Origin of the sequence: Pseudomonas sp. 65/3-MNA-CIBAN-0223 (genome assembly GCF_040310425.1) — a bacterium.
In the GTDB taxonomy this organism is placed as follows: Bacteria; Pseudomonadota; Gammaproteobacteria; order Pseudomonadales; family Pseudomonadaceae; genus Aquipseudomonas; species Aquipseudomonas gregormendelii.
Genome location: NZ_JBEOPV010000013.1, coordinates 111,866 through 168,356 on the forward strand (window position 1 = coordinate 111,866; position 56,491 = coordinate 168,356).

Below are 56,491 nucleotides of genomic sequence, written 5' to 3' on the forward strand. Positions count from 1 at the left end.
GGGCGGGTTTAGAAGGCCGTTACGCCGCCGTCCACTGCCAAGGAGTGCCCGGTGGTGAAAGCGGCGCCATCGCTGCACAGGTACAACACCGCACTGGCGATCTCCTCCACTTTGCCGATGCGACCGACCGGGTGCATCGCGTTGGCGAACTCGCCCTTCTTCGGATCCGCCTCATAAGCTCGGCGGAACATGTCGGTGTCGATCACCGCAGGGCACACGGCATTGACCCGGATTTTCTTTTTCGCATACTCGATCGCAGCTGACTTGGTCAGGCCGATCACTGCGTGCTTGGACGCCGCATAGATGCTCATCTTCGGCGCAGCGCCCAGGCCCGCCACCGAAGCCGTGTTGACGATGGCGCCACCGCCCTGGGCCAGCAGCAGAGGCAGCTGATACTTCATGCACAGCCATACGCCTTTGACGTTGACCCCCATGATGGCGTCGAACTCGTCAAGCGTGCCGTCCGCCAGCTTGCCCTTCTCGATTTCAATGCCGGCGTTGTTGAAGGCATAGTCCAGGCGCCCGTAGGCATTCACCACCTCGTCCATCAGGTGTTTCACTTCGCTTTCCTGAGTGACGTCGCAGCGCACGAAGGTCGCTTCGCCGCCCAGTGTACGAATCAGCGCCACGGTACCTTCGCCGCTTGCCGTGTCCAGGTCGGCGACCACCACTTTCAAGCCTTCAGCGGCGAATGCCTGGGCAGTCGCGCGGCCGATACCATTACCGGCGCCCGTCACTACCGCTACCTGACCAGAAAACGTCATGCTCATTGTCATGTCCTCGAAGAAAGCCGGGAAAGTGCGTGCACCCAGTCTAGACACAGGTGCCTGCAGCACGTCAGCACTATCAAGAGGCCGGTTGGCTGCTCATGAGTAGCAGTGATGAAACTGCCTGGGGGACTATCACTGCTCTGGATCGAACTGCATTCGCCGTATCAGCGAGACTTGCGGCCTGGGTCATGAAGGGCTATCAACAAGGCTTCATCCCTCTTGAGCGCCTGTCATGACTACCCAGACCAATCGCCAGTTCCTGCTCGCCAAACGTCCGGTGGGCCCGGCGACCCGCGAAACCTTCACCTATCAGGAAGTACCGGTTGGTGAACCGGGCGCAGGACAGATCCTGGTCAAAACCGAATACCTGTCCCTGGACCCTGCCATGCGTGGCTGGATGAACGAGGGCAAGTCCTACATTCCTCCAGTCGGTATCGGCGAAGTCATGCGTGCATTGGGCGTGGGCAAAGTCGTTGCGTCGAACAATCCCGGTTTTGCCGTCGGCGACTACGTCAACGGTGCCCTCGGCGTGCAGGATTATTTCCTCGGCGAGCCAAGGGGTTTTTATAAGGTCGATCCGAAACTGGCCCCGCTGCCACGCTACTTGTCAGCGCTGGGCATGACGGGCATGACCGCTTACTTCGCCTTGCTCGACGTCGGCGCGCCAAAAGAAGGCGACACCGTGGTGCTGTCGGGCGCCGCAGGCGCTGTGGGCAGCATTGCCGGGCAGATCGCCAAGCTCAAGGGGTGTCGTGTGATCGGCATCGCAGGTGGCGCGGACAAGTGCAAGTTCCTGATCGAGGAACTGGGTTTCGACGGCGCTATCGACTACAAGAACGAAGATGTGCACGCCGGCCTGAAGCGTGAATGCCCCAAAGGGGTCGACGTCTATTTCGATAATGTCGGCGGCGATATTCTCGATGCAGTGCTGAGCCGCTTGGCGATGAAAGCGCGAGTGGTTATCTGCGGCGCCATTAGCCAGTACAACAACAAGGAGGCAGTCAAGGGACCCGCCAATTACCTGTCGCTATTGGTCAACCGCGCTCGCATGGAAGGCTTTGTGGTGATGGACCACGCGGCGCAGTTCGCCGCCGCCGGGCAGGAAATGGCGGGCTGGATGGCCAAGGGACAACTCAAGAGCAAGGAAGATATCGTCGAAGGGCTGGAAACGTTCCCGGAGACGCTGATGAAGTTGTTCAGCGGGGAGAACTTTGGCAAGTTGGTGCTGAAGGTGTAACGCCGTCACTGACTGAATCAAAACCCTGTGGGAGCGGGCTTGCCCGCGATGAGGGCGTGTCCGTCGACATCAATGTTGACTGGCACACCGCTATCGCGGGCAAGCCCGCTCCCACAGGTTTAGAGCCGGTTAGGCGAGTTCGGCGACTACGGCGGCCAACGCCTTGGCTGGATCAGCCGCCTGGCTGATCGGACGGCCGATCACCAGGTAATCCGAACCGGCATCCAGCGCCTGCCGCGGGGTCAGGATGCGGCGTTGATCATCCTGGGCGCTGCCGGCCGGACGAATACCTGGCGTCACCAGTTGCAACGACGGGTGAGCCGATTTCAGGGCCTGGGCTTCCAGCGCCGAGCACACCAGGCCATCCATTCCGGCTTTTTGCGCCAATGCAGCCAGGCGCAGTACCTGTTCCTGCGGTTCGATGTCCAGGCCGATACCTGCCAAATCCTCGCGCTCCATGCTGGTCAGCACGGTCACGCCGATCAACAGCGGCTTTGGCCCCGTGCGCTGGTCGAGCACTTCGCGACACGCAGCCATCATGCGCAGGCCACCGGAGCAGTGCACGTTGACCATCCACACGCCCATTTCCGCAGCGGCTTTCACCGCCATCGCGGTGGTGTTGGGGATGTCATGGAACTTGAGGTCGAGGAATACTTCGAAACCCTTGTCGCGCAGGGTGCCGACAATTTCCGACGCACAGCTGGTGAACAGCTCCTTGCCCACTTTGACCCGGCAGAGAGTCGGGTCCAGTTGATCGGCCAGCTTCAGTGCGGCGTCACGGGTGGGGAAATCCAGGGCGACGATGATAGGAGTCTGGCAGACGGACATGGGCGGGCTCTCAGGCAGGACGAAATCGGCGCGCATTGTAGCGGAACCAGCGGCGCTGCGGGACCCGATGATCGGTAAATCGTCCCGACAGCTCAGGCAATACCAGTTTTTTCCCTCAGCGCCGCTCTTCTATGCGGGCGTGACTCTTGCTCCAGTCAGTCAACAAGCTATAGGCCACGGCCAGCAACGTGGGGCCGATGAACAAGCCAATGAAGCCGAATGCGATCAGGCCGCCAAATACCCCCAGCAACACAATCACCAGCGGCAGGTTGCCGCCGCGGCTGATCAGGTAGGGTTTGAGCACGTTGTCGACGCCGCTGATGATGAATGTGCCCCAGATCCCCAGGAACACCGCCATCCCGTAGTCACCTTTCCACGCCAGCCACGCCGTCGCCGGAATCCACACCAGTGGCGGGCCCATGGGAATCAGGCTGAGCAGGAAGGTCACGATACCGAGCACCAGGGCCCCGGGAACGCCGGCAATCAGGAACCCGACCAACGCCAGCAACGCCTGCGCCGCTGCCGTGCCGATCACTCCGTTGACCACCCGCTGTACCGTACCGGCCACCAGCTCGATGTAATAGCCGGCGCGATCGCCGATCAATCGTTCGAGCAAGCCATGGACGAAGGCCGCCAGGCGCGGTCCGTCGCGATAGAAAAAGAACACGAAGACGATGCTCAAGGTCAGTTCCAGGATACCGCCGCCGATCTGCGCACTGCGGGCCAGCAGCCAGTTGCCGACCTGCCCCAGGTACGGCTTGACCGCCAGCATCATCGCTGCGCCCTGCTGGTCGATGCTGTCCCAGATCCCCACCAGCCGCTCGCCAATCAGCGGAATCGAACCGAGCCAGGTCGGGGCCTCGGGCAGGCCGTCGACCTGCACGTCCTTGATGAAAGCGGTGGCATCGCGCACGTGATCGGCCAGGTTGAAACCCAGCCATACCAGGGGTACAGCCACCAGCAACATCCAGCCCAGGGTCAGCACGGCGGCGGCCAGGGATTCGCGACCGTTGAGCCAGCGAGTCAGCAGTCGCATCAATGGCCAACTGGCAAATGCCAGCACCGCCCCCCAGAACAACGCCGACCAGAACGGCGCCATCACCCATAAGCTCGCGCCAAACAGCACCAGGAGCAGGATCTGCACCAACAGCCGATCATTGTTGATCATGTAGGTCTCGTCAGTCAGGAAAGAGTCGGCGAGCGCGCATCCGGCGCTCGCCTGATGAAGCTTATCGCAATAGTTCGATGTGCAGGCCAGAGCCTTCGTTGCTGCCGGTTTCCATCCTTGCCGCGCGCACGCCCTGCTTTACCAGCGCCTGACGCCAGGCTTCGGCGTTCGGCCCGGAGACACTCACGCGCAGGCCGGTATCCAGGTTCAAGCCACGCGACAGCAAGCGCAACCAGGTCTCGTCGGGCGCGCCGGACAACTTCGCAAAGTCGAGTTCGCCCGTACTTTTAAGCTGTCGCAGCAAAGTGGCGGAGGTCGGCAGCAATTCGCCCAGTGGCGCGGCGGCGTCAAACTGCTCGGCATGCAGATACGCTTTACGATTGCCCCTGGTGATGCTGTAGAGCGCTACCAGGGTATTGTCCTGGGGCGCAGCCAGACGCAACAGCAGATAGGCCTGTTGATCATCGGCCCCGTACAGTTTTGCGTTGCCAAACACCTCATTGGCCCACAGGCTGCTCTCCCCGCAGTCACGCGCCTGGCACCAGAACAACAACTCGGCGCCCTGCTTCTGCAAGGCCTCACGGGCCGCGGTAAAAGCGTCAGTGGAAGAGTGTTCCGGGGGCAGTTCGTAGGTGACGGAAGTGGTCTGCCCACGCGCCGTGACCTGTCCGTCAAAGCGCAACTGCCCGCTGATCTTGCGGATCGACCCCAGCGGATAGATCCGTTCCATTTCCACAGCGGGGCGATAGTCGACGATCTGCGCATCGGCCATCCGCGGCAGCATCGGCAGGTCCTGGCTACCGGGCAAGTCGGCAGCAAACGACTGGGCACTGAAACAGCACAGCGCGAAAAAACTGAGTGAGCGCATGGAAAGACTCATCGGATCGGCATGCCCTGGGCACGCGGGACGACCTGTTGGTCATTCGGGGTCGCTGCGGTGTAGAGATCTTTCATGGTTGTCTCCCATTTCAAGCCGCCCAGCCTCGACAGTTGCCAGGCGCAAGTCAAGGAACGGTGAAGAACCGATTGAAACAGTCTGCGACAAGATCCGCGCCAGCCTCATCATTCAGGTGCAAATGATGGCCACCTGGCAGTTGTTCCCGGCTGAAGGGTAGACGCTCCAGCAACGCCTCGTGTCTGGCGAGCATGCCATCGGCGGCGACCACCAGTTTGGCTCGGCAACTGACCCGCTGCACAAAGGTCATCGCCTGTTCCGTGGTCAGGCGCAGGGGCGAAGGCAGCGTCAGGCGGTTGTCGGTGCGCCAGGTATAACCGCCCGGCACCGGCATCAGCCCGCGCTGAGCCAGCAACTCGGCGGCTTCGCGACTTACCGCTACCAGGCCTTTCATCCGCGCTTCGATGGCCCGGTCGAGCGTGGCATACACCGGCTTGCGCTTCTCCCGCAGGTCCAGTTGCGCCTGCAAGGCCATGCCCATCCGCTGCGCGGCATTTTCCGCATCGTCCGTAGGAGGAATGATGCCGTCGATCAGCGCCAGGTGCGTGACGCGCTCCGGCAGTGAACCGGCGATGATCAATGAAGCAATCGCCCCCATCGAATGGCCCAGCAGCGCAAAGCGTTGCAAACCCAGTTGCTCGGCCACTTGCAGTACATCGTGGGCATAGTCCCACATCGCGTAGCCGGCACCGGCAGGCCGGTGTCCGGAATGACCGTGCCCGGCCATGTCCAGGGCAATGATACGCAGGCCATGGAGCCTGGGCGCCAGCCGGGCAAAGCTGTTGGCGTTGTCCAGCCAGCCGTGCAAGGCGATCACGGGCAGCCCGTCCTCAGGCCCGAACAAGTGTGCCGCCAATTCGATGTGCGGCAGGTTCAGGCGAATTTCTTCAACGGCATGGCTCATGCGCAATCCTGCTTGGGACGAGCTTGCCAGCGGCTGAACAGGTTCTTCAGCAGCGTGGCGGTATCCTGGGGGCGCTCGAGTGGAAACATGTGGCCGCCGGGCATGGTCAGGGACTCACCCAGCGGCATGCGTCCCACGGCACTGGCGTGATGGCGCATGACCACCCGGCTCTTGTGCCCGCGAACCACCGCCAGCGGCACTTTCAACTGCCGCGCCCGGCCAGGACTGGTATGGGGCACGCCCCGATAGATACTGATTTCCGTGGCAGGATCGAAGCGCAATCGCAAGGTGTCGCCAACCTGATGCAATCCGTGAAGCAGGTAGGCATCCAGGCACTCCGGATCAAAGCTGCGAAACAGGCTTTTGCCAGCAAAATAGCGGCGGGCGCTGTCCATGTCGCGGAATTCTTCGCGCCGGCCCAGGGTGCGGCCGGCCGGCGTCAGGCGATCGATGAAGCCAAAGCGCTTGGCGGCGCGAATCACCCATTGATCGGCACGAGTCAATACCGGCGAATCGAGCATCACCACCCCGCGGTAGAGCTCCGGGCAGCGCAACGCGGCATGCAGGTGCAGCAAGCCGCCGAAGGAATGGCCGACGCCCCACACCGGCTCCGGTTGCTGTTGCAGGTGATGGATCAGCTCATCCACGAGGTTGTACCAATTGTCGTCCGCCGGAAAGCGCGGATCGTGGGCGTGCTGTTCCAGATGCGTGACCTGAAACTCAGGTGCCAGCGCCGCAAACAATTTGCCATAGGTTCCGGAGGGGAAACCGTTGGCGTGTGCGAAGAATATCTGTTGCGGCATACCGGCAAATCCATCAGCGAGAACATGGGGTGATTGTCCGTAAGACGGTGGGTTACGGCAATGACCATAACGGTCAGGAATGGTGGTAGGAGATATCGCAGAGATCAAAAGATCGTCCGAAGGCTCGGGCCGCGTTCGGACGATCTTTTGACTTTAAAACCTTAGCGCGCCGGAGGATTCTCGCCCAGCGGCACCACAGCCATGGTCAGGCGCGACACGCAACTGGCCTTGCCCTCGTCACTGGTCAGGCGGATATCCCAGACGTGGGTGGTACGGCCGATGTGAATCGCCCTGGCCACTGCCGTCACCCGGCCACTGCGCAGGCCACGCAGGTGGTTGGCATTGATCTCCAGGCCAACGCAGTAGAACTTGCTGGCGTCGATGCACAGGTAACTGGCCATCGACCCCACGGACTCGGCCAGCACCACCGAGGCGCCGCCATGCAGCAGGCCATAGGGCTGGTGAGTGCGATGGTCGATGACCATGCTCGCGGTCAGGGACTCGTCGTCGAACGCCTCGAAGCGAATATCCAGCACCTCGCCAATGGTGTTTTTCTGGATAGCGTTCAACTGCTCAATGTTCGGGGTGGTGCGCCACAGGCTCATCGCTGACATCCTTTGTTGGTTTTGTTCGTCAATCAATCCTGCCACAGCACGGTATCGTTGCGCTCGCTCCATTCCTCGAACCGGCCACCGTAAGCCGCTTCGATCACATTGCGCTTGATCTTCAGGGTCGGCGTGAGGAACCCGTTCTCCACCGCCCAGCTGTCCCTGACCACCACCAGGCGGCGCAAGCGTTCATGTTTATCCAGGGCGCCATTGACCTCCTCCAGGAGTTTTTCCAGGCTCGCATGCAGGCCCGCGCGACCAGTGCCCCCAGCGTCCTGCTGGCCGACGGCGGACAGCACGCACAAGCCCAGCGGCGCGCTCAAGCCATCGCCCACCACGCACACCTGCTCGATGCGCGAGTGCACCGCCAGGCGATTTTCGATGGGCGCCGGGGCCACGTATTTGCCTTTGCTGGTCTTGAAGATTTCCTTCAGGCGTCCGGTCAGGCGCAGGTTGCCCTCGGCGTCTTCCTCACCTTTGTCCCCGGTACGCAGAAAGCCGTCGGCGGTGAGGGTGTCGGCGGTTTTCTCCGGTTCCTTGAAGTAACCGAGCATGGTCGCGCCGCTGCGTACCAGTACTTCTCCGGAGGGTTCGATACGTACCTCGACATCGGGGCAGGGTTTGCCGATCCAGCCGGGTTTCTGCTGGCCGGGCAGGCAGATATGCGAGTAACCACAGCTTTCGGTCATGCCGTAGACCTCCAGCACATCCAGCCCAAGCTTGCGGTACCACGGCAGCAACGTCTGCGGCACCGGAGCTGCGCCGGATAACGCGACACGCAACGCATCCAGGCCAAGCCCGGCGAGCACTCTGTGCCCCACGCGTTTGCCAATGATTGGCAAACCAAGCAGGAAATCCAGGCGCTTTGCCGGGATCTTGCTGTAGACGCCCATCTGGAATTTGGTCCAGATCCTGGGCACCCCAAACATGGCCGTGGGCCGGGCGCGTTGCAGGTCGGTCAGGAAGGTGTCCAGGCTCTCGGCAAAGAACACCGTTTGCCCGGTGTAGATCGACGCCAGTTCGACGAACATCCGCTCGGCCACGTGACACAGCGGCAGGTAGGACAGCAAGCGGTCAGACTCGTTGAGGCCGAACAACTGCGTGCCCCGGCTCGTGGCGAAACCCAGATTGGCGAAGCTGTGCATCACGCCTTTGGGCATGCCGGTGGTGCCGGAGGTGTAGATGATGGTCGCCAGTTCGTCTGCGGCAGGTTTGGGATCGTCCTGTATGGGAGAACTGGCCTGCAGGTCGGCCCAGCTGAAATTGAAAGTACCCGCAGGGTGCAGTGGCAGGCTGATGGTCGGCAGATGGGCGGCAACGCCCCGGGACATGCCTGGCCAGTCGTCGAGCTTGCCAATGAACGCCAGCGCCGCTTCGGAATGCTCGAGCACCTGGCTCACCGATTCGGCAGTCAGATTGGGGTAGAGCGGAACAGACACATGGCCGGCCATCCAGATCGCCAGGTCGGCAATGATCCAGTGCGCACAGTTTTTCGAGATCAGGGCGATGTGGCTGCCTTGGGGCAATTCCCGAGCTCGCAGCCAGTGGGCAGCGCAGCGTGCCTGATGGCCGACGTCGGCCCAGGTCAGCGTTTCAACCCGTCCGCCGCCCGTGGGTTGCACCAGATAGCGCTGGCGGGGATGGCGGGCTTCACGCTCGTAGAAGACATCCAGAGGCAATCGAAAAGCGCCAGACATGCGACTCGCTCCTTTTATTGGTCTGGAGCAAGCGTAGTCAACCAAGCGATTGCTTGGTTGGTTATTTTATTGCTGTATGAACGAGGCTTGCCCGCGATGGGGTCGCCTCGGTGGCCAGTTGTGCGTCAGTGCATTCATCGCGGGCAAGCCTTGCTCCCACGGCGATCGCTACAGAATCAAGGATGCTTGATACTGTTGAGCTTCATCGCCCCCGCGAGCGGTAAATCGCCCTCCAGCTCAGCCAGTCCGGCCGTAGACACTCGCTCCGGATCCTGCACATGACCATGCTGCAGATACCCGAGCAGATTGCCCACCAGCGGGTTATGACTCACCAGCAGCGCATAATCGACAGATACCAGCTGCTCCGCCACGGCTTGTGGGCGGGAATCGGGAGTGAGCCAATCGACCGTGCGAATATCCGGCTTGAAACCCAGGGCTTCACGCACCAGTTCTGCCGTCTGCTGCGCACGCTTGAAAGGACTGGCGTAGATCGCCGTCAACGGCTCGCTGATTAACAAAGCAGCGCTGCGCAACACTTCGGCGCGGCCACTCGCCGTCAATTCCCGCTCGGAATCAGGACGTGTGCCGTGCGGCTCAGCCTCGCCATGGCGCAATACCCACAGTTTCATAGTTTCGGTTCCTCATCTCGGGCCGGATGCGGGGCTGGCGGCACTGCGTGCGGCGCTTCACCCTCAGGTGCGCGCGGCGTCGGCCAGTCGGCGAAAGGCCAGGGCTTCTGGTCACTGTGGAAGCTGCCGAAACGACCGATCTGCGCCAGGAACTGGCTCAGGCTATCGCCGAAGTTCATCAGGCTGGCGCTCGGGGCACCGTAGATCAAACGATAGATCAACTGAACCAGCACCACTGCGCCAAGGATGAATTGCGCGACTTGCCAGACCAGCACGTAAACGATCATCCACAGCACGCGTAGCAGAATGGACTCGTACTTGGCTTCTTCTTTTGGTTCGTTCATTTCTCGCTCCCTGATTCAATAGATTGGACGTGCGCAGATAAATTCAGTTGAAACCACTGGTAGAAATGAAGTCGACGTCGGTTTTCGGTTCGCCGCGCATCAACAGCCCGATCACCTGCTCAAGCGTGCGCCCTTCAAACAATATCGCGTGCAGTCCGGCGACCAGCGGCATATATACGCCCACTTCCTGAGACTTGACCTTGAGCACCTTGAGCGTGTTAACGCCTTCGGCGACCTCGCCCAGGCGCGTCACCGCGTCTTCCAGGCTCAAGCCCTGGCCAAGGGCAAAACCCACCTGGTAATTTCGGCTTTTGGGCGATGAACAGGTAACAATCAAGTCGCCAACCCCGGCCAACCCCAGGAACGTCATCGGGTTGGCACCCTGGTTCACTGCAAAGCGGGTCATTTCCGCCAGTGCCCGGGTGATGAGCATGCTCTTGGTGTTTTCACCCATGCCCAGCGCGACCGCCATGCCAGCGATGATCGCGTAGACGTTTTTCAACGCCCCGCCCAATTCCACGCCGTAGCGGTCGGCACTGGCATAAACGCGGAACGTGCGGCCATGCAACGCCGCCTGCACGCGCTGGCACAGCTCTTCGTCTTCACTGGCCACCACTGTGGCGGTCAGCGCATGCTCGGCAATCTCCCGGGCGAGGTTCGGCCCGGAGATCACGCCAATGCGGGCCTGCGGGGCGATTTCCTCAAGGATCTGGCTCATCAACTTGAAGGTGTGGGCTTCGATGCCTTTGGTCAGGCTCACCAGCAACTTGCCGCTCAAACGTTCGGCATGCGGCATTAGCACCGCGCGCAACGCGCTGGAGGGCAGCGCGACGAAACACAGGTCGCAGGCGTCCAGCGTGGCCTGCAGGTCGGTGACCGGCTCCACTGCTGGCAAAATCTTGATGCCCTTGAGGTAACGCGGGTTCTCACGATTGACCCGGATGGCCTCGGCCTGCTCCGGATCTCGCATCCACTGTCGGACCTGATGCCCGTTTTCAGCCAGGAGATTGGCCACGGCGGTACCAAAACTTCCGCCTCCCAGGACCGCGATTGGGCGCTGTTCAGTCATATGCAATCCGTTAATCCATACCAATGGCGATGCCGGCATTATACGGAGCGTCCCGGTCGCGGCCAGCCCTCACGTCAATTAGCCTCGCGAACCGGGACACGCGCAACAAATCCTGGGAAATACCGGCATCCTCCATGGAAAAGTCGACCGGCTCGGTTAACATGCGCGCCCATTCACCACGATCAGGGATGTGTTGTGTCATTTGGTTCCACGTCATCGCGCTCGCCGCTGGTTCTGGCGCTGGTTTTCAGCTCGCCATTGCTGGCAGACGACCTGTTCCTCGACGGCGAACCCTTGCCGCAAGTCCTGACGGCGACTCGGCTGAAGCAGTCGCCGGCGGCGGTACCGGGCAGCATGACGGTGATCGACAGCCAACTGATCACGGCCAGCGGCGCCCGGGACATCGGCGAACTGCTGCGCCTGGTGCCGGGGATGATGGTCGGCAACATCAGCGGCAACCAGGCAGCGGTGAATTATCACGGCACCAGCGCCAGCGAAGCACGGCGCATGCAGGTGCTGATCGATGGTCGCTCGGTTTATCGAGCCGGCTTGTCCACAGTGGACTGGAGCGATATTCCGGTGCCCATGGACGACATCGAGCGCATCGAGGTATTCCGCGGTCCGAACACCGTCAGCTACGGCGCAAATGCCTTGATGGCGGTGGTCAATATCATTACCCGCCGCCCCGCCGACAGCCATGGCTCCCGGATGAAAATTATCCGCGGTCAGCGTGACATCAATGATTACTACGCCAGCCAGGGCTTGGGCTGGGATTCCGGCGATCTGCGCCTGTCGCTGTCCGACCTGCAAGACGACGGCTTTGACTCTGACCGCAACGGCGCCGACTACCGCGACAGCCGTCGCCTCAACCGCATCAACCTCGCCGTGAGCCAGACACTCGATGAACGACAGAGCATTGACTGGCAGCTCAACGCCAAGGACGGCAGCAACCAACGGCCGTACACCTACAGGCCGGTGTTCTCGGGGATTACTGACGCTGGGAACAATTCCGACGTAGTTGCCAAGACCTACGCAGGCTCACTGCGCTGGAACCTCGACGTCGATCCCGATCACAGCCTTTATATCCAGGGCACCGCCCAGCACTGGGACCGCCAGCAGACATGGCGTGCCTGCGATGCCGAAGTGTCATTCAGCCCGGAACTGACCCGGCTGTGGCAGCTCAACCCCAACTACACCGAAGCGCTGGCGCGCAATATTGCACGCTTCACCACCACCGGTGCGCCGCCGGGCCCGGCTGCGGAACGGGAGCTGGGCAATCAGGTGCTGGGGCAATGGAACAACGGCGCCCGCCAGACCCTGTGCGGCGATATCGACCAGAGTACCCGGGAATCACGCTTCGACCTGGAATTGCAGGACACCCTGAGCCTGTCCGACGGCCTGCGCCTGGTCAGCGGCCTGAACTATCGTTACGACCGGGCAGATTCCGAAACCTACTTCAATGGCACCCTGAATGACACTACCTGGCGCGCGTTCGGCCAACTGGAGTGGCGCGCCACCGAGCACTGGTTGCTGCAGGGCGGCGCCATGTTCGAAGACACCCGGTTGATCGGCAGCTCCCTGACCCCGCGACTGGCCGTCAACTACCTGATCAACCCGCGCCACGGCCTGCGGGCCGTGTACTCCGAAGCGATCCGTTCGCCGGACATGTTCGAGAACAACGTCGACTGGAGCTACCGGGTAACCAACCTGCGCCCCAGCGCATACGGACAATCCAGTGCGCGCTATTTCGTCAGGACCCGAGGCCCCGGTGACCTCGAGCAGGAACACATGCGCTCCCGGGAGCTCGGCTACAACGGCTACTTCATCGAGCTGGGGCTGGCGCTGGACGTAAAAGTGTTCCACGACGAAATCAGCGGGATGATCAGCGAACCTTTGCGCAACAATCAGTACATTGCCAGTAACGCCAACCAGGCCCGCTTTACCGGGGCCGAAACGCAAATGGACTGGAGCATCAACCGCACCGACCGCCTGCGCCTGACCTATGCCTACGTCGATGCTCACGCGAGCAATCCGGAAGATGAACTGCAGACCGCGCGCAACAGTGGCTCGGCCGGCTGGCTGAGAGACTGGGGGCACGGCTGGAACAGCGCCCTGTTCTACTACGGCGACGATGCGCTGAACGGCTACCGCTTCGAACGGGTCGACACACGTATTGCCAAGCGCATTCAGCTGGGTAAAGCCAGCCTGGAACTGGCCGGCGTGCTGCAGCAGCGCCTGGACCATCAACCCACCACCTTTATCGACAACCAGTACGACCAGCACCAGGTGATGTACTTCAGCGCGCAGCTGGAGTTTTAGAATGCCAGGTCGTTTGTCAGGGAAGACGCCGACCATTGGCCGCCTGTTGGCCGGTTTGTGCCTGGCCATTGGCGGCCTGCTGAACCTGCTGACGGCAAATGCCGCCGACATTCTGCTCACCGGCGCCGACGACAGTCCCGGCATGCGCTCCTTCGCCGCGGCACTGAGCGAGCGGCGGCCGGGCGACCGGGTCCGTTTTGAAGCACTGGCCAATCTGCCTGCGCCGGGAAAACTGCCACGCGACACCCGACTGATACTGCTCGACCCGCCAAGTCTCGACTGGCGCCTGCAGGATGCCCAAGGCCCGCCAACACTGGTGTTGCGCATCAGTCGTCTGCAGGCACGACAGCGCCTGGGCTCCGCCCTCCCCCAGCACCTGAGCCTGCTGTGGAGCGATCCGCCACTTGAACGCCAATTGCGCCTGATCCGCATTCTGTTGCCCCAGGCAAAACGGATCGGCGTGCTCTACGACCAGCACAGTGAGTTCCTGATCAAGGAACTGCGCCAGGCTGCGGCCCCCCTGCGCATGGAGATCGTCGCCGAGCACTGGGACGACATCAACGACAGCCGCCCCCTGCAAAGCCTGTTGAAAAACAGCGACGTGTTGCTGGGCCTCGACGATCCGGACCTGTACAACCCCAAGACCGTCAAAAACCTGCTGCTTAGCAGCTATTCACGGCAAATGGCGCTGGTCGGCCCCAACGCCGCCTTCGTCAAGGCGGGCAGCCTCGCCAGCACCTAAAGCGACCAGAACGACTGGCTGGCCGTGCTCGACCGGTTGCTCGACCGCTCGCCAGCCACCTGGCCACGCACGCACTATCCCGATCGGTTCAAAGTCCTGAGCAACCCGCAGGTTGCTCGTTCATTAGGTATTGAACAGATCAATGAAGCATCTGTCGCAACACAGTTGGCCGAAGGAGTAAGCCGCCCGTGACCTTCCATCGTCGTTGGGACATCAACACCCGCACGCAACTGATCAGCCTCGGCCCTGCCCTGTTGCTGACGCTGCTGTTGATCAGCTTTTTTACCTTCGTGCGCATCCAGGACTTGCGCCAGGAGCTCAATCACACCGGTCAGCTGATTGCCAACCAACTGGCGCCCGCCGCTGAGTATGGCGTCATTTCCGGTAACAACGAGGTGCTCGAAGGCCTGCTCAAGGCCACCCTGGCCACGCCCAATGTGCGTTTCCTTGAAGTCCAGGACAGCGCCAACCGCATCCTGGTGTATGTCGAGCAACCTTCCGAAACCCATAACCGTTCACAGCAGGTCGAAGTGTTCCAGGCCCCCGTGCGCCTGCAACGGATCGCGCTCAACAACGATTTCTTCCAGAACAGCCGAGTTGCCAGCATCGCCCCCACCGAGGACTACCTTGGGCGGGTAATCGTCGGCCTGTCGAACGACGCATTCAATCAGCGCCAGCAGGAAATCCTGCTCAAGGCCGCGATCCTGGCATTGTTTGCGCTACTGTTTACGTTCCTGATCGCCAGGCGCCTGGCGGGCAGCCTGTCGCAACCGATTCGCGACATCGGCAACGCGGTCAAGGCCATCCAGGAAGGTGACTACAAGACGCCCCTGCCGATTGTCGATGATACCGAGCTGGGCGCACTGTCCCAGCACATCAACAACCTCGCCAGCGGCCTCGAACAAGCCAGCCGCGAACAGCACCAGGCGATGGAGCAGCTGATCCAGACACGCGAAGAAGCGGAGAAGGCCAACAACGCCAAATCCGACTTCCTGGCGATGATGAGCCACGAACTGCGCACCCCGATGAATGGCGTGCTGGGCATGCTGCAGTTGCTCGAAACCACCGAGATGACCGACGAACAGGTCGAGTATGCAGCACTTGCTTCGGAGTCCACCGAACACCTGCTCAAGGTGATCAACGACATCCTCGACTTTTCGCGAATCGAGCGTTCCGCGCTGGAGCTTGAGCACATCCCGTTCAACCTTGCGGACCTGATCAGCAGTTGCGCCCAGACGTTCCAGCACAGCGCGGCGCAGCGTGGGCTGGAGTTGGCGCTGCTGATCCCCGAAGACATGAGGCCGCTGCAGGTTCAAGGCGACCCGACGCGCATCCGGCAGATTCTGGTGAACCTGGTCGGCAATGCGCTGAAATTTACCGAGCACGGTCGCGTCAGCATCGAAGCGCAATGGCAATCGCTCGATCATGAGCTGTTGTGGTTGACCTGCACCGTGCGCGACAGCGGCATCGGTATTTCGGCCGAAAGCCTGGAGTTGATGTTCAACGCATTCCAGCAGGCCGACAGCTCCATTTCCCGGCGCTACGGCGGCACCGGGCTGGGCCTGCCGATTGCCCGTACCCTGGCCGAACGCATGGGCGGCACCTTGCGCGCCAGGAGCGAAGAAGGCCTGGGCTCGGTGTTCACCCTGGAAATTCCCCTGGCGCTGTACAAGCAGAAGCTGCCTGTCATCACGCAGCGCCTGCCGGCGGACCTGGGGGGTGGCATGGGACGCAACGTGCTGCTGGTGGAGGACAATCCGGTCAACCAGACCGTCATCGAAGCAATGTTGCGCAGTCTGGGCTTTACTGTCAGCGTCGCCGTTGATGGTGCACAGGCGGTACGCAGCGCCGAAAGCCTGATGTTCGAGGCCATCCTGATGGACTGCCGCCTGCCGGTCATGGACGGCTACGAGGCCACCCGGGAAATCCGCAAACTGCCCGGCTGCGACAACGTGCCGATCATCGCCCTGACCGCCAACGCCCTGCAGGGCGATCGCGAAGCGTGTTTAACGGCGGGAATGAACGATTACCTGGCCAAGCCCTTCAAACGCAATGACCTACAGCAAATTCTGCAACGTTGGGTGCAGTAGTACAGGCCTTTTGACCATCTGCGACTGGCGTGAAAGGCGAAAGTGCGGCAGTCTTAGGCACCCGAACAGGCCCGAAAAGGGGCTTGAAAAATAATTTCAGTGCACAAGTGTACTTTCATGTCCTTGGTGCTGTGACTTTCACCACAACGCAATAGTCTATGAGTAGGCTGCTGACTCGAGGCATTAAACGCTTCGATCGGCCGGGAAGATTCGCCCCACCTGCCGCATCGGATTATTGAGGAGCTCGCATGACCAAACAAAACGCCTTTACTCGGGAAGACCTGCTGCGCTGCAGTCGCGGTGAGCTGTTCGGCCCAGGTAACGCGCAACTGCCCGCCCCCAACATGCTGATGGTTGATCGAATCACCCACATCAGCGAAGAGGGTGGCAAGTACGGCAAAGGTGAATTGGTCGCCGAGCTGGATATCACTCCGGACCTGTGGTTCTTCGCCTGTCACTTCGAAGGTGATCCGGTGATGCCAGGCTGCCTGGGCCTCGACGCCATGTGGCAACTGGTCGGCTTCTTCCTTGGCTGGCAAGGCCTGCCAGGTCGCGGTCGCGCACTGGGTTCGGGCGAAGTGAAGTTCTTTGGTCAGGTCCTGCCGACCGCGAAGAAAGTTACGTATAACATTCAGATCAAGCGTGTGCTCAAAGGCAAGCTGAACCTGGCCATCGCCGATGGTTCGGTCAGCGTCGACGGCCGCGAGATCTACACCGCCGAAGGCCTTCGGGTCGGCGTATTTACATCCACTGACAACTTCTAAGGGTTATCCGCATGCGCCGCGTCGTTATCACTGGTCTGGGCATCGTTTCGTGCCTGGGCAATGACAAAGAGACCGTCTCCGCTAACCTGCGTGCAAGTCGCCCGGGCATCCGGTTCAACCCGGAATATGCCGAAATGGGTCTGCGTAGCCAGGTTTCCGGCTCCATTGACCTTCCTCTCGAAGAACTGATCGATCGCAAGATCTATCGCTTCGTTGGCCACGCGGCGGCTTACGCCTACCTGGCCATGAAAGACGCCATCGCCGACTCCGGTCTGACCGATGAGCAGGTCTCAAACCCGCGTACCGGCCTGATCGCCGGTTCCGGTGGCGCCTCCACGCTGAACCAGATGGAAGCGCTGGACATTCTGCGCGAGAAAGGCGTGAAGCGCGTCGGCCCGTACCGTGTCACGCGGACCATGAGCAGCACCGTTTCCGCTTGCCTGGCCACCCCGTTCAAGATCAAGGGCCTGAACTACTCCATCGCTTCTGCCTGTGCTACCAGTGCTCATTGCATCGGTACCGCCATGGAACAGATCCAGATGGGCAAGCAGGACATCGTGTTCGCCGGCGGCGGTGAAGAGGAGCACTGGAGCCAGTCGTTCCTGTTCGACGCCATGGGCGCACTGTCCAGCCAGTACAACGAAACCCCGGAAAAAGCTTCCCGTGCCTACGACGCCAAGCGTGACGGTTTTGTCATTGCCGGCGGTGGCGGCATGGTCGTGGTCGAAGAGCTCGAGCACGCCCTGGCGCGCGGCGCGAAGATCTACGCGGAAATCGTCGGCTACGGCGCGACCTCCGACGGCTACGACATGGTCGCTCCGAGCGGCGAAGGCGCCATCCGCTGCATGCAGATGGCCATGTCCACCGTTGACGCCCCGATCGACTACCTGAACACCCACGGCACGTCGACTCCAGTCGGCGACGTCATGGAGATGAAAGGTGTACGTGAAGTGTTCGGCGACAAGGCCCCGGCCATCAGCTCCACCAAGAGCCTGTCGGGTCACTCCCTGGGCGCCGCCGGCGTTCACGAAGCGATCTACTGCATGCTGATGATGGAAGGTAACTTCATGGCGGGCTCGGCCAACATCGACGAACTGGACCCGGAAGTGGCAGACATGCCGATCCTGACCAAGACTCGCGAAGACGCCACCATCAATACCGTGATGAGCAACAGCTTCGGTTTCGGTGGCACCAATGCCACCCTGGTACTGAAGCGCTGGTCGGGCAAGTAATACGCCCTGCCGCTGCGCTACACAAAAAACGCCCCGACTGGTTCGGGGCGTTTTTTTTGGTTTGGGCGCCGCCATTTCCTGCAGGCGCTGGCGAAACCTGCGATCTTCTGATGTGAAAAATCAGGATCAAAAGATCGCAGGCTTCGCCAGCTCCTACGGGCTATCGTGGGTCAAAACCCTCTTTGAACATGAAGCTTTTGTCATGAAACCAAACGCCCTGCGACCGAATGTCGCGGATTTAAAGGGCTGCAGGGCTTTCTCGATTTTAATGAAAAACTGTTACCCAAATGGTCTGTTTACTTAGCCTGCTATCAAAACTTATAACAGAGACCTGCACATGCCTTGGTGCAGGTAACTGAAATTGGAGCAAGCAGATGACTGTGAAAGTAACTGAACGCGACGATTCACACATGTCCCATGAAGGTGTAGCCGCCGGCATCCGGATCTGGGATGTGCATCAGCAAGACCTGCTGGTCGGCATGTTCCACTCAGAGACCGACGCGCACAACTACAAAGCCGAACTGGAAACACTGGAGCAGCAACGCGAACTTCGTTCCGCCTAGGCGCTGCGCCTGAGTCACTACAGCATTGAAAACGACAAACCCCGCCATGAGCGGGGTTTGTCGTCGTTGGGCGCTCTAACGGCTTACCACATCAAGTCGTCAGGGATCTGATAGGCCGCGTATGGATCGTCTTCGGCAGCGACTTCTTCGGTCTGCACATTCATGTAGACGATACGTTGCGGATCCCGCTCCTGGATCTTCAGGGCTGCCTCACGCGGTATGACTTCATAGCCGCCGCCGTGGTGCACGATCGCCAGCGAACCGCTGCTGAGCTTGTTGCGCATCAGCGTATTGACGCAGATCCGCTTGACCTTCTTGTCGTCGACGAAGTTGTAGTAGTCCTCGGTCGTCAACTTCGGCAGGCGCGAGGCTTCGATCAGTTGCTTGACCTGTGCGGCACGGGCCTTGGCCTCTACTTTCTCTTGCTGCTGACGATTGAGCTCCTGGTCACGCTTGACCTTTTCGGCCTGCGCCTCCTGGGCCAGGCGCTGCTGGGTATCATCCTGCTCGGCCTGACCTTTATGGACCAGACGCTGCTGCTTCTGCTTTTCTTTGCCGACCTGTTTGGCCTGCTTCTGGTTGACCAGCCCTGCTTTGAGCAACTGGTCGCGAAGGGAAATGCTCATGGTGCTTAGTACTCACTTAGGCAACTGCTCAACCGCAGTTGGGCATATTCTTTTCCTGGCGTTTGGCTTCGCCCCACAAGGCGTCCAACTCTTCGAGGGTGCAATCTTCCATGGGACGGTGGGTGTCGCGCAATGCCTGTTCGATGAATCGGAAGCGTCGTTCGAATTTGCCGTTGGCGCCGCGCAGTGCGGTTTCCGGATCGACCTTGAGGTGGCGCGCCAGATTAACCACGGAAAACAGCAGGTCGCCAACCTCATCGGCCACCGCCGCAGGGTCGTTATCGGCCATGGCCTGGAGCACTTCATCGAGTTCTTCACGAACCTTGTCCAATACCGGCAAGGCGTCCGGCCAGTCGAAACCGACCTGCGCTGCGCGCTTCTGCAATTTTGCCGAACGGGACAGTGCGGGCAACGCGGCAGGCACGTCATCGAGCAGTGACAGCTGCTGGGGCGTCGTGCACTGCTCGGCGCGCTCTTGGGCCTTGATCTCTTCCCAGCGCTGCTTGACCTGTTCCTCGCTCAAGCGCGGAACATCCAGCGGCGCGTACAGATCGCCAGTAGGGAACACGTGGGGATGACGGCGAATCAGCTTGCGGGTGATGCTATCGATGACGCCGGCGAATTCGAAGCGCCCTTCTTCCCGCGCCAGCTGGCTGTAGTAAACCACCTGGAACAGCAAATCCCCCAGTTCACCCTGCAAGTGATCGAAATCCCCCCGCTCAATGGCGTCGGCCACTTCGTAGGCTTCTTCGAGGGTGTGCGGGACGATGCTGGCGTAGGTTTGCTTGATGTCCCAAGGGCAACCGAACTGCGGGTCGCGCAGGCGGTTCATCAGGTGCAGCAGATCTTCAAGTGAATACATCAATCAATCTCTATCCGCTCTTTGTAGGAGCGAGCTTGCTCGCGATGAACCTGAGAGCGACGTGTTCATCCAGACAGCACGCGTTATCGTTGACGTCCATCGCGAGCAAGCTCGCTCCTACAGTAAAGAGTCAAGCCCCCAACTTAGGGGGTACGGTTACGCCGGGTTTCGATGATGTTCGGCAACTGGGAAATCCGCCCCAGCAACCGACCCAATGCATCCAGCCCCGGAATCTCGATGGTCAGGGACATCAGTGCGGTGTTGTCCTCTTTGTTCGAGCGGGTATTGACCGCCAGCACGTTGATCCGCTCGTTCAGCAACACCTGGGACACGTCACGCAGCAGACCGGAACGGTCGTAGGCGCGGATGATAATGTCCACCGGATAGGTGAGCACCGGCACCGGGCCCCAGCTGACCTGGATGATGCGCTCCGGCTCGCGCCCGCCCAGTTGCAGCACCGAGGCACAGTCCTGACGGTGAATGCTCACGCCACGCCCCTGAGTGATGTAACCGACGATGGCATCCCCCGGCAACGGCTGGCAGCAACCGGCCATTTGCGTCATCAGGTTGCCGACGCCCTGGATCTGGATGTCGCCGCGCTTGCCCGGTTTGTAGCCGGTGGCTTTGCGCGGGATCAGTTCCAGCTGCTCGTTGCCGCGTTCCGGCTCGACCAGTTGCTGCGCCAGGTTCACCAGTTGCGCCAGGCGCAAATCGCCGGCACCCAGGGCAGCGTACATGTCCTCGGCGGTTTTCATGTTGGCCTTGTCGGCCAGCTTGTCAAAATCCACCGCTGGCAGACCGAGGCGATTGAGTTCGCGTTCGAGCAGGGTTTTACCGGCCGCGACGTTCTGGTCGCGCGCCTGCAATTTGAACCAGTGAACGATTTTCGCCCGCGCCCGCGAAGTGGTCACGTAACCCAGGTTCGGGTTCAGCCAGTCGCGGCTCGGCGTGCCGTGCTTGCTGGTAATGATCTCGACCTGTTCGCCGGTCTGCAGGCTGTAGTTGAGCGGTACGATGCGCCCGTTGATCTTCGCGCCACGGCAGTTGTGGCCGATTTCGGTGTGCACGCGGTAGGCGAAGTCCAGCGGCGTCGCGCCTTTGGGCAAGTCGATGGCGTGACCGTCCGGGGTGAAGATGTAGACCCGGTCCGGCTCGATGTCGACCCGCAGTTGCTCGGCCAGACCACCGATATCGCCTAGCTCCTCATGCCACTCGAGCACCTGACGCAGCCAGGAGATTTTCTCTTCGTAGTGATTGGAACCGGACTTGACGTCGGTGCCCTTGTACTTCCAGTGCGCACACACGCCCAGCTCGGCTTCTTCGTGCATGGCGTGGGTGCGGATCTGCACTTCCAGCACCTTGCCCTCGGGGCCGATCACCGCCGTGTGCAGCGAGCGGTAGCCGTTCTCTTTCGGGTTGGCGATGTAGTCGTCGAATTCTTTCGGGATGTGCCGCCACAGGGTGTGGACGATGCCCAGCGCGGTGTAGCAATCGCGCATTTCCGGCACCAGCACTCGAACCGCGCGCACGTCGTAGATCTGGCTGAACTCCAGGCCTTTGCGCTGCATCTTGCGCCAGATCGAATAGATGTGTTTGGCCCGGCCACTGATGTCGGCATCGACACCGGTTGCCTGCAGCTCGACCTTCAGCTGGTTCATCACGTCGGCGATGAACCGCTCGCGATCCAGCCGGCGCTCGTGCAGCAACTTGGCAATCTGCTTGTACTGATCCGGCTCCAGGTAACGGAAGGACAGGTCCTCCAGCTCCCACTTGATATGGCCGATGCCCAGGCGGTGAGCCAGCGGCGCGTAGATGTCGAACACCTCGCGGGCCACCCGGTTGCGTTTCTCGTCGTCAGCGGTTTTCACCGCGCGGATCGCGCAGGTGCGTTCGGCCAGCTTGATCAGTGCCACACGGACGTCGTCGACCATCGCCACCAGCATCTTGCGCAGGTTTTCCACCTGGCCCTGGGTACCCAGCACCAGGGATTGCCGGGGGCTCAGGCTGGCGCTGATCGCCGCCATGCGCAGCACACCGTCGATGAGTTTGGCGACGACCGGCCCAAACCGCTGGCTGACTGCCGGCAGCTCGATCTGGCCTTCGCGCACGCCACGGTACAGCACCGCAGCCACCAACGAGTCCTGATCAAGCTTGAGGTCGGCGAGAATTTCGGCGATTTCAAGCCCGGTGCGAAAACTCGAAGTGCCTTCGGACCACAGGTTCTTCGCCGCATTGGCCTGTTGCTCGGACGCGCGGGCGAACTCGCACGCTTGCTTCAAGGCTTCGCGATCCAGTGCCAGATCGACACTGACCGCATGATCGAGCCAAGCCTCGAGATTGATACTGCCGTCGGTGTTGATCGGCTGGTGTGCTCTCACCTGTACCATCTTGCTTACCTTCCCTACGACGCAGATTCAATGCGTCAAATCGCTGACCTTTATTGCCGGGTACGCTCGTGGGGCTAATTCGAGCGCTGTACGGGCGGGTCAGTCGGACCAGACGAGCCGTCCTGGCTCGCTTCAAATAACGCCATGGCCTCGACATGTGCCGTCTGAGGAAACATATCGAGAATCCCGGCACGTTTTAACCGGTAGCCCTGCTTGATCAATTCGACCGTGTCACGCGCCAGCGTTGCCGGGTTGCACGACACATATACCAGGCGCTCGGCGCCCAGCGCCTTGAGCTTGCGCACAACCTCATAGGCACCGTCACGCGGTGGGTCCAAGAGTACCGCACAAAAGCCTTCGACTGCCCACTCGGCATCAGTCAAAGGCTGGGATAAATCGGCCTGAAAAAAATGAGTGTTATGCAGATTGTTGCAAGCTGCGTTGGCGGCTGCACGCTCGACCATGGTCTGCACACCCTCCACCGCCACCACTTCGCGCACCACCTTGGCCAATGGCAGGGCAAAGTTGCCCAGGCCACAGAACAGGTCAAGTATCCGCTCATCCGGCTGCGGCTTCAGCCAATCCAGTGCTTGGGCGACCATGGCCTCGTTGACGCCGGCATTGACCTGAACGAAGTCGCCGGGTCGGTAGGCCAGTTCCAGATCCCAGCGCTCCAGGCGATAGCCCAGGGACTGATCGGCATTCACCGGTTGCGGCTCGCCTTCACCCTGCAGCCACAGTTGCGCGCCATGGAAAGCGCAGAACTCCTTGAGAATGGTCAGGTCCGCCTCGGACAACGGCGCCATGTGCCGCAGCAGCACCGCCAGCGAGGAGCCACTGAACAGTTCAACATGCCCCAGCGCCTGAGGTTTGCTCAAGCGCCGCAACATTTCCGGCAATCGCGTCATGATCGGCTGCAAGGGCTGTACCAGCACCGGACATTCGCTGATTGCAACGATGTCCTGACTGCCAGCAGCACGGAAACCGACTTCGAGTTTCCTGGCTTTCATGTCCCAACGCACCGCCACTCGGGCGCGACGCCGGTAACCGAATTCCGGACCGCTCAACGGCGCTGCCCACTCCTGAGGTTCGACACCGGCGACCTTGGATAATTGCTCGGCCAGCATGCGTTGTTTCAGTGCAAGCTGTTCGTCATGGGGCAGGTGCTGCACGCTGCAGCCACCACAGCGACCGAAGTGTGGGCAAGGTGCAGGGCGGCGCAGCTCACTGGCCTGGAACACCCGCTCGGTACGCGCCTCCACCACCTTGCCGTGAGTACCGAGCACTCGCGCTTCAACTTCTTCACCCGCCAAGGCCCCCAGGACAAACCAGGTGCGACCTTCAAAAAATGCGATCCCGCGGCCGTCATTGGCCAGGCGCTCGATCGTCAGACGCTGCTTCTTGCCAGTCGGGATCTGGGGTGCCTTGCTGCCGCCTGTCGGCTGGAAGCGCAGGCCTCTCTCGTGCTTGGCCATCAGTTGGCCGCGTCGAAAATGCCGGTCGACAGGTAACGGTCGCCACGGTCGCAGATGATCGCAACGATCACCGCGTTTTCAACTTCTTTGGACAGGCGCAGCATCGCTGCCACCGCACCGCCCGAGGACACGCCGCAGAAAATACCTTCTTCACGAGCCAGGCGACGGGTCACGTCCTCGGCTTCGGCTTGCGCCATGTCGACGATGCGGTCCACGCGATCAGCCTGGTAGATTTTTGGCAGGTATTCCTGCGGCCAGCGGCGGATACCTGGGATGGCCGAGCCTTCCATCGGTTGCAGGCCGACGATCTGCACGCTGTCGCTCTGCTCTTTGAGATAGCGCGAAACGCCCATGATGGTGCCGGTGGTGCCCATGGAGCTGACGAAATGGGTAATGGTGCCTTGGGTCTGGCGCCAGATTTCCGGACCGGTCGTGGTGTAGTGCGCTTCAGGATTGTCGCCGTTGGCGAACTGGTCCAGCACTTTGCCCCGACCTTCGGCTTCCATGCGCTGGGCCAGGTCACGTGCGCCTTCCATGCCTTCTTCCTGGGTTACCAGAATAAGTTCGGCACCGTAGGCGGTCATGGCGGCCTTGCGTTCGGCACTGGAGTTGTCCGGCATGATCAGGATCATCTGGTAACCCTTGATCGCGGCCGCCATCGCCAGCGCGATCCCGGTATTACCCGAAGTTGCCTCGATCAGCGTGTCGCCAGGCTGAATCTGCCCGCGCAATTCTGCACGGGTGATCATCGACAGCGCAGGACGGTCCTTGACCGAACCCGCCGGGTTGTTCCCTTCCAGCTTGAGCAGAAGAGTATTGCTGGTGGCGCCAGGCAGGCGCTGCAAACGAACCAGCGGGGTGTTGCCGACGCAATCGGCGATGGTTGGGTACTGCAATGTCATGGCGTATTCGCAATCCAGACTGCGGGGGCGCCCATCATACCGGCAAACCCGCAAAGGCCATATCACGCAAAGTGCAGTGCTTATGGCTTGTGGGAATAAGCAGCTAATTCAACATCCTGACGACTGCGTCGTGTTCAAGACGTAAAACTCATGCAGCTTGGCTTGCAACAACTGTTTGTCGGGTAGCTGGACCTGGTACTCCGCGATCAGCGCCGGAGAGAGGCTTCGATTAAGCGCGTACTCAACTACTTCGTCATCCTTGCAGGCACAAAGCAAGACACCTATCGCAGGGTTCTCGTGGGATTTACGCTCATGGCGATCCAGTGCCTCCAGATAAAAGTCCAGCTTACCGAGATATTCCGGCTCGAAACGACCGACTTTGAGCTCGATCGCCACAAGACAGTTGAGGCTGCGGTGGAAAAACAACAGATCAAGCGAGAAATCTCTCCCGCCGACTTGGAGCGGATACTCAGAGCCGACGAAGCAGAAATCGCGGCCGAGTTCGATCAGGAATTCCTTAAGGCGCGCCAGTAGCCCGTGATGCAAATCGGTCTCGGCATGGGCGCCCGACAGGCCGAGAAACTCAACCATGTATGCGTCACGGAAGATTTCCAACGCTGAGGGATGAGTTTTTCTCAGCGCGGCCGACACCTTCGCCGGCTCAGTGATGCTTCGTTCAAACAAGGCAGCTTTGAACTGTCGCTCCAGCTCACGCTTCGACCATTTTTCCTGGACGGTCATCCGCAGGTAAAATTCGCGTTCTTCCGGATGTTTGCTCTGACTCAGGATGACAATGTTGTGGGTCCAGGGTAATTGTCTCACCAGCGGTGAGACAATTACGTCATCGCGATATGTCTCATAGAACTGGCGCATGCGGAACAGATTTGGCCGGGTAAATCCACGCAATCCAGGCTGTGTCCAAGCCAAATGCTCGGCCAACTGGCTGATCACCGCATCGCCCCATTCAGCTTGCTCCTGCTTTCGACTGATATACGCATATACGCACCGACCTGCCAATACAACTCGATCAGACAGGTGTTCACCGCTCGCATCGACTGTTGTCGAGCAGAATTAATCAGCTCCAACACTTCATCGAAACGGTCTTCGGAGGCGTTGCCGGGGACGGTACTTTCATTCATACCAGGCTCCATGGGGACAGTTATAGGCGAGAGCTTAAACCGTCAAGGAAGCTGGAAAATGCCAGCGACATCCTTTGGGAAATATCTTACAAAAAAACAGGAGCATTCCGGCATTCCAGTGGGGCCAGTAACGGCCTCTTAAGAGCAAGTCGAATCTTTGCACCGCCGCTCACACGGCGATTTGCGTCGTTCAGATGACTTGTGACCGACGCGGGTGCACTGTGGGAGTAGCGCAAGGAGCGGGCTCGCCCGCGAAGACGGCTGCGCTGACAGCGCCTTCATCCGCCACCAGTCGCATATTCAGCCGCAAACCAGTCCCGGTATTCTGCGCCCAGATACTTCCGCCCTGGCGCTGCACGGCATTGCGCGCGATGCTCAGGCCCAGGCCGAATCCGCCGTTGCCCGGGCGCGAACCGTCGAGCCGGGTGAAGGGTGAGAAGATTCGCTCAAGATCGGTTTCAGCCACGCCGCCGCCCTGATCCTCCAGCCACAGGTGCCAGAAGTTGCCGTCGCGCCGGCCTCCCAGGGTCACCACTGCTCCTTGGGGCGAATGGCGGATGGCGTTGCGCAGGATATTTTCCACCGCCTGGGCCAGGGTGTTGAGGTTGCCACGCACCCAACAGGAGGCATCCACGGTGCACACCAATTGCCCGCTCGACCAGCAACTCTCGTAGCAGGCATTTTCCGTGAGCATCTCCCACAGTGCCTGAATCTGGATCGCTTCATCGGGCAACGGCGCGCGCTCTGTGTCGAGCCACGCCAGCTGCAGGGTGTCCTCGACCAGCCGCTGCATGCCATCGACTTCCCGACCGATACGCTCGCGCAGTTGCGCCAGGTCCTGCTCGCTGTCGCTGGCCACCCGCAGGCGGCTCAGGGGCGTACGCAATTCGTGGGACAGATCGCGCAGCAGTTGCTGCTGCAGGGCCACTGTGCCCTGCAACCGCTCGGACATGTGATCGAAGGCGCGGCCCAGCTCTCCCAATTCATCCTGTCGATCAGTGGTGCGGCTCGACAGGCGCACGCCCAACTGGTCGGCACGCCAGGCATTGGCCTGTTCACGCAGGTTGTTCAGCGGTACCACCAGCAGGCGATACAGCCCGACGCACAGCAGCAAAGTGAACAGCCCGGGAATCACGCCATTGGTGATGACCCGCCAAAACAGCCGATACTGGCCAGGTACAAAACGTTGCGGCAACTCGATCACCAGGCTGCCCGCGGACGAGTCGCCAGGAAAGGGTACTCGCAGCCACGGCAGGCCTTTCTTGTGGATGGGCCAGTCGAGGCCGCGCAGAAAGGTCAGGTGCTGGATCTCTTTGTCCGTCAGCTCCTGGCTGCTTAACGACTGCAGATCCCCACTGATGACGCCGACCCACCCCGCTTCACGCTGGCGCATGCCCTGCAACCAGCTATCGACGCCGGTCTGCTGGCCCTGCTCCCAGGCGCGCTCGGCCTCGGCGGCGTAGCGCGTCAAGGTGCCCCGGGCTTCATCAGAGAGAAACTGATTGCGCTGTTCCATGTAGCGGCCCCAGGACCAGCTCAGCCAGATCATCAGCAAGCAGAACGCCACCAGCAAAAACGCCAGTTTCCAGAATAGCGAATGCCGCCCCGGCAGGTCAGACCACTTCATCAGCAGCACTCAAGACATAGCCTTTGCCCCAGACCGTGCGAACTTCGCGTTCCAAATAGTCGATGGCCTTGAGTTTGCGGCGAATCTGGCTGATGTGCATATCCAGGCTGCGATCGTGGGCGGCATAGCCGCGCTGCAGGACTTGCTGATAAAGGAAGGCCTTGCTCAATACTTCATCGCCGTTGCGGTTCAAGGTTTCCAGCAGGCGGTACTCGCTGCGAGTCAGGCCTGCGGCCCGATCCCGATAGACGACGTCAAAGCAGCCGTCGTCGAACCGCAGGCAGTCGGCCGCAGGCGCAGGGGCGACCGGCGCCGGTCGACGGTCCAGCGCCACCCGCCGCAATATCGCTTCGATACGCACCCGCAACTCCGCCATGCTGAACGGTTTGGGCAGGTAATCATCAGCCCCCAGCCGAAAGCCACTGATGCGATCGGCTTCCGCCCCGAGCGCCGACATCAGTAGCACCGGAGTCGAATGGCTCTCGCGCAACTGCGTCAGCGCCTTGAGCCCGTCCAGGCCTGGCAGCAGAATATCCATCAGCACTACGTCGAAGCGTTGCTCACGCGCCAGGTCCAGCCCCTCCTGGCCGTTTTGGCACCAGGTCACCTGGAAGCCGCTGCGCTCAAGATGCTCGTGCACATAGGCACCGAGAACGAGGTCGTCTTCGATGGAAAGTATGCGCGGATGATCGCTAGAGATGGGAGTCATGAGTATCTGCAAATAATTCTCAGTTGACAGATTATTCAAGATTGCCTCGCCAGGGGCAACACAAGCTTCGCCCCGGACCTCAATAGGCTAAGTGGGCCGACGAATGACCGGCACAATTTTTACGGGGATCGGCCGCGAGCAAATCGCTACACTGCGCAGGTGGCGCGTACCGGACGTAAGCGCAGGTCATTAAATCGCTGGATGCAGGAGAGATGCGTGCTCAAGAAACTGGGAATAAAAGGCCGTGTATTGCTGCTGACGCTGTTGCCGACCAGCCTGATGGCACTGGTTCTGGGCGGCTACTTCATCTGGATGCAGCAGTCCGACCTGCAAACCCAGCTGATGCAGCGCGGCGAAATGATCGCCGAGCAACTGGCGCCACTGGTCGCCCCCGCCATGGGTCACCACAACAACGAGCTGCTCGAACGCATCGCCACCCAGTCGCTGGAGCAGCAGGACGTGCGCGCGGTCACCTTCCTCGCCGCCGACCGCACGCCGCTGGCTCACGCCGGCCCGACCATGCTCAATCAGGCCCCCCTGGGCGACGGCTCGCAACTGCTGCGCCGCAGCGGCAATGACGCGACGCGCTACCTGCTGCCGGTCTTCGGCAAGCACCGCAACCTGGCCGGCGACCTGATCCCCGACGAGGCTAATCGCCTGCTCGGCTGGGTTGAACTCGAACTGTCCCACAATGGCATGCTGCTGCGTGGTTATCGCAGCCTGTTTGCCAGCCTGCTGCTGATTGTCGCGGGCCTGGGCGGTGCGGCGCTGCTGGCCTTGCGCATGGGCCGTACCATCAACCGCCCGATCGGCCAGATCAAGCAGGCCGTGGCGCAACTCAAGGACGGCCACCTGGAGACCCGCCTGCCACCCCTCGGCAGTCAGGAGCTGGACGAACTGGCGGCGGGCATCAACCGTATGGCCGGGACCCTGCAAAACGCCCAGGAAGAACTCCAGCACAGCGTCGACCAGGCCACCGAAGACGTGCGCCAGAACCTGGAAACCATCGAAATCCAGAACATCGAGCTGGACCTGGCGCGCAAGGAAGCCCTGGAAGCGAGCCGGATCAAGTCCGAGTTCCTGGCCAACATGAGCCATGAAATCCGCACCCCGCTCAACGGCATCCTGGGTTTCACGCACTTGCTGCAAAAAAGCGAATTGACCCCGCGGCAACTCGACTACCTGGGCACCATCGAAAAGTCCGCCGACAGTCTGCTGGGCATCATCAACGAGATTCTCGACTTCTCCAAGATCGAAGCCGGCAAGCTGGTGCTCGACCATATTCCGTTCAACCTGCGCGACCTGTTGCAGGACACCCTGACCATCCTCGCCCCCGCCGCCCACGCCAAACAGCTGGAGCTGGTCAGCCTGGTTTATCGCGACACGCCGTTGTCGCTGGTAGGCGATCCGCTGCGACTCAAGCAGATCCTCACCAACCTGGTGAGCAATGCAATCAAGTTCACCCGCGAAGGCACCATCGTCGCCCGTGCCATGCTCGAAGATGAGCATGAAGACAGCGTGCAACTGCGCATCAGTATTCAGGACACCGGCATCGGCCTGTCGAGCCAGGACGTACGCGCCTTGTTCCAGGCCTTCAGCCAGGCCGACAACTCACTGTCGCGGCAACCCGGCGGCACCGGCCTGGGCCTGGTGATCTCCAAGCGCCTGATCGAGCAGATGGGCGGCGAGATCGGCGTCGACAGCACCCCGGGCGAAGGCTCGGAATTCTGGATCAGCCTGAGCCTGCCCAAGACCCGCGACGACGCCGAGGACCTGCCCGGCCCGCCGCTGCTGGGGCGCCGCGTTGCGGTGCTGGAGAACCATGAGCTGGCGCGCCAGGCCCTGCAGCACCAACTGGAAGACTGCGGTCTTGCGGTGACGCCTTTCAACACGCTGGAAAGCCTGGCCAATGGCGTGACCGGTGTGCACCAGACCGAGCAGGCGATCGACCTCGCTGTGCTGGGCATTACCAGCAAAGACATGCCACCCGAACGCCTCAACCAGCACATCTGGGACCTCGAACACCTGGGCTGCAAAGTGCTGGTGCTGTGCCCGACCACCGAACAGACGCTGTTCCACCTGTCCGTGCCCAACCCCCACAGTCAGCTCCAGGCCAAACCGGCCTGCACCCGCAAACTGCGACGGGCGCTGTCCGACCTGGTCAACCCGCGCCACATCCGCAGCGAGCCGGACGAGCCGTTGTCCAGTCGGGCGCCCAAAGTGCTGTGTGTCGACGACAACCCGGCCAACCTGTTGCTGGTGCAAACCCTGCTCGAAGACATGGGCGCCAAGGTGCTGGCGGTGGAAAGTGGCTTTGCTGCAATCAAGGCGGTACAGAGCGAGACCTTCGATTTGGTGCTCATGGATGTGCAAATGCCCGGGATGGATGGGCGCCAGAGCACAGAAGCGATTCGCCAATGGGAGAGTGAGCGCCACTGCACGCCGCTGCCGATCGTCGCGCTGACCGCCCATGCCATGGCCAACGAAAAACGCGCCCTGCTGCAAAGCGGCATGGATGACTACCTGACCAAGCCGATCAGTGAGCGGCAACTGGCGCAGGTGGTGTTGAAGTGGAGTGGCCTGGCCCTGCGCAATCAGGGGCCCGAACGCGCGGGCGATCGACACAGCGGCGCCCCGGAACTGCAGGTGCTCGATCACGAGGAAGGCTTGCGCCTGGCTGCCGGCAAGGCAGACCTGGCGGCGGATATGCTGGCCATGTTGCTCGCGTCCCTGGAAGCCGACCGCGAAGCCATTCGGTTTGCCCGGGACATCGACGACCACAACGCGCTGATCGAGCGGGTCCACCGGCTGCATGGTGCGACCCGCTACTGTGGCGTGCCGCAATTGCGCGCCGCCTGCCAACGCAGCGAAACCCTGCTCAAGCAGCAAGACCCGCGCGCCTACAGTGCCCTCGAGGAGCTCGACCGGGCGATCAATCGCCTGGCGGCACAGGCCCGCATCAACGCCTGACCGAACGCTGATCAACCGGAGGATCCGATGCGCACCCTTTTATTCAGCAGCCAAACCTACGACCGCGACAGTTTTCTTGCCGCCGAGCTCCCCGCCGACCTCGAACTGCAGTTTCAACCCGCGCGCCTGAGCATCGATACAGTGGCCCTGGCTGAAGACCACGAGGTGGTTTGCGCCTTCATCAATGATGACCTCAGCGCGCCCGTGCTCGAACGCCTCGCTGCGGGAGGCACGCGCCTGATCGCGCTGCGCTCGGCCGGCTACAACCACGTCGACCTGGCCGCGGCCAAGCGTCTGGACCTGCCCGTCGTGCGCGTGCCCGCCTACTCGCCGCATGCCGTGGCCGAACACGCGGTAGCGCTGATCCTGGCGCTCAATCGGCGCCTGCACCGCGCCTACAACCGCACCCGCGAAGGGGATTTCAGCCTGCACGGCCTGACCGGCTTCGATCTGGTGGGCAAAACCGTCGGCATTGTCGGCACCGGGCAGATCGGTGCGACTTTGGCGAAAATCATGCACGGGTTTGGCTGCCAGTTGCTGGCGTATGACCCCTACCCCAACCCGCAGGTCGAAGCCCTCGGCGCTCGCTACCTGAGCCTGCCGCAATTGCTCGCCGAGTCGCAGATCATCAGCCTGCACTGCCCGCTCAACGACCAGAGCAAGCACCTGATCAACCGTGAATCACTGGCGCACATGCAACCCGGCGCCATGCTGATCAACACCGGGCGCGGTGGCCTGGTGGATACGCCGGCACTGATTGACGCACTCAAGGATGGGCAACTGGGTTACCTGGGCCTGGATGTCTATGAAGAGGAGGCGCAACTGTTTTTCGAGGACCGCTCCGACCTGCCGTTGCAGGATGACGTGCTGGCGCGGCTGCTGACCTTTCCGAACGTGATCATTACCGCGCACCAGGCCTTCCTGACGCGCGAAGCATTGGGCGCGATTGCCGCCACTACATTGCAGAATATTGCCGCGTGGGCGGCCGGAACCCCGCAAAATCAGGTGGATGCCGGTTGAACCGGATCGAAGGTCGAAGGCCCACACCATGATCAGCGGATGTCCGTGCTAGCATGCCGCGCATATTTGGAGGACCCATGGTCGAACACGATTTCCGCTATACCCTGATGAACCCGCAGCACACCCTCACCGAATGCCGCGCCCTGGTCCCAGGGCGTTATCAGGTCACCGGCAACGGTGGCTCGATTCGCAACAATGACGTGCTGGTCGTGACGCTCAAAGGCAGCAAGGACCTGGCCATGCGCCTGACCGTGGAAACGGTTCGCCACCTGATCAACCCACCCGGGCAATGGGTGGCGGTGGCCAGTGGCCCGGTGTTCGGCGAACTGGCGATCCACACCTGGAAAGTCAACTGCGACAGTTGTGCCAAAGAGCTGAGTTTCGAGTTTGCAGTCGACGCCAAGCTGGGCAACAAGGCTGAAAAGCCAGCTGCCACTGCGCGGATCGCCGAGTTGGGCTGGAGCACTGTCGGTCAGAAGCACCTGTGCCCGAAATGCCAGGAGCCTGCGTGATGAAACGCCTTGCCCTGACCGCATTGGTTGGCGCCAGCCTGCTGGGCTGCGCCGCTCAACCGGTGCAACTGCAACAGAACCGCAGCTACATTCTGGAGTGGATCGGCGAACGTCCTTTGATGGACTACAGCCACCTGACCATCACCCTGGGTGAAGACGGTCGTGCCTATGGCAATGGCGGCTGCAACCACTGGTTCGCGCCCTACACCCTGGAAGGCGACAAGCTGAGCTTCGGCAAGGTCGGCAGCACCCGCAAACTCTGCGCGCCGGCGTTGATGGAGCAGGAGAAACGTTTCCTCCAGGCCCTGGAGCACGTGCAGCGCTGGGATGTGTCACCGATCGACCAGGTGCGCTTCTGGCCGGCTGAAGGCAAGCCGATGCGCTGGTGGCTTGAAGAGGGTTAAATCCTGAAAAGATCGCAGCCTTCGGAGACCGCTGAACACCGTAGGAGCTGCCGAAGGCTGCGATCTATTCCTGAGCCCCCTTAATTCCTGGCCTGCAACGCCTCCAGCTTCGCCAGCAGCCCCGCCGCTGTCTGCTCACCCATCAATTGCTCACGCACCTTGCCCTTGTCGTCGATGATGTAGGTCACCGGCAACGCCTCGCTGCGCGGCACCTCGAACAGCTCTGCAGGATCCTGTGCCAGCACCGTGAAGCCGATGCCCAGCTTCTCACTGGCGCTTTTCAGTTCTTCGCCCTGCACGTTATCGAAGTTGACCCCGAACACGCCGATGTTTTTGTCCTTGAGCTGCTCGGCCAGGGCATTGAGTTCTGGAATCTCGGTGCGGCACGGCCCGCACCACTCGGCCCAGTAGTTGAGCACCAGCCATTGTTTGTCCAGACGCTCGGCAGCCACTTTCCGGCCGTTCTGGTCGACCCCGTAATCGTTGCCACACCCCCCCAGCAATAATGTGCCGATGATCACCAGTGTCGCTGCCAGTCGTCTGTTCATGTCGTGATCCTTGTCAAAAAAAGAATACTGCCGCGACCCATTGCCTCCCGAGGTTCTGGAATACGCGCCGCACAGTTAGAATAGCCGCCACCTTACGCAAGATGCGACCCGCACATGACCGATCTGACGCTTTATCACAACCCGCGCTGCTCGAAATCCCGCGGTGCGCTCGAACTGCTCCAGGCCCGCGGCCTGACACCTGAGGTAGTGCGCTACCTGGAAACGCCGCTGGACGCCGCGCAAATCCAGAGCCTGCTGAAAAAACTCGGCATCGGCGCCCGGCAACTGCTGCGCTCCGGCGAGGACGAATACAAGACCCTCAACCTGGCCGACGCCAGCCTCAGCGAAGCACAATTGATCGCAGCCATCGCCGCGCACCCGAAGCTGATGGAGCGGCCGATTCTTGAGGTAGGCGACAAAGCCGTGATCGGCCGGCCACCGGAGAACGTGCTGGAGTTGCTGCCGTGAGCGCGCCGTACATTCTGGTGCTGTATTACAGCCGCAGTGGCTCGACCAATGAAATGGCCCGGCAGATCGCCCGTGGCGTTGAGCAGTCCGGGATGGAGGCTCGCTTGCGAACGGTCCCGGCGATCTCCACCGAATGCGAGGCCGTATCGCCAGATATTCCGGCAGAAGGTGCGCTGTATGCGAGCCTCGACGACCTGAAAAACTGCGCAGGCCTGGCGCTTGGCAGCCCGACTCGCTTTGGCAACATGGCCGCGCCACTCAAGTATTTTCTCGACGGCACCAGCAACCTGTGGCTGACCGGCGCTTTGGTCGGCAAGCCGGCCGGTGTATTCACTTCCACCGCGAGCCTTCATGGCGGCCAGGAAACCACGCTGCTCTCGATGATGCTGCCGTTGCTGCACCACGGCATGTTGATCACCGGCCTGCCGTACAGCGAATCGGCCCTGCTGGAAACCCGCGGAGGCGGTACGCCCTATGGTGCCAGTCACCACGCCGGGGCAGATGGCAAAAGCGGCCTTAATGAACACGAAGTGGCGCTGTGCCGGGCGTTGGGCCTGCGGCTGGCAAAGACTGCGCAAAAGCTGGGGAACTGACGTGGCGAAAAAGCCGAAGGTATTGCCGTCCATTGAATGGCTCGAACCGCGGGTTCGGGCCATGCGAGTGATCAGCCTGCTGTGCTATCTGGGGCTGGTGGGCTTGCTGTGCGTTTATTACCTGCTGATCGCCGACCTGCATGGCGCGCGACCGTGGGTGATCCTGCTGATCGAGCTGGTGCCGCTGTTGCTGCTGGCACCAGGGATGATCCTGGGCAGCGCCCGCGGGCATTCGTGGATGTGTTTTGTGGTGAACCTGTATTTCATCAAGGGCGCACTGGCGGCCTATGACCCGAACCGGCAATTGTTTGGCCTGTTGGAGATGGGCGCGAGCGTGGCGGTGTTCTGCTCGGCACTGATGTATGTGCGGTGGCGGTTTCAGCTCAATCGCAAGTTGGCGGGTGAAGGTGACATCTCCGTCGCCTGATAGATCGCCTTCGCGGGCAAGCCCGTTCCCACAGGGGATTTGTGCACAACCCCAATCCCCGGCGGGAGCGGGCTTGCTCGCGAAGGGTTCAACTCGCTCTCAATGATTCACGGTATATGCCAGCATCATCGAAATCTGGCTCATCGCCCGCCCGCCACTCTGCTCATGCCACTGGTTGAACACATCCTGCACCAGGGCCAGGTCGCGCTGGCTGGTCGGGACCTTGTCGACGATCTTTTGCGCATTCAACCCCGCCACCACGTCATAGCTCGGCACGAACGTGTCCTTGCCGACCATCCGCAGGAATCGCGGCGCCGACAGCCCCCCCAACTGATGGCCACGCTTTTTCAGGAAGGTCCACAGCCCGACGATATCGGTCACCGGCCAATCGGCAATCATCGCCCCGAAACTGCCCTGCTCGTGGGCGACATCGAGGATGAACTGCGCGTTGCGCGGCACGCTCTTGAGTTTGCCCAAATGCCGGATGATCCGCGCATCCTGCATCAGGCGCTCCAGATGTTCGGCACTCATCAGCACGACTTTTTCCGGGTCGAACCTGAAGAACACTTCCTCGAAGGCCGGCCATTTGGCGTCCACCAGACTGTGCTTGAGCCCGGCGCGGAAAACGCGCAAGGCCATGGTGGACAGGTAACGATCATCACTGATCTTGCGCAACTGCGCAGGTGACTTGGGAACGGGCAGATGGGCTTCCAGTTCAGCTGCCGAACCGAAGCGGTTCAGGCAGTATTCGTGCAGCCACTTGTAATCGCGCATGCCCTCTCCTGAGGATTAAAAAAGTAAAACCGGTGTTTTGATCAGAGGTTGACAACGTTGACGAACCGCGACGCGGCGGCTTCATCGATCTTGAGACTGGTGAAGTCGAACAAGGTGCGATCGGCCAGCTGTGACGGGATCACATTCTGCAAGCTGCGAAAAATGCTCTCGGTGCGTCCCGGGGTCTTGCGCTCCCACTCCAGCAGCATGTCCTTGACCACCTGACGCTGCAGGTTCTCCTGAGAACCACAGAGGTTGCACGGAATGATCGGGAATTGCTTGAAGTCCGAATAAGCCTGGATGTCCTTTTCGTTGCAATACGCCAGCGGGCGAATCACCACGTTGCGGCCATCATCGGCGCGCAATTTTGGCGGCATGGCCTTGAGCGAGCCATTGAAGAACATGTTCAGGAAAAACGTTTCGACAATGTCGTCGCGGTGATGACCGAGGGCCATCTTGGTCGCGCCAATTTCATCGGCAAAGGTGTACAGCGTGCCACGGCGCAAGCGCGAGCACAGCGAGCAAGTGGTCTTGCCTTCCGGGATCAGTTCCTTGACCACCGAATAAGTGTCTTTCTCGACGATGTGATACTCGACGCCCAACGCCTTCAAGTAGGCCGGCAGGACATGCTCGGGGAAACCCGGCTGCTTCTGGTCCATGTTCACGGCGACGATGTCGAACCTGATCGGAGCCACCTTCTGCAAATGCAGCAGCACATCGAGCATGGTGTAACTGTCCTTGCCGCCGGACAGGCACACCATCACCTTATCGCCATCTTCAATCATGTTGAAATCGGCGACAGCTTCACCCGCCTGGCGGCGAAGGCGCTTCTGCAGTTTGTTCTGGTTGACGGTAAGAGTGCCCATGACGCGAAATCCGTGAGGTGTGACGAAAGGCGAGCATTTTACGCAAAAAGCCGATCTCGGCGTAATACCCCGGCCAACACACAAACCCATCGCGATTAAGTCGGGCATTTACAGCGCAATTTGCTCTAAGCCCTATCACCTCTACGGTTAAGTCCTTCCTATACTGCGACATAAGGTCGCATGACTATCCAGACCTATCCCTTACTTGGCCACCTTGGCCCGTAGGCGCTCCACCGGGGGGCGATGGTAAAAACAAGAGGAGTGACTGGCATGATCCATCACGTAGTGGGGCTCTTCACCCACCCTGACCAAGAATGGAAAGAGATCCGTGGCGACCAGGAGGAAAGCATCAGCCACATGTATCTCACACACACCCTGATTCTCGCGGCGATTCCGGCCGTGTCGGCGTTTATTGGCACCACCCAGGTGGGTTGGGTCATCGGCAACCGGGCACCCGTGATGCTGACCCAGGAAAGCGCGCTGTGGATGACCATCATGTCTTACCTGGCGATGCTTGGCGGCGTGGCCGTGATGGGCGCGTTCGTGCACTGGATGGCTCGCACCTATGATGCCAACCCGAGCCTGGCCCGCTGTGTTGCCTTCGCGACCTATACCGCAACGCCGCTGTTCATTGGCGGCCTGGCGGCGCTGTATCCGCACATGTGGCTGGGAATGGTCGTCGGCACCGCAGCCATTTGCTACACCGTGTACCTGTTGTATGTCGGCCTGCCGACCTTCATGAACATTCCATCGGACGAAGGTTTCCTGTTTTCGAGTTCTGTACTGGCCGTAGGGTTGGTGGTGCTCGTGGCCATCATGGCGTTCACGGTGATTGTTTGGGGACTGGGCGTGGGGCCCGTCTATACCAACTGACTTCTTATAAAAAATATCTGCCAATACAGGCCGCCGTAAGGCGGCCTCTTAATGTCCGGGATTTGATCGGCCACGACCATTCGGCGCCCGGACGATTCGCAACCACCCGGGGTTGCGGCATACTCGACGTCTCTGGAGACCCATCAAGCATGCCCGAGCAACTCAATACCCGCGTCGAAGATTGCTACCAACTCGCTGAATCCTTCTTTAAACGTTCATTCAAACGCCCTGTGGTGAGCCTCAAGCTGCGCGGGCAGAAAGCCGGTGTCGCGCATTTGCACGAGAACCTGCTGCGCTTCAACCCGCAGCTGTATCGGGAAAATACCGACGATTTCCTCAAGCAGACCGTGGCTCACGAAGTGGCGCACCTGATTGCCCATCAACTGTTCGGCGACCGCATCCAGCCCCATGGCGAAGAGTGGCAGCTGATCATGCGCGGGGTTTACGAACTGCCGCCCAACCGCTGCCACACCTATGACGTCAAACGACGCAGTGTCACCCGCTATATCTACAAATGCCCGTGCGCCGACAGTGACTTCCCGTTTTCTGCCCAGCGTCACGGCCTGGTGAGGCAGGGCCGCCGGTATCTGTGCCGCCGGTGCCGCAACACCTTGGTGTTCAGTGGGGAGATGCGGGTCGAGTAGTACCTTTTTTTTGCAGTGACAGTGCCGGCCCCATCGCGAGCAAGCTTTGCTTCCACAGGGCAATGGCTAAGTGAAGGCTATCCTGTGGAAGCAAACTTGCTTTCACAGGGCAATGGATGAGTGAAGGCTTTGCCTGTGGGAGCAAAGCTTGCTCGCGATGCCGTGCTCAAGGCCGCTACAGAACCACCTTGGCACGCCGTAAGTCCAGGATCCGCTCGGCGCTGAACCCCAACTCCCGCAACACCTCATCCGTATGTGCCCCCAGCTGCGCACCGATATGTCTGGGCTCCGGCAAGCCTTCAGAGAACTTCAGCGCACAGGCGATCTGCGCCTGGGTCGTGCCATCTCCGCGGGGCACCTGCGTGACCACCTGGCGCGCTTGCAGTTGCGGATGCCGCACCGCCTCACCCAGGCTCAATACCGGCTCGACGCATGCATCGAGCTCGGCAAACAGCGCGCTCAATTCGGCAAAGTCGTGTTTCTCGAATTCAATCCTCAACGCGTCCTTGAGCTTTTTCTGATGCTCCGGTTGTGGTGACAGCGCCAGTTTAGCCATGTCTTCCAGGCCCAACGCCGTACACAACTGCTTCATGAACGCAGGCTCCAGGCTCCCCACCGACAACCAGCGCCCGTCGCGAGACCTGTAGTAATCGTAGAAACTGCCACCATTGAGTACCTGGTTTTCCCGCGCAGGCTCCTCACCACAGGCCAGGAAACCCGCACCAGACATGGCATTCAGGGTGAACGCGCAATCGGTCATGCTGACATCCAGGTATTGCCCCAGCCCCGTCTGCTGGCGCGCAATCACCGCAGCCAGCAGGCCGATCACACCATGCAGCGAGCCTCCCGCGATGTCGGCCACCTGCATGCCCAGTGGCAATGGCCCACTGTCGGCCCGGCCGGTATGGCTGGCCAGCCCCGCCAGCGCCAGGTAATTGATGTCGTGGCCGGCGCGATCCTTGTAGGGGCCGGTCTGTCCGTAACCGGTGATCGATACATAAATCAGCCTGGGGTTGATTGCCTTGAGGGCTTCATAACCCAGGCCCAGGCGCTCCATGACCCCAGGGCGAAACTGCTCGAGCAGGATGTCGTGGTCGTGCAGCAACTGCCTGATGACTTCCAGGGCTTCAGGCTGCTTGAGGTCCAGCGCCAGGCTGCGCTTGTTGCGATTGAGATAAGCATGGCTCGCCGACACACCCTGGTCGTGGGGTGGCAACACCCGGAGCAGGTCCATGCGAGTCGGCGACTCGATGCGCAACACGTGCGCCCCCATGTCCGCCAGCAACAGCGAGGCGAACGGCCCGGGTAACAGCGTCGAAAAATCCAGGATCTTCAGTGAAGCCAGTGGCCCGAACATGAGTAACCTCCAATGCGTTCCCCCAAGCCTAGGCAGACGATGGCATTGCAGCAATTACCGGATGCATCAGTCGCAGTGACCGTTGCGCTCAAATCCCAACCATGAAAAACCCGCCGAAGCGGGTTTTGTCAAAACAGCAGTCTTATTTGACGTTGCTTGGGGTCGGACCTTCGGCTACGCCCAGGTCGTCCTCTTCACGCTCTTCGGCAATACCACGACCGCCGGAAGCCAGTTCGGCTTGCATGACATCGACGTCCAGTTCCTTGACCCACTTGGCCACGACCAGGGTCGCAACGGCGTTGCCCACCAGGTTGGTCAGGGCTCGGGCTTCAGACATGAAGCGGTCGATACCAAGGATCAGCGCCAGGCCGGCAACTGGCAGGTGGCCAACGGCGGACAAGGTCGCGGCCAGCACAATGAAACCGCTCCCGGTCACGCCGGCAGCCCCTTTGGAGGACAGCAGCAACACCACCAGCAGGGTGATCTGGTGAGTGATGTCCATGTGGGTATCGGTTGCCTGGGCAATGAACACCGCAGCCATGGTCAGGTAGATGGCTGTACCGTCGAGGTTGAACGAGTAGCCGGTCGGGATCACCAGACCTACCACGGATTTCTTAGCGCCCAGACGTTCCATCTTGATCAGCATGCGCGGCAGTACCGATTCCGAAGAAGAAGTACCCAGCACGATCAGCAGTTCTTCACGGATGTAGCGAATCACTTTCAGCACGCTGAAGCCGTGGGCGCGGGCGATACCGCCCAATACGATCAGGATGAACAGCAGGCAGGTGATGTAGAAGCAGGCCATCAGTTGACCCAGCTGCACCAGCGAGCCAACGCCGTAGGCACCGATGGTGAATGCCATCGCACCGAAGGCACCGATGGGCGCAAGCTTCATGATCATGTTGATGATGTTGAACATGACATGGGCAAAGCGATCAATGAAGTCCAGCAGCGGCTTGCCGTAGGCACCCAGGCGATGCAGGGCGAAACCGAAGATCACCGAGAACATCAGCACTTGCAGGATGTCGCCGGTGGCGAACGCACCCACGATGGTGGACGGGATCACATTCAGCAGGAAGCCAACGACGCTTTGATCAGCACCAGCCGCCACATACTGGGCGACTTTGGACGCATCCAGAGTGCTCACATCAATGTGCATGCCGTTGCCTGGCTGCACGATGTTCACCACCACCAGGCCAACCAGCAGGGCGATGGTCGAAACGATTTCGAAATAGAGCAGCGCGTAACCGCCAGTCTTGCCGACCGACTTCATGTTCTGCATGCCAGCAATACCGCTGACGACGGTGCAGAAGATGATGGGGGCAATGATCATTTTGATCAGTTTGATGAACCCGTCACCCAGCGGCTTGAGGGCTACGCCGGTCTGCGGATAGAAGTGACCGAGCAGGATGCCGATGGCGATGGCAACGATCACCTGGAAATACAGGGATTTGTACAGTGGCTGACGAGTCGTCATTGCAAAGTTCCTCAAGAGTGCCCGCGAACAACATCCATCTGTTGTCCCTGACACCTGAATTGCGAACCCTCCTGCACTGGAGGGATTTGTTTTTTCGAGCTGCGCGATGGCAGACATCTACCCGTTACATCGCAAGGCCCGTGCCACCTTTATAAAACTGCCTGCAAGCCGTTGGACATCAAGCCTTGCAAGTTTTTCAGCATCCCCGGGGCGCCGGGCGCAAGTGGCGGATTTCCGCCCATCAGCCCGATGACGTCCGGTAAATTGGCGGATATCCGCCTTGTTGAGACGCCAGTCTCGTGTCTACTATCCGCCGTTCAACGGACGGACTTTCACTCTATGCGCGAACGCACCATCGCCAGCCACTTCGCCCGCGCCGCCCTCGGTGGTGCTCGCCGAAGCGGGTACGATTATTCAGGCCTGCTCCAGCAACTGGGCATTAGTCCCGAGCTGCTTGAGGAGCCCCGTGCGCGGATTGCTCCAGAGCAATTTACCCGACTGCTCCAGGGACTATGGGCAGCGCTGGATGACGAATTTCTCGGTTTCGGGCCAACAGTCAGTCGGCCCGGCAGCTTCGCGATGATGTGTCACGCCCTGATCCACTGCCGTAATCTGGATAAGGCCCTGCATCGCGGCTTATTGTTTTATAGCCTATTCCCCGACGGCCCGCGCCTGACCATCAGCCGCGAGGGCGAAATGATCCGCCTCAGCCTGGACGATTCGCAGTTCCGTGATCCGGACCACTTCCTCACCGAAAGCCAGCTGATGGTCTGGCATCGACTGGGTAGCTGGCTGATTGGCCAGCGCATCCTGCTGGAACAGGCGACATTCAGCTATGCGCGTCCCGAACACGGCGCCGAATATGACCTGCTGTTCTCCTGCCACCTCGAATTTGCCGCCAGGCAGAGCAGCCTGGTGTTCCACAGCCGTTACCTGGATAGGCCGCTGTTGCAGGACGAGCGCACCCTCAAGCACTTTCTGCAGCGCTCGCCTGCCGACCTGCTGGCACGCCCCGACGATGGCAACAGCTTGAGCAGCCGGCTGAGACGACTGCTCAGTCGGGACAGTTCGCGCTGGCCTGACCTGGAAGCAGTGGCCGCGCACCTGAACATCAGCCCGCAGACCCTGCGCAGGCATTTGCGCGAGGAAGGTACAAGTTTTCAAGGGTTGAAGGATCAACTGCGCCGGGACATCGCGATTTACCACCTGAGCCGCTCAGACCTGTCGTTGCAACAGATCGCCGAACAACTGGGATTCTCCGAGCCATCTGCGTTCCACCGGGCGTTCAAGAAATGGACCGGATTGACGCCGGGAGCCTATCGGGCGCAGGAAAACTGAGCACTCTAGAGCACCGGAAAATGAATCCGGAACGCCGCCCCCCCCATGGGCGAGTCGTCGAGGGTCAGCTTCGCGCTGTAGCTTTCGATGATGTCCTTGACCACGGCCAGGCCGATCCCCTGCCCCGGATGCTGACGATCCAGACGCTCGCCACGCCGCAGAATTCGCGCACGCTGGTCCGAAGGCACACCGGGACCGTCATCCTCGACGCACAATTCGATGCCCTCTGCGGTGTCGCGCATACTGACTCGCACCTCACCCAGGCACAGGCGATAGGCGTTCTCCAGCAGGTTGCCCAACATTTCCAGCAGCGCCCCCTGTTCTATTGGCACATAGCAAGGCTCTGGCAGGTCAAAGGACACCTGCACACGCTTGTCGCGATACACCTTGTCCAACGTGTCACACAGGCTTTGCAATACCGGGCGCAAGAGCACCTGATGGCGTACCAGACCACTCTTGCGCAGGCTGGCCCGTTGTAACTGGTAGCTGATCTGCTGGCTCATGCGCTCAATCTGGGTTTGCAGCACCCAGGCCTGTTCGCGATTTTCAGGACGCTGCGCCATGTCTTCGCTGACTCCCTGAAGAACAGTCAGGGGCGTTTTCAGGCTATGGGCCAGGTCATCGAGGGAATCACGGTAGCGACTGCGTTGCTCACGTTCACCGTGCAGCAAACGGTTGAGGGAGCCGGTCAGACGCAGCAGTTCACGGGGATGTTGCTCACTCAGGCTTTCACGGGTTCCGCCTTCGATTTCGTCCAGTTCCTGGCTCAGCCGGCGCAACGCGCGCAAGCCCCAGGTCAGGCCGATCCACAGCAACGCCAGCAGCACCAGCAGTGCAGCGCCGAAGCCCAGGTAGAGATTTTCCCGCAGCCCGTCGAGGGTGAACTCGTACTCACGTACCGGCTGCAAAGCGACGATACTGAACGCCGCGCTCTGGCCGCCGAGCAACTTGACCTCGACGTCGTAGACGAAAAACTCCTGGCCATTGGCTTCGCGAATTCTGGCGAACTCGTTGCCGCGCCCGTCGTAACGGGGCGTGTAATTGATGTGTTCCTCCTGGGTACCGTTCGAGCGCCAGACCAGGTGACCATCGCGATCGTAGATGTAACCCAGCAGCCGGCCGTCAGTCAGGTTGAACCGCTCGTCAGGCAGTTGCTCCGGCATCTTCAGTCGGTTGTCTTCAACACGGGCGGCAGAGATCAACGTGGTGACGTCCGACGCCAGGCGCTGTTCGATGGAGTCTTGCAATGCCAGACTGAAAGCGCCCTGCATCGCCGGCAGTAACGCCAGCATGAACAACACTGCCAGGATCGTGGCAGCGAGCATCAAGCGCACACGTAGCGAACGAATCAAGTGCAGCGCTCGGTAAACAGGTAGCCGAGGCCACGGACGGTATCGATCGGTTTAAATCCGCCAGGCCCCTCGAGCTTGCGGCGCAGGCGTCCCACCAAGACTTCAATGACGTTCGGATCGCGCTCGTCATCATCAGGGTAGAGTTGCTCCATCAAGCGGTCCTTGGGTACCACCTGCTGATGGTGGCGCATCAAATACTCCAGGATGCGGTACTCATAGGCGGTCAGTGCCAACGGTTGATCATCCAGGCAGGCCTGCTTGCGATTGAGGTCGAGCAGCAACGGCCCAGCCACGATCGTTGACTGGGTAAAGCCACTGGAGCGGCGCAACAGGGCATTGAGCCGGGCGTCCAGCTCCTCGAACTGAAACGGCTTGACCACGTAATCGTCGGCGCCAGCGGCAAGGCCTTCGACTTTATCCTGCCAATTACCGCGGGCGGTCAGAATCAGGATGGGAAAGACCTTGCCCTGCGAACGCAACTGGCGAATAAGGTCGAGCCCGCCCATGCCTGGCAGCCCCAAGTCGATCACCGCGAGATCATGGTTGAATTGCTCGGCCTGGTAGAGGGCCTCTTCCGCATTGGCCACGGACTGCACCACATGACCACTGTCCGTGAGGCGGGTTTGCAGGTGATGGCGCAACAGCGCTTCATCTTCTACGACCAGCAATTTCATAACGCCCTCCCAGGCACACATCAACATCTGCCGAGGCACGACAGCGCACCTCTATGGTTAACACGGCGACGCCGCATCCCCCTGTTCAGGTTGATACGGCGCAAACCTTTCGCGATGTACCGCTTAGAAAGCGTAGTTCGCCGCCAGATACGTCTGGGCGCTGCTGGTCAAATCCACCGAGCCCTTCTTGCTACCGCCACGGCTCAATTCGGTGCTGGCATTGCTACGTAGATAACGGTAACCCAGTTCCAACGAGGTTTTTTGAGAAACCTGTTGCAAGATCCCCAACTGCCCTCCGATGGCATAGCCAATATTGCTGTCGCGGCTGAAGCCTCGTGTTTCCTGCGACAATTTGGCCAAACCGGCGGTGGCACCGCCAAACAGCTTGGTGCTACCGCCCACCGGGTAGAACACATCATAGCTACCCAAGAGGTTTTCCTGGCGCAGGTTCAGGCCGTCGTGGTTCATGTCCGACACGTTGTCGTATGTGGCGTAGTAGCGACCTTGGCTGTTTTGCTGACCGACGCGAACACCAAAAGTAGTGCTTTTGTCGATCGCGGCGGCGCTCGGGTGGTTGAAGTTGCTGTTCATGGCATGGGACTTTTTGATCTTGTCGCTGGTCTGTCCAAGAGTAAAGCTGACGAAGTTGTCATTGGCCATGGCAGCGGTACTCGCGCCCATAACGGTGATAGCCAGCAGCAATTTTTTGAATCCAGTCATTAGGTGTTTCCTTGTGTTGTCATGTGCTTGTTGGGTATGGGAGAAGATTACTCAGCTCGCCCTGAACTCACCCTGAACACCTTCTGAACCTGGGCTGAACCAGACAGAACCGACCTTTTTCGATGACTGACTTGCGGGAGATCCAACCATGCGCGCGTTTCTTGCCCTCGTATTAAACGCCTTGAGCGGACTCAGCCAGGCGGCCATCCAGACCCGGGAAATCCCCTACCAAAGCGCCGACGGCACCCGGCTCATCGGTTATTACGCCTACGACGACTCGATCAAGGGCCCGCGCCCGGGGGTTGTGGTGGTGCATGAATGGTGGGGACTCAACGACTACGCCAAACGCCGCGCCCGCGATCTGGCAGGCCTGGGATACAGCGCCCTGGCCATCGACATGTATGGCGATGGCAAGAACACCGAGCACCCCAAAGACGCCATGGCCTTCATGCAGGCCGCTCTCAAGGACAGCTCGACGGCGAGTGGGCGCTTTCAGGCCGGGCTTGACCTGTTGAAACAACAACCGCAGACCGACCCACAAAAACTCGCGGCCATCGGTTACTGCTTCGGTGGGGCGGTGGTGCTCAACGCCGCACGCCAGGGCGTGCCGTTAGCGGGTGTGGTGAGCTTCCATGGTGCGCTGGTAACCCAGACGCCGGCGTCACCCGGAACCGTGAAGGCGAAAATCCTGGTGGAGCACGGGGCATTGGACAGCATGGTCACTGCCGACAACGTCGCGGCATTCAAGACGGAAATGGACAAGGCCGGCGCGGACTACCGCTTCGTCAGCCTGGAAGGCGCCAAGCACGGCTTCAGCAATCCGGATGCCGACCGCCTCGGTCACGGGGAGCATGGCGGGCCGGATATCGGTTACAACAAGGCTGCCGATGAAAAATCCTGGGCGGACATGCAGGCCTTTCTCAAGACAATCTTTTCCTGACTGAAAGGTGAGAACGTCTGGGTGGCGAGGCAGCGTCCTTGTCACCCGGAGCAGCCAAAAGCTCTTCGACTCTACCCAGCCAGGAGGCAACCCGGCAAAATGCCTGACATGAACCATTCCCCCGCCCTGCCCGCCTGCTGCACGCCACTCGACGCTCATTGGCCACTGCCGTTTGCGCTGCCCGAAACTGTCCTGCTCAGCACTCACTTCGACAGTACGCTGCTGACCAACGATGACTTTGCACGCAGTGCCATCGCCGTGCCTGCCAGCATCCAGCGCTCGGTCGCCAAACGCCAGGCGGAGTTTCTCGCCGGGCGGGTGTGTGCCCGGGCGGCGTTGCAGCAACTGGAGGGGCTGGATTTCAGCCCGGCGATAGGTGAAGACCGGGCGCCGGTCTGGCCGGCGCACATCAGTGGTTCGATCACCCACAGCACCGGGCGTGCAGCAGCGATCGTCGCGAAAAAAGCCCACTGGCGCGGCCTGGGCATGGACTTGGAAAATATCCTGAACCCGGAGCGAGCCGAACGGCTGGCCGGGGAAATACTGACGGCACCTGAATTAAAGCGCATGGCGGCCGGTCGGCGCGAGCAGCTGGCGATGCTGGTGACGCTGACGTTCTCGGTAAAGGAAAGCCTGTTCAAGGCCTTGTATCCGATCGTGCAGCAGCGTTTTTACTTCGAGCATGCCGAAGTGCTCGAGTGGGACGAAGCCGGGGAGGTGAAATTGCGATTACTCACGGACCTGTCCAGCGAATGGCGTAACGGGGCCGAGCTGCAAGCGCAGTTTGCGGTGATGGACGGGCAGTTGTTGAGCCTGGTCAGTATCCAGGCCTGATGGTTTCAGTGCTCGAGAGGACCCCATCGCAAGCCAGCCCGCTCCCACAGGGGGCTCAACGCTTTTCCTGATGTCTCGGCCAGCTCAGACTGAAACAGGCGCCGCCCAGGCTCTTGCTCTTGCCGATCAGCGCACGGCCATCGTGCCAATGAATGATCCTCCGGACGATCGACAACCCCAACCCATGCCCACCCGAGGCCCGGGTGCGACTGTCGTCCAGGCGTAAAAACGGGGTGAAAATTCGTTCCCAGGCCACCTCTGGCACGCCGGGCCCGTCGTCCTCGACATCGATCCGGCAGCGCTGTTGCCCCACCTGATAGCTGACAGTCACCCTGGTCGTTGCGTGACGCATGGCGTTGCTCACCAGGTTCTGCAACGCCCGGTGCAGGTAACGCGGTTCGGCCTCGACCCAGGCGTCATCACAATCGGCGGCAGACAGGCACAGACCTCGTTGCACCGTGACACCGGCCCGCAGTGGCGCCAGCTCCTCGATGACCTGGCTGACCAGTGCATCCAGATCGATCCGCTGAAAATTCAAGGCCGGGGAACCCTGCTCGAGGCGCGCGTAGGTAAGCATTTCGTCCACCAGCTTATCGAGGTCCTCGATGTCGTGGTCCATGCCCTCGCAATACTTGTGCAGCGCTTGAGGCGTCTTGGCCGAGCCGATCATCTCCAGGCCAAAGCGCAGGCGCGCCACTGGCGTGCGTAACTCGTGGGACACCGCGCGCACCAGTTCACGCTGAATCGCCAGCAACTGCTGCAAGTGTTCGGCCATGCCATTGAAGGCCGACGCCAGGCGCCCTACCGAGTCCGCACCGCGGGCTGGCACCCGGGTTTCCAGGCTGCCCTTGGCGATGCGGGTGGCGGCGGCTTCCAGCCCGCGTAAGCGGCGCTCCAGCTGGCGCACCAGCAGGTAGACAATCAGCCCGATCAGGCTCAAGCCGAGGGCCGCGATCAGGACCAGCCACTGTGCAGGGTAAGGGTTCATCTGGTACAGCGGACCGATCTCCAGCACCCACGGGGTACCGACCATGCCGGCAAACACCCGGATCGAATCGCCCTCCTTGCCCAGCGCCATCACCGTGTCGCCCTCGGACACCCGCCGACTCTGGTCTTCGTCCATGTCCGCCTGATCAACAGTGACCAGACGCAAGTCGAAGCCAAAGCCCTTGTCTTCCTTGAGCTCGGCCAGGCGCCTGGGCTGCTCGGCCACCGGAACGCGCACCAGTTCGTCAGCCAGCAGGTAAATGGTCGCCCGGGCCAATTGCTCGCTGATCTGCTGCACCTCCCCGGTCAGCATCAACTGTTCCTTGTCACTGACCAGCCTGTATACCCTCGCTGCGTGCGGCCCGGTCTGTTCCACCAGCGCCTGGCCGCGGAGCACGCGGGTACGCTGGGTTAGATCGAGGTCGGTCTGGGCAAACGTCTTCAGCGTGAGTGGAATGCCCAGCAGCCGCTCCCAGACCAGCAGCGCCCGGTGGCGCTCGGTCTGGTTCATCGGTTGCAGGTTGTCAGCCATCAGCGAGAATGTGCCATGGGCCAGGCGTTCACGGTATTGCTCGCTGCGCACCTCGTTAAGCAGGTGCAGGGCGAGCACGCCGAGTACCGCTACCATGATCAGTGCTGCGCACATCCCGCCGTAGATTCGCAGGAAGATCGAGTTCACAGGGTGCAGGCTTCCGGAACGAACAGATAACCCTTGCTACGGATGGTTTTGATCAATCGCGGGTGGTCCGGGTCGTCGCCGATTTTCGGGCGGATACGCGAGATGCGCACGTCGATGGAGCGGTCCTGGCCGTCATAGCCGATGCCGCGCAGTGCGGTGAAGATCTCTTCCCGGGACAGAATGCGCCCGGCGTTGTCCACCAGCAGCCACAGCAGATCGAATTCGGCGCTGGTCAGTTCGATGCTGACATCACGCAGCCAGGCTTCGCGCAATGCGTTGTCCACCACCAGCGGACCGAATTGCAGGCGGCGTTGTTTTTCCGGGGCCACTTCCGGCCCTTCGCTGCGGCGCAACAACGCCTGGATACGCGCCAACAGCAGCCGCGGACGGACCGGTTTGCACACATAGTCATCAGCCCCCAGATCGAGGCCCAGAATCTGATCGGTGTCGTCGGTGCGGGCGGTCAGCATCAGGATCGGCCCGTCGTAGCGGTCGCGGACCTTGCGACAGATGCTCAAGCCGTCCTCGCCGGGAAGCATCAAGTCGAGAATCACCAGGTCAGGCTGTTCCTTGAGGATCCGCGCTGCGGCCAGGGCGCCATCGCCCTCGATCGAAACGCGCAGGCCGTTGGCTTCCAGGTAATCGCGGGTCAGTTCGGCCAGACGCTGATCGTCCTCCACAATCAATACCTGCCAGGCTTCTTGCTCCACGGTGACCTCTGCTTGCCGAAACGCTCATAAAGGAAGGCTCCCCCCGTCTTTTTGTAATGAATAGGGAGGAAAATAATGCGTGTGTACAGGCCGATTGTATAAACGGCGGCCACCGAGAACACAAGCTGGCAAATGCGTTCGGATATGACCATTTTTTGTGGTAGGGTTCGCGCCCTTAAAAAACCACCCGGCTGTTTTCGACCGGCAAAAAACCGTGACAAACGGTCTGGTCCAGCAGGGTCGCGGGCTACGGGCGCGTTCCACGTTTCACGCACAATATACGCACAGGTTTATCCACAGGTAGTACGTTGCAACACCCTCCAAAACGCACTATCTTGTAGCCCGACAGAAAAAAAACCCTACATGTAGGGTTTTGCAGAAAAAACCAAACACAAACCGGATATCAAATTCAAGCGCTTTAATCGCCTCTGTCTGGTTGATTTTTACGTATTTATGAAAGACCAGACCGTGCAAGCGGATGGCTACTGTTTTTGGGCCGAAATCGGCAAAAGCGGTACGGGTGTTGCAGTCTTCAACTGTCACCCAAATGGAATGCGGATCCAGGTTCAAGGCCTGGACCCAAGACTTCGGCATGGAAGCGGCGCCCCAATAGCCCCTTCCTGATCTGTCCCGAAGTTGTATGCCCGGCGGCTCGCCGGTTGTAGTGCTTCAGGACAGAACGGTGGGCACCGTGATGGTGCCCAAACAAACATAGAGAATGTGGAGACAACCCCCCATGCAAACCGACACAACTCGCGAGAACCCGCAGGGCTCCTTGCCGCAGGCCGCTGATTCGACTTCGGATCTGTCCGCGACCGCGCCTGGCCAGCTGCGCGTGATCAAGCGTAACGGCACTGTCGTTCCTTACACCGACGACAAGATCACCGTCGCGATCACCAAAGCGTTTCTCGCAGTTGAAGGCGGCACCGCTGCCGCTTCGTCGCGAATCCATGACACCGTTGCGCGCCTGACCGAACAGGTCACTGCAACCTTCAAGCGTCGCATGCCATCGGGCGGCACCATCCACATCGAAGAAATCCAGGACCAGGTCGAACTGGCCCTGATGCGTGCCGGCGAGCAGAAAGTGGCTCGCGACTACGTGATCTACCGCGACGGTCGTTCGAAAGAGCGCGCTGCCCACGCCCCTGCCGAACAATCGGTCAACGCTCACCCGTCGATCCGCATCACCCGCGCCGATGGCACCTTTGCGCCTCTGGACATGGGCCGCCTGAACACCATCGTCACCGAAGCGTGCGAAGGCCTGGAAGAAGTCGACGGCGACCTGATCCAGCGCGAAACCCTGAAGAACCTGTACGACGGCGTGGCCCTGACCGACGTCAACACCGCCCTGGTAATGACCGCCCGTACCCTGGTCGAGCGTGAGCCAAACTACTCGTTCGTCACCGCGCGCCTGCTGATGGACACCCTGCGTGCCGAAGGCCTGGGCTTCCTGGGCGTCGCCGACAGCGCGACCCACCATGAAATGGTCGACCTGTATGCGCAGGCCCTGCCTGCGTACATCACCAAGGGTATTGAATTTGAATTGCTGAACCCGATCCTGGCCACTTTCGACCTGGAAAAACTCGGCAAGGCGATCAACCACGAGCGCGACCAGCAGTTCACGTACCTGGGCCTGCAGACCCTGTACGACCGTTACTTCATCCACAAGGACGGTATCCGCTTCGAACTGCCGCAGATCTTCTTCATGCGCGTGGCCATGGGCCTGGCGATCGAAGAGAAGAACAAGGAAGATCGTGCGATCGAGTTCTACAACCTGCTGTCGTCCTTCGACTACATGTCGTCGACCCCGACGCTGTTCAACGCCGGTACCCTGCGTCCACAGCTGTCCAGCTGCTACCTGACCACCGTTCCGGACGACCTGTCGGGCATCTACCACGCGATCCACGACAACGCCATGTTGTCCAAATTTGCCGGTGGCCTGGGCAACGACTGGACCCCGGTGCGTGCCTTGGGTTCGTACATCAAGGGCACCAACGGCAAGTCCCAGGGCGTTGTGCCGTTCCTGAAAGTGGTGAACGATACCGCCGTTGCCGTTAACCAGGGTGGCAAGCGCAAAGGCGCTGTATGTGCCTACCTGGAAACCTGGCACATGGACATCGAAGAGTTCATCGAGCTGCGCAAGAACACCGGTGATGATCGCCGTCGTACCCACGACATGAACACTGCCAACTGGATCCCTGACCTGTTCATGAAGCGTGTCTTCGATGACGGCAAATGGACCCTGTTCTCGCCATCCGAAGTGCCGGACCTGCACGACCTGACCGGCAAGGCCTTCGAAGAGCGTTACGAGTACTACGAAGCCCTCACCGAGTACCCAGGCAAGGTCAAGCTGTTCAAGACCATCCAGGCCAAAGACCTGTGGCGCAAAATGCTGTCCATGCTGTTCGAAACCGGTCACCCATGGCTGACCTTCAAGGACCCGTGCAACCTGCGCAGCCCGCAGCAGCACGTGGGCGTGGTCCACAGCTCGAACCTGTGCACCGAGATCACCTTGAACACCAACAAGGACGAGATCGCCGTTTGCAACCTGGGCTCGATCAACCTGCCGAACCACATCGTCAACGGCAAGCTGGACACCGCCAAGCTGGAACGTACCGTGAACACCGCCGTACGCATGCTCGATAACGTTATCGACATCAACTACTACTCGGTGCCACAAGCGAAGAACTCCAACTTCAAGCACCGTCCGGTCGGCCTGGGCATCATGGGCTTCCAGGATGCGCTGTACCTGCAGCACATTCCTTACGGTTCCGACGCGGCCGTCGAGTTCGCCGACAAGTCGATGGAAGCGGTCAGCTACTACGCGATCCAGGCTTCCTGCGACCTGGCAGACGAGCGCGGCGCCTACGAGACGTTCCAGGGTTCGCTGTGGTCCAAGGGCATCCTGCCGCTGGATTCGCAACAGATCCTGATCGAGCAACGTGGCCAGAAGTACATCGACGTGGACCTGAACGAATCCCTGGACTGGGCACCGGTTCGCGCCCGTGTACAGAAAGGCATTCGTAACTCCAACATCATGGCCATCGCACCGACCGCGACCATCGCCAACATCACTGGCGTTTCGCAGTCGATCGAACCGACCTACCAGAACCTCTACGTGAAATCGAACCTGTCGGGCGAATTCACCGTGATCAACCCGTACCTGGTTCGGGACCTGAAGGCTCGCGGTCTGTGGGACGCGGTCATGATCAACGACCTGAAGTACTACGACGGTTCGGTACAGCAGATCGAGCGCATCCCGCAAGAACTCAAAGAGCTCTATGCGACTGCCTTCGAAGTGGACACCAAGTGGATCGTTGACGCCGCCAGCCGTCGTCAGAAGTGGATCGACCAGGCTCAGTCGCTGAACCTGTACATCGCCGGCGCTTCGGGCAAGAAGCTGGACGTCACCTACCGCATGGCCTGGTACCGTGGTCTGAAAACCACTTACTACCTCCGTGCCCTGGCCGCCACCAGCACTGAGAAGTCGACCATCAACACCGGCAAGCTGAACGCTGTTTCCAGCGGCGGCAACCACGGTGACGATTCGGTCCTGGCAGCGCCAGCCGGCCCTGCTCCAGTGCCGAAGGCTTGCGCCATCGACGAGCCGGATTGCGAAGCTTGCCAATAAGCTGAGCCCGTAAGCGCTGAAAAGCGCTTACCTGAGAACCCCCGATCAGTCCTCTGGATTGCCGGGGGTTTTCTTTTGCCTCGTGTAAATGCTTAAAAGATCGCAGCCTCGTTGCACTCGACAGCTCCTACAGAGTTTGTGCGTAAACCGCATTTCAATGTAGGAGCTGTCGAGTGCAACGAGGCTGCGATCCCTTGACCCACACCTGCCACCCACAACAAAAAAGCCCCTCTATAGAGAGGGGCTCCTGTCCAGCACTGCACCATCAAGTCATCTGAATAATGGTCTGCATCAAAGTGCTCTGGGTCGAGATGGTCTTCGCGTTCGCCTGATAGTTGCTCTGCGCCTTGATCAGGTCGACCAGCTCGTTGGTCACGTTGACGTTGGACTCTTCCAGCGAGTTGGAGCGGATCGTGCCCAGACTGCCGGTGTCCGGCGAATCGTAGCCCGCGATACCCGACGAGTAGGTCTCTTTCCAGCTGGTGCCACCTACCGCTTGCAAGCCTTGTTCGTTGGTGAAGCTCGCCAGAGAAATCTGACCGATCGGCTTGGTCTGGTAGTTGCTGAAGTTGGCCAGCAATACGCCGCTGCCGTCGATAGTCAGGTTGGTGATCTGGCCGGTGGCATAACCGTTCTGCACTGGAATTGAACGCGCAGTGTCGGCGTTGTACTGCGTGGTATTGCCCATGGCGATAGTCATGCCATCAGGGTTGGCGGCTGCGCCGTTGGCCGTCCAGACGCCGTCGGTGACGGTGCCCGGCACCCAGTTGGTCACCTTCAGATCATTGCCGAGGGTCGAGGTTGGCGGTGTGGTCGGCGGAGTCACGGGCGTGCTGATTTGGGTCAGCTTGCCGGCAGAGTCGAAACTCAGCGTCGAGGGCTGCGGAGTGGACAGGCTGCCGTCCATGTTGCGGCCATCGATCAGGGTGTAGTTGTCCCACGTGTTCGGACCGGTCTTGACCATGAATTGCTCCATGACGTGGGAATTGCCCTGGCTGTCGTAAATCGGCGTGTTGAATTTCTTGCTGTAGGTTTCGGCCTTGGTCGGGTCGAACTTGTTCGTGGCAATCGTTTGGTCGATCACCTTGTCCGTGGAGTTCAGGTTGATCGTGGACGAGATCGCGTCGGTGGTCTTCGGCGCCAGGTTGGACGTGTCGATGCGCAGATCAGTCAACATACCGTTCTGGATCTTGCCATTGGCATCCACGCCATAGCCCTGCAGGCGCGCAGTGCCGTCGGTGTTGGTAACGTAGCCTTCGCTGTCGACCTTGAACGTGCCGGCGCGGGTGTAGGACAGCGAACCGCTGTCGTTCAACACGAAGAAACCGGAGCCGTTGATGCCCATGTCCAGCACGTTGCCGGTGTTGGTGATATCACCCTGGGTGAATTGCTGCGACACGTTGGCCAGGCGTACACCGCTGCCTACGGTCTTGCTTCCGGAACCCAGCTTGCTCGCCGAGTAGACATCTTCGAATTCCGCACGGGACGACTTGAAACCTGTGGTCGCGACGTTGGCGATGTTGTTGCCGGTGACGTCCAGTTGTTTGTTGGCTGCAAAGAGACCGCTAAGGCCGATATTGAAAGACATGGTTCACTCCTTTATGCCGGGTTAGTCGGCTTTACATACCAATAGTTTGTACTTTGGACAGGGCGATGCTGCCCAGGCCCGCCAGGTTGAGCATCAACTCGCCACCGGTCTGGCTGATGGTCACGCTGTTGACGGTGGCCGGCAGGTTGGTGACCAGGGAAACCGCCTGACTGTCGATGGTGGCCGATGCGGCAAAAGTGTAAGTACCCGATTCGACCGTCTTGCCGGCGTTGTCCTTGCCGTCCCAGATGAAGCTCGCGTTGCCGGCTACCTGGCTGCCCATGTCGATGGTGCGCACGACCGTGCCGTCCTTGTCGGTAATCTTCAGTGTGGCGGCCGGCACGGACGTCGGAATGGCCACGGTGCCCGTCATGCTCTTGGAGGTATCAACCACGGCCTTGTCGCCCGGGGCAATCACCGAACGACCCACCAGCGACGAGGCCTGCAGCGCCTGGGACGAGTTGTAGTTGCCGGCAATGCCACTCACGGTGTCGTTAAGCGTAGTGATGCCCTCCAGGCTGCTGAACTGCGCCAACTGAGCGACGAACTCGCCGTTGTCCTGAGGCTCGAGCGGGTTCTGGTTCTTCAGCTGGGTGACCAGCAATTGCAGGAACGCATCTTTGCCCAGGGCCTTCTTGCCGGCGGCACTGCCGGTGGCCGAAGCCAGGCCATCACTGGTGGTGGAGGTGTTCTTGACGGAGGAGTTGGCCAGAATGTCGTTGAGGCTCAAGCTGCTTGTCGTATCGGTAACACTCATCTGAGTTGCCCCTTATCACTGACCGAGCGTCAGGACCTTCTGCATCATGGTTTTGGCGGTGTTCATCATTTCGGCGTTGGTCTGGAACGAACGACTCGCGGAAATCATGTCGGCCATTTCCTCCACCACGTTGACGTTCGGGTAGTAGACGTAGCCCTTGGCGTCAGCAGACGGATGGTTGGGTTCGTAGCGGGCTTCCAGATTGCTCTGGTCCTCGACCACGCCCAGCACCTGCACGCCCTGACCGGCCCCGTCCTGGTTCTGGAACAATGAATCGCTGCCGCCGCTCTGCGCACCCTGGAACATGGTGGCGAATACCGGGTGCCGTGCGCGGTAGGTCTGGTCCAGGCTGGACGACACGGTCTCGGCGTTGGCGATGTTACTGGCGACGGTGTTCAGGCGAGTGGTCTGGGCACTCATGCCGCTACCGGCAATGTTGAAAACACTGGACAGGGACATGATTTATTCTCCTCGCAAGGCTGAAATCAGCCCTTTGAATTTGCTGTTGAGCAGGGTGAAACTGGCCTGGAAGTTGACCGAGTTCTGAGCGTAGTTCGACTGTTCGAGCTGGGCGTCCACGGTGTTCTGGTCAATCGATGGCTGCATCGGCGTGCGGTACAACAGCGACTCGTCGCCGCTGCCCAGGCCTTGGGCCTCGATATGCCGGCTGTTGGTCATGTTCAGCGCAAATCCGCCGCCCTTGGTTTTCTCGCTCTGCTCGGCGAGCACTTTGGAGAAGTCCAGGTCCCGCGCCTTGTAGTTCGGGGTGTCGGCGTTGGCGATGTTGTTGGCCAGGACTTCGGCACGCTGGGCGCGGAAGTTCAACGCCTGTTCGTGGATACCGAGCGCTTTATCGAAGCTGATGCTCATGTCGGGAAACCTTCGGGTGACCGGATTTT

The 56,491-nt window shown here is 60.6% G+C and carries 53 protein-coding genes and 2 pseudogenes; 20 read left to right on the forward strand and 35 right to left on the reverse strand.

Annotated features, from left to right (window positions below):
• Window positions 1-8: 8 nt before the first annotated feature.
• Window positions 9-770, reverse strand: a complete 762-nt coding sequence (locus AAEZ09_RS17835) for an SDR family oxidoreductase (RefSeq protein WP_045061753.1) — start codon at window positions 768-770, stop codon at window positions 9-11.
• 232 nt (window positions 771-1,002) lie between these two features.
• Here AAEZ09_RS17835 and AAEZ09_RS17840 point away from each other — a divergent pair, with 232 nt between their 5' ends.
• Window positions 1,003-2,007: an NADP-dependent oxidoreductase gene (locus AAEZ09_RS17840; protein WP_045061754.1), complete on the forward strand. Its 1,005-nt coding sequence runs from the start codon at window positions 1,003-1,005 to the stop codon at window positions 2,005-2,007.
• Between the two features lie 129 nt (window positions 2,008-2,136).
• On the opposite strand, the gene pyrF is transcribed toward AAEZ09_RS17840, so the two are convergent.
• The 11 genes from pyrF to AAEZ09_RS17895 all read right to left on the reverse strand — a co-directional run bounded on the left by pyrF (window position 2,137) and on the right by AAEZ09_RS17895 (window position 11,214).
• Window positions 2,137-2,835: an orotidine-5'-phosphate decarboxylase gene (gene pyrF / locus AAEZ09_RS17845; RefSeq protein ID WP_045061815.1), complete on the reverse strand. Its 699-nt coding sequence runs from the start codon at window positions 2,833-2,835 to the stop codon at window positions 2,137-2,139.
• 115 nt (window positions 2,836-2,950) lie between these two features.
• A complete protein-coding gene (locus AAEZ09_RS17850) occupies window positions 2,951-4,003 on the reverse strand; it encodes an AI-2E family transporter (protein WP_045061755.1) in 1,053 nt (350 codons plus the stop codon).
• 61 nt (window positions 4,004-4,064) lie between these two features.
• Window positions 4,065-4,871, reverse strand: a complete 807-nt coding sequence (locus AAEZ09_RS17855; protein WP_205893470.1) for a DUF4892 domain-containing protein — start codon at window positions 4,869-4,871, stop codon at window positions 4,065-4,067.
• Window positions 4,872-5,007: 136 nt separating this feature from the next.
• Entirely contained in the window at window positions 5,008-5,862 is an 855-nt protein-coding gene (locus AAEZ09_RS17860; RefSeq protein ID WP_045061757.1) for an alpha/beta hydrolase, read from the reverse strand.
• Window positions 5,859-6,665 (reverse strand): alpha/beta fold hydrolase, encoded by an 807-nt coding sequence (locus tag AAEZ09_RS17865; RefSeq protein WP_350600227.1) that lies wholly within the window; start codon window positions 6,663-6,665, stop codon window positions 5,859-5,861. Before AAEZ09_RS17865 ends, AAEZ09_RS17860 begins: the two co-directional genes overlap by 4 nt.
• Before the next feature lie 161 nt (window positions 6,666-6,826).
• Window positions 6,827-7,270 carry a hotdog fold thioesterase gene (locus AAEZ09_RS17870; RefSeq protein ID WP_045061759.1) on the reverse strand — a complete coding sequence of 148 codons (444 nt, stop codon included), beginning with the start codon at window positions 7,268-7,270 and terminating at the stop codon, window positions 6,827-6,829.
• 32 nt (window positions 7,271-7,302) lie between these two features.
• Entirely contained in the window at window positions 7,303-8,970 is a 1,668-nt protein-coding gene (locus tag AAEZ09_RS17875) for an AMP-binding protein (protein WP_350600228.1), read from the reverse strand.
• A 176-nt stretch (window positions 8,971-9,146) separates the two neighbouring features.
• On the reverse strand, window positions 9,147-9,599 hold the full coding sequence (gene sixA, locus AAEZ09_RS17880; protein ID WP_045061761.1) for a phosphohistidine phosphatase SixA: 453 nt from the start codon (window positions 9,597-9,599) through the stop codon (window positions 9,147-9,149).
• Window positions 9,596-9,943: a DUF4389 domain-containing protein gene (locus AAEZ09_RS17885; protein WP_045061762.1), complete on the reverse strand. Its 348-nt coding sequence runs from the start codon at window positions 9,941-9,943 to the stop codon at window positions 9,596-9,598. Before AAEZ09_RS17885 ends, sixA begins: the two co-directional genes overlap by 4 nt.
• A gap of 43 nt (window positions 9,944-9,986) precedes the next feature.
• A complete protein-coding gene (locus AAEZ09_RS17890) occupies window positions 9,987-11,012 on the reverse strand; it encodes an NAD(P)H-dependent glycerol-3-phosphate dehydrogenase (RefSeq protein ID WP_045061763.1) in 1,026 nt (341 codons plus the stop codon).
• A gap of 10 nt (window positions 11,013-11,022) precedes the next feature.
• Window positions 11,023-11,214 carry a hypothetical protein gene (locus AAEZ09_RS17895; RefSeq protein WP_350600230.1) on the reverse strand — a complete coding sequence of 64 codons (192 nt, stop codon included), beginning with the start codon at window positions 11,212-11,214 and terminating at the stop codon, window positions 11,023-11,025.
• Between AAEZ09_RS17895 and AAEZ09_RS17900 the strand changes: the two genes are divergently transcribed.
• The 6 genes and pseudogenes from AAEZ09_RS17900 to AAEZ09_RS17925 all read left to right on the forward strand — a co-directional run bounded on the left by AAEZ09_RS17900 (window position 11,208) and on the right by AAEZ09_RS17925 (window position 18,722).
• A complete protein-coding gene (locus AAEZ09_RS17900; protein WP_350600231.1) occupies window positions 11,208-13,331 on the forward strand; it encodes a TonB-dependent receptor plug domain-containing protein in 2,124 nt (707 codons plus the stop codon). The two genes, AAEZ09_RS17895 and AAEZ09_RS17900, sit on opposite strands and share 7 nt — an antisense overlap.
• Before the next feature lies 1 nt (window position 13,332).
• Window positions 13,333-14,265: pseudogene (locus AAEZ09_RS17905) on the forward strand (ABC transporter substrate-binding protein).
• Window positions 14,262-16,163, forward strand: a complete 1,902-nt coding sequence (locus AAEZ09_RS17910) for an ATP-binding protein (protein WP_205893465.1) — start codon at window positions 14,262-14,264, stop codon at window positions 16,161-16,163. The pseudogene AAEZ09_RS17905 and the gene AAEZ09_RS17910 overlap by 4 nt, the downstream one beginning before the upstream one ends.
• A gap of 248 nt (window positions 16,164-16,411) precedes the next feature.
• Entirely contained in the window at window positions 16,412-16,927 is a 516-nt protein-coding gene (gene fabA, locus AAEZ09_RS17915; protein ID WP_010211704.1) for a 3-hydroxyacyl-[acyl-carrier-protein] dehydratase FabA, read from the forward strand.
• Window positions 16,928-16,938: 11 nt separating this feature from the next.
• Window positions 16,939-18,159, forward strand: coding sequence for a beta-ketoacyl-ACP synthase I (gene fabB / locus AAEZ09_RS17920; RefSeq protein WP_045061767.1), 1,221 nt, complete (start codon window positions 16,939-16,941; stop codon window positions 18,157-18,159).
• Between the two features lie 374 nt (window positions 18,160-18,533).
• A complete protein-coding gene (locus AAEZ09_RS17925; RefSeq protein ID WP_045061768.1) occupies window positions 18,534-18,722 on the forward strand; it encodes a hypothetical protein in 189 nt (62 codons plus the stop codon).
• Window positions 18,723-18,805: 83 nt separating this feature from the next.
• Here the strand turns inward: AAEZ09_RS17925 and AAEZ09_RS17930 are convergent, their stop codons facing one another.
• From AAEZ09_RS17930 to AAEZ09_RS17965, 8 genes and pseudogenes are all read right to left on the reverse strand, one after another.
• Window positions 18,806-19,348: a DUF2058 domain-containing protein gene (locus tag AAEZ09_RS17930; RefSeq protein WP_045061769.1), complete on the reverse strand. Its 543-nt coding sequence runs from the start codon at window positions 19,346-19,348 to the stop codon at window positions 18,806-18,808.
• Between the two features lie 28 nt (window positions 19,349-19,376).
• Window positions 19,377-20,210, reverse strand: coding sequence for a nucleoside triphosphate pyrophosphohydrolase (mazG, locus tag AAEZ09_RS17935; protein ID WP_045061770.1), 834 nt, complete (start codon window positions 20,208-20,210; stop codon window positions 19,377-19,379).
• A 143-nt stretch (window positions 20,211-20,353) separates the two neighbouring features.
• Window positions 20,354-22,597: a GTP diphosphokinase gene (gene relA / locus AAEZ09_RS17940; protein WP_045061771.1), complete on the reverse strand. Its 2,244-nt coding sequence runs from the start codon at window positions 22,595-22,597 to the stop codon at window positions 20,354-20,356.
• Window positions 22,598-22,671: 74 nt separating this feature from the next.
• A complete protein-coding gene (gene rlmD, locus AAEZ09_RS17945; protein WP_350600232.1) occupies window positions 22,672-24,072 on the reverse strand; it encodes a 23S rRNA (uracil(1939)-C(5))-methyltransferase RlmD in 1,401 nt (466 codons plus the stop codon).
• Window positions 24,072-24,974, reverse strand: a complete 903-nt coding sequence (cysM, locus tag AAEZ09_RS17950) for a cysteine synthase CysM (protein WP_045061773.1) — start codon at window positions 24,972-24,974, stop codon at window positions 24,072-24,074. Before cysM ends, rlmD begins: the two co-directional genes overlap by 1 nt.
• 108 nt (window positions 24,975-25,082) lie before the next feature.
• A pseudogene (locus tag AAEZ09_RS17955) lies at window positions 25,083-26,113 on the reverse strand (PDDEXK nuclease domain-containing protein).
• Between the two features lie 190 nt (window positions 26,114-26,303).
• A complete protein-coding gene (locus tag AAEZ09_RS17960; protein ID WP_350600233.1) occupies window positions 26,304-27,740 on the reverse strand; it encodes a sensor histidine kinase in 1,437 nt (478 codons plus the stop codon).
• Window positions 27,727-28,449, reverse strand: a complete 723-nt coding sequence (locus AAEZ09_RS17965; protein ID WP_205893462.1) for a response regulator transcription factor — start codon at window positions 28,447-28,449, stop codon at window positions 27,727-27,729. Before AAEZ09_RS17965 ends, AAEZ09_RS17960 begins: the two co-directional genes overlap by 14 nt.
• Window positions 28,450-28,665: 216 nt before the next feature.
• Here AAEZ09_RS17965 and AAEZ09_RS17970 point away from each other — a divergent pair, with 216 nt between their 5' ends.
• The 4 genes from AAEZ09_RS17970 (at window position 28,666) to AAEZ09_RS17985 (ending at window position 33,355) form a co-directional block, all read left to right on the forward strand.
• Window positions 28,666-31,419, forward strand: a complete 2,754-nt coding sequence (locus tag AAEZ09_RS17970; protein ID WP_205893461.1) for a response regulator — start codon at window positions 28,666-28,668, stop codon at window positions 31,417-31,419.
• Window positions 31,420-31,446: 27 nt separating this feature from the next.
• Window positions 31,447-32,439 (forward strand): 2-hydroxyacid dehydrogenase, encoded by a 993-nt coding sequence (locus tag AAEZ09_RS17975; RefSeq protein ID WP_045061778.1) that lies wholly within the window; start codon window positions 31,447-31,449, stop codon window positions 32,437-32,439.
• A gap of 77 nt (window positions 32,440-32,516) precedes the next feature.
• Complete coding sequence (locus AAEZ09_RS17980) at window positions 32,517-32,951, forward strand: hypothetical protein (RefSeq protein WP_045061779.1); 435 nt, start codon at window positions 32,517-32,519, stop codon at window positions 32,949-32,951.
• Complete coding sequence (locus AAEZ09_RS17985; protein WP_045061780.1) at window positions 32,951-33,355, forward strand: META domain-containing protein; 405 nt, start codon at window positions 32,951-32,953, stop codon at window positions 33,353-33,355. Before AAEZ09_RS17980 ends, AAEZ09_RS17985 begins: the two co-directional genes overlap by 1 nt.
• 80 nt (window positions 33,356-33,435) lie before the next feature.
• Here the strand turns inward: AAEZ09_RS17985 and AAEZ09_RS17990 are convergent, their stop codons facing one another.
• Window positions 33,436-33,903: a TlpA disulfide reductase family protein gene (locus AAEZ09_RS17990; protein ID WP_045061781.1), complete on the reverse strand. Its 468-nt coding sequence runs from the start codon at window positions 33,901-33,903 to the stop codon at window positions 33,436-33,438.
• A 114-nt stretch (window positions 33,904-34,017) separates the two neighbouring features.
• Here AAEZ09_RS17990 and arsC point away from each other — a divergent pair, with 114 nt between their 5' ends.
• From arsC to AAEZ09_RS18005, 3 genes are read left to right on the forward strand one after another with little or no spacing between them, the layout of a single operon-like run.
• Entirely contained in the window at window positions 34,018-34,371 is a 354-nt protein-coding gene (gene arsC / locus AAEZ09_RS17995) for an arsenate reductase (glutaredoxin) (RefSeq protein WP_045061782.1), read from the forward strand.
• The gene (wrbA, locus tag AAEZ09_RS18000; protein ID WP_045061783.1) at window positions 34,368-34,964 is read left to right on the forward strand and encodes an NAD(P)H:quinone oxidoreductase; all 597 of its coding nucleotides are present in this window, start codon (window positions 34,368-34,370) and stop codon (window positions 34,962-34,964) included. The genes arsC and wrbA overlap by 4 nt, the downstream gene beginning before the upstream one ends.
• A gap of 1 nt (window position 34,965) precedes the next feature.
• Entirely contained in the window at window positions 34,966-35,391 is a 426-nt protein-coding gene (locus AAEZ09_RS18005; RefSeq protein ID WP_045061784.1) for a DUF2069 domain-containing protein, read from the forward strand.
• Between the two features lie 99 nt (window positions 35,392-35,490).
• On the opposite strand, the gene AAEZ09_RS18010 is transcribed toward AAEZ09_RS18005, so the two are convergent.
• Window positions 35,491-36,165 carry a DNA-3-methyladenine glycosylase I gene (locus AAEZ09_RS18010; protein ID WP_205893457.1) on the reverse strand — a complete coding sequence of 225 codons (675 nt, stop codon included), beginning with the start codon at window positions 36,163-36,165 and terminating at the stop codon, window positions 35,491-35,493.
• A gap of 41 nt (window positions 36,166-36,206) precedes the next feature.
• On the reverse strand, window positions 36,207-37,031 hold the full coding sequence (gene ttcA / locus AAEZ09_RS18015; RefSeq protein WP_350600234.1) for a tRNA 2-thiocytidine(32) synthetase TtcA: 825 nt from the start codon (window positions 37,029-37,031) through the stop codon (window positions 36,207-36,209).
• A 270-nt stretch (window positions 37,032-37,301) separates the two neighbouring features.
• On the opposite strand from ttcA, the gene AAEZ09_RS18020 reads away from it, so the two are divergent.
• Window positions 37,302-37,904: a Yip1 family protein gene (locus tag AAEZ09_RS18020; RefSeq protein ID WP_045061787.1), complete on the forward strand. Its 603-nt coding sequence runs from the start codon at window positions 37,302-37,304 to the stop codon at window positions 37,902-37,904.
• Between the two features lie 149 nt (window positions 37,905-38,053).
• Window positions 38,054-38,548, forward strand: coding sequence for a SprT family zinc-dependent metalloprotease (locus AAEZ09_RS18025; protein WP_045061788.1), 495 nt, complete (start codon window positions 38,054-38,056; stop codon window positions 38,546-38,548).
• Between the two features lie 175 nt (window positions 38,549-38,723).
• Here the strand turns inward: AAEZ09_RS18025 and AAEZ09_RS18030 are convergent, their stop codons facing one another.
• Both AAEZ09_RS18030 and AAEZ09_RS18035 read right to left on the reverse strand, forming a co-directional pair.
• Window positions 38,724-39,905, reverse strand: coding sequence for a CaiB/BaiF CoA transferase family protein (locus AAEZ09_RS18030; RefSeq protein WP_045061789.1), 1,182 nt, complete (start codon window positions 39,903-39,905; stop codon window positions 38,724-38,726).
• Between the two features lie 142 nt (window positions 39,906-40,047).
• The gene (locus AAEZ09_RS18035) at window positions 40,048-41,382 is read right to left on the reverse strand and encodes a dicarboxylate/amino acid:cation symporter (protein ID WP_045061790.1); all 1,335 of its coding nucleotides are present in this window, start codon (window positions 41,380-41,382) and stop codon (window positions 40,048-40,050) included.
• Between the two features lie 339 nt (window positions 41,383-41,721).
• Between AAEZ09_RS18035 and AAEZ09_RS18040 the strand changes: the two genes are divergently transcribed.
• Window positions 41,722-42,720, forward strand: coding sequence for an AraC family transcriptional regulator (locus AAEZ09_RS18040; RefSeq protein WP_350600235.1), 999 nt, complete (start codon window positions 41,722-41,724; stop codon window positions 42,718-42,720).
• Window positions 42,721-42,725: 5 nt separating this feature from the next.
• Here the strand turns inward: AAEZ09_RS18040 and AAEZ09_RS18045 are convergent, their stop codons facing one another.
• The 3 genes from AAEZ09_RS18045 to AAEZ09_RS18055 form a co-directional block, all read right to left on the reverse strand.
• Window positions 42,726-44,072, reverse strand: coding sequence for an ATP-binding protein (locus AAEZ09_RS18045; protein WP_350600236.1), 1,347 nt, complete (start codon window positions 44,070-44,072; stop codon window positions 42,726-42,728).
• Complete coding sequence (locus tag AAEZ09_RS18050) at window positions 44,069-44,746, reverse strand: response regulator transcription factor (protein ID WP_045061793.1); 678 nt, start codon at window positions 44,744-44,746, stop codon at window positions 44,069-44,071. The genes AAEZ09_RS18045 and AAEZ09_RS18050 overlap by 4 nt, the downstream gene beginning before the upstream one ends.
• Window positions 44,747-44,869: 123 nt before the next feature.
• On the reverse strand, window positions 44,870-45,466 hold the full coding sequence (locus AAEZ09_RS18055) for a membrane protein (protein ID WP_045061794.1): 597 nt from the start codon (window positions 45,464-45,466) through the stop codon (window positions 44,870-44,872).
• A gap of 148 nt (window positions 45,467-45,614) precedes the next feature.
• On the opposite strand from AAEZ09_RS18055, the gene AAEZ09_RS18060 reads away from it, so the two are divergent.
• Together AAEZ09_RS18060 and AAEZ09_RS18065 are read left to right on the forward strand one after the other, a co-directional pair.
• Window positions 45,615-46,406: a dienelactone hydrolase family protein gene (locus AAEZ09_RS18060; RefSeq protein WP_350600237.1), complete on the forward strand. Its 792-nt coding sequence runs from the start codon at window positions 45,615-45,617 to the stop codon at window positions 46,404-46,406.
• A gap of 108 nt (window positions 46,407-46,514) precedes the next feature.
• The gene (locus AAEZ09_RS18065; protein ID WP_201777876.1) at window positions 46,515-47,240 is read left to right on the forward strand and encodes a 4'-phosphopantetheinyl transferase family protein; all 726 of its coding nucleotides are present in this window, start codon (window positions 46,515-46,517) and stop codon (window positions 47,238-47,240) included.
• A gap of 55 nt (window positions 47,241-47,295) precedes the next feature.
• Here the strand turns inward: AAEZ09_RS18065 and AAEZ09_RS18070 are convergent, their stop codons facing one another.
• The 3 genes from AAEZ09_RS18070 to AAEZ09_RS18080 form a co-directional block, all read right to left on the reverse strand.
• On the reverse strand, window positions 47,296-48,906 hold the full coding sequence (locus tag AAEZ09_RS18070; RefSeq protein WP_350600238.1) for an ATP-binding protein: 1,611 nt from the start codon (window positions 48,904-48,906) through the stop codon (window positions 47,296-47,298).
• Window positions 48,903-49,616 (reverse strand): response regulator, encoded by a 714-nt coding sequence (locus AAEZ09_RS18075; protein WP_045061798.1) that lies wholly within the window; start codon window positions 49,614-49,616, stop codon window positions 48,903-48,905. The genes AAEZ09_RS18070 and AAEZ09_RS18075 overlap by 4 nt, the downstream gene beginning before the upstream one ends.
• A 330-nt stretch (window positions 49,617-49,946) precedes the next feature.
• The gene (locus AAEZ09_RS18080) at window positions 49,947-50,210 is read right to left on the reverse strand and encodes a hypothetical protein (RefSeq protein WP_350600239.1); all 264 of its coding nucleotides are present in this window, start codon (window positions 50,208-50,210) and stop codon (window positions 49,947-49,949) included.
• A gap of 142 nt (window positions 50,211-50,352) precedes the next feature.
• Here AAEZ09_RS18080 and AAEZ09_RS18085 point away from each other — a divergent pair, with 142 nt between their 5' ends.
• Entirely contained in the window at window positions 50,353-53,247 is a 2,895-nt protein-coding gene (locus tag AAEZ09_RS18085) for a ribonucleoside-diphosphate reductase subunit alpha (RefSeq protein ID WP_045061800.1), read from the forward strand.
• A gap of 265 nt (window positions 53,248-53,512) precedes the next feature.
• Here AAEZ09_RS18085 and flgE read toward each other — a convergent pair whose 3' ends face one another.
• The 4 genes from flgE to flgB are packed head-to-tail and all read right to left on the reverse strand — an operon-like array spanning window position 53,513 to window position 56,462.
• Window positions 53,513-54,835, reverse strand: a complete 1,323-nt coding sequence (gene flgE / locus AAEZ09_RS18090; RefSeq protein ID WP_045061801.1) for a flagellar hook protein FlgE — start codon at window positions 54,833-54,835, stop codon at window positions 53,513-53,515.
• Window positions 54,836-54,866: 31 nt separating this feature from the next.
• Window positions 54,867-55,592 carry a flagellar hook assembly protein FlgD gene (flgD, locus tag AAEZ09_RS18095; RefSeq protein WP_045061802.1) on the reverse strand — a complete coding sequence of 242 codons (726 nt, stop codon included), beginning with the start codon at window positions 55,590-55,592 and terminating at the stop codon, window positions 54,867-54,869.
• Window positions 55,593-55,607: 15 nt separating this feature from the next.
• Window positions 55,608-56,051, reverse strand: coding sequence for a flagellar basal body rod protein FlgC (flgC, locus tag AAEZ09_RS18100; RefSeq protein ID WP_045061803.1), 444 nt, complete (start codon window positions 56,049-56,051; stop codon window positions 55,608-55,610).
• A 3-nt stretch (window positions 56,052-56,054) separates the two neighbouring features.
• Window positions 56,055-56,462: a flagellar basal body rod protein FlgB gene (gene flgB, locus AAEZ09_RS18105; RefSeq protein WP_045061804.1), complete on the reverse strand. Its 408-nt coding sequence runs from the start codon at window positions 56,460-56,462 to the stop codon at window positions 56,055-56,057.
• Window positions 56,463-56,491: the final 29 nt, after the last annotated feature.

Coding starts and splice junctions, on each gene's coding strand:
- AAEZ09_RS17835 (WP_045061753.1), bottom strand. CDS start 770: ATGAGCATGACGTTTTCTGGTCAGGTAGCGGTAGTGACGGGCGCCGGT.
- AAEZ09_RS17840 (WP_045061754.1), top strand. CDS start 1,003: ATGACTACCCAGACCAATCGCCAGTTCCTGCTCGCCAAACGTCCGGTG.
- pyrF (WP_045061815.1), bottom strand. CDS start 2,835: ATGTCCGTCTGCCAGACTCCTATCATCGTCGCCCTGGATTTCCCCACC.
- AAEZ09_RS17850 (WP_045061755.1), bottom strand. CDS start 4,003: ATGATCAACAATGATCGGCTGTTGGTGCAGATCCTGCTCCTGGTGCTG.
- AAEZ09_RS17855 (WP_205893470.1), bottom strand. CDS start 4,871: ATGCGCTCACTCAGTTTTTTCGCGCTGTGCTGTTTCAGTGCCCAGTCG.
- AAEZ09_RS17860 (WP_045061757.1), bottom strand. CDS start 5,862: ATGAGCCATGCCGTTGAAGAAATTCGCCTGAACCTGCCGCACATCGAA.
- AAEZ09_RS17865 (WP_350600227.1), bottom strand. CDS start 6,665: ATGCCGCAACAGATATTCTTCGCACACGCCAACGGTTTCCCCTCCGGA.
- AAEZ09_RS17870 (WP_045061759.1), bottom strand. CDS start 7,270: ATGAGCCTGTGGCGCACCACCCCGAACATTGAGCAGTTGAACGCTATC.
- AAEZ09_RS17875 (WP_350600228.1), bottom strand. CDS start 8,970: ATGTCTGGCGCTTTTCGATTGCCTCTGGATGTCTTCTACGAGCGTGAA.
- sixA (WP_045061761.1), bottom strand. CDS start 9,599: ATGAAACTGTGGGTATTGCGCCATGGCGAGGCTGAGCCGCACGGCACA.
- AAEZ09_RS17885 (WP_045061762.1), bottom strand. CDS start 9,943: ATGAACGAACCAAAAGAAGAAGCCAAGTACGAGTCCATTCTGCTACGC.
- AAEZ09_RS17890 (WP_045061763.1), bottom strand. CDS start 11,012: ATGACTGAACAGCGCCCAATCGCGGTCCTGGGAGGCGGAAGTTTTGGT.
- AAEZ09_RS17895 (WP_350600230.1), bottom strand. CDS start 11,214: ATGACACAACACATCCCTGATCGTGGTGAATGGGCGCGCATGTTAACC.
- fabA (WP_010211704.1), top strand. CDS start 16,412: ATGACCAAACAAAACGCCTTTACTCGGGAAGACCTGCTGCGCTGCAGT.
- fabB (WP_045061767.1), top strand. CDS start 16,939: ATGCGCCGCGTCGTTATCACTGGTCTGGGCATCGTTTCGTGCCTGGGC.
- AAEZ09_RS17925 (WP_045061768.1), top strand. CDS start 18,534: ATGACTGTGAAAGTAACTGAACGCGACGATTCACACATGTCCCATGAA.
- AAEZ09_RS17930 (WP_045061769.1), bottom strand. CDS start 19,348: ATGAGCATTTCCCTTCGCGACCAGTTGCTCAAAGCAGGGCTGGTCAAC.
- mazG (WP_045061770.1), bottom strand. CDS start 20,210: ATGTATTCACTTGAAGATCTGCTGCACCTGATGAACCGCCTGCGCGAC.
- relA (WP_045061771.1), bottom strand. CDS start 22,597: ATGGTACAGGTGAGAGCACACCAGCCGATCAACACCGACGGCAGTATC.
- rlmD (WP_350600232.1), bottom strand. CDS start 24,072: ATGGCCAAGCACGAGAGAGGCCTGCGCTTCCAGCCGACAGGCGGCAGC.
- cysM (WP_045061773.1), bottom strand. CDS start 24,974: ATGACATTGCAGTACCCAACCATCGCCGATTGCGTCGGCAACACCCCG.
- AAEZ09_RS17960 (WP_350600233.1), bottom strand. CDS start 27,740: ATGAAGTGGTCTGACCTGCCGGGGCGGCATTCGCTATTCTGGAAACTG.
- AAEZ09_RS17965 (WP_205893462.1), bottom strand. CDS start 28,449: ATGACTCCCATCTCTAGCGATCATCCGCGCATACTTTCCATCGAAGAC.
- AAEZ09_RS17975 (WP_045061778.1), top strand. CDS start 31,447: ATGCGCACCCTTTTATTCAGCAGCCAAACCTACGACCGCGACAGTTTT.
- AAEZ09_RS17980 (WP_045061779.1), top strand. CDS start 32,517: ATGGTCGAACACGATTTCCGCTATACCCTGATGAACCCGCAGCACACC.
- AAEZ09_RS17985 (WP_045061780.1), top strand. CDS start 32,951: ATGAAACGCCTTGCCCTGACCGCATTGGTTGGCGCCAGCCTGCTGGGC.
- AAEZ09_RS17990 (WP_045061781.1), bottom strand. CDS start 33,903: ATGAACAGACGACTGGCAGCGACACTGGTGATCATCGGCACATTATTG.
- arsC (WP_045061782.1), top strand. CDS start 34,018: ATGACCGATCTGACGCTTTATCACAACCCGCGCTGCTCGAAATCCCGC.
- AAEZ09_RS18010 (WP_205893457.1), bottom strand. CDS start 36,165: ATGCGCGATTACAAGTGGCTGCACGAATACTGCCTGAACCGCTTCGGT.
- ttcA (WP_350600234.1), bottom strand. CDS start 37,031: ATGGGCACTCTTACCGTCAACCAGAACAAACTGCAGAAGCGCCTTCGC.
- AAEZ09_RS18020 (WP_045061787.1), top strand. CDS start 37,302: ATGATCCATCACGTAGTGGGGCTCTTCACCCACCCTGACCAAGAATGG.
- AAEZ09_RS18025 (WP_045061788.1), top strand. CDS start 38,054: ATGCCCGAGCAACTCAATACCCGCGTCGAAGATTGCTACCAACTCGCT.
- AAEZ09_RS18030 (WP_045061789.1), bottom strand. CDS start 39,905: ATGTTCGGGCCACTGGCTTCACTGAAGATCCTGGATTTTTCGACGCTG.
- AAEZ09_RS18035 (WP_045061790.1), bottom strand. CDS start 41,382: ATGACGACTCGTCAGCCACTGTACAAATCCCTGTATTTCCAGGTGATC.
- AAEZ09_RS18040 (WP_350600235.1), top strand. CDS start 41,722: ATGCGCGAACGCACCATCGCCAGCCACTTCGCCCGCGCCGCCCTCGGT.
- AAEZ09_RS18050 (WP_045061793.1), bottom strand. CDS start 44,746: ATGAAATTGCTGGTCGTAGAAGATGAAGCGCTGTTGCGCCATCACCTG.
- AAEZ09_RS18055 (WP_045061794.1), bottom strand. CDS start 45,466: ATGACTGGATTCAAAAAATTGCTGCTGGCTATCACCGTTATGGGCGCG.
- AAEZ09_RS18060 (WP_350600237.1), top strand. CDS start 45,615: ATGCGCGCGTTTCTTGCCCTCGTATTAAACGCCTTGAGCGGACTCAGC.
- AAEZ09_RS18065 (WP_201777876.1), top strand. CDS start 46,515: ATGAACCATTCCCCCGCCCTGCCCGCCTGCTGCACGCCACTCGACGCT.
- AAEZ09_RS18080 (WP_350600239.1), bottom strand. CDS start 50,210: ATGCCGAAGTCTTGGGTCCAGGCCTTGAACCTGGATCCGCATTCCATT.
- AAEZ09_RS18085 (WP_045061800.1), top strand. CDS start 50,353: ATGCAAACCGACACAACTCGCGAGAACCCGCAGGGCTCCTTGCCGCAG.
- flgE (WP_045061801.1), bottom strand. CDS start 54,835: ATGTCTTTCAATATCGGCCTTAGCGGTCTCTTTGCAGCCAACAAACAA.
- flgD (WP_045061802.1), bottom strand. CDS start 55,592: ATGAGTGTTACCGATACGACAAGCAGCTTGAGCCTCAACGACATTCTG.
- flgC (WP_045061803.1), bottom strand. CDS start 56,051: ATGTCCCTGTCCAGTGTTTTCAACATTGCCGGTAGCGGCATGAGTGCC.
- flgB (WP_045061804.1), bottom strand. CDS start 56,462: ATGAGCATCAGCTTCGATAAAGCGCTCGGTATCCACGAACAGGCGTTG.